The organism is Rhodobacteraceae bacterium S2214, from assembly GCA_025141675.1.
Taxonomy (GTDB): Bacteria; Pseudomonadota; Alphaproteobacteria; order Rhodobacterales; family Rhodobacteraceae; genus Yoonia.
Window position 1 is genome coordinate 2726086 of record CP081161.1, and the last position, 57671, is coordinate 2783756.

Annotated in this window: 56 protein-coding genes and 1 tRNA gene (1 of these 57 running past the window's edge); 22 read left to right on the plus strand and 35 right to left on the minus strand. The window is 56.0% G+C overall.

Features of this window, described 5'->3' with window-relative positions; all coding sequences use genetic code 11:
- Positions 1–207 precede the first annotated feature (207 nt).
- The 7 genes from K3729_13575 to K3729_13605 all read left to right on the plus strand — a co-directional run bounded on the left by K3729_13575 (position 208) and on the right by K3729_13605 (position 6663).
- Positions 208–1083 (plus strand): SPOR domain-containing protein, encoded by an 876-nt coding sequence (locus K3729_13575; GenBank protein ID UWQ98471.1) that lies wholly within the window; start codon positions 208–210, stop codon positions 1081–1083.
- 26 nt (positions 1084–1109) lie between these two features.
- On the plus strand, positions 1110–2306 hold the full coding sequence (locus K3729_13580; GenBank protein ID UWQ98472.1) for a D-alanyl-D-alanine carboxypeptidase: 1197 nt from the start codon (positions 1110–1112) through the stop codon (positions 2304–2306).
- Positions 2307–2309: 3 nt separating this feature from the next.
- Positions 2310–2930 (plus strand): dTMP kinase, encoded by a 621-nt coding sequence (tmk, locus tag K3729_13585; protein UWQ98473.1) that lies wholly within the window; start codon positions 2310–2312, stop codon positions 2928–2930.
- A complete protein-coding gene (locus tag K3729_13590; protein UWQ98474.1) occupies positions 2927–4051 on the plus strand; it encodes a DNA polymerase III subunit delta' in 1125 nt (374 codons plus the stop codon). Before tmk ends, K3729_13590 begins: the two co-directional genes overlap by 4 nt.
- A 9-nt stretch (positions 4052–4060) precedes the next feature.
- Positions 4061–4849, plus strand: a complete 789-nt coding sequence (locus K3729_13595; protein ID UWQ98475.1) for a TatD family hydrolase — start codon at positions 4061–4063, stop codon at positions 4847–4849.
- Positions 4846–5661 carry an MBL fold metallo-hydrolase gene (locus K3729_13600; GenBank protein UWQ98476.1) on the plus strand — a complete coding sequence of 272 codons (816 nt, stop codon included), beginning with the start codon at positions 4846–4848 and terminating at the stop codon, positions 5659–5661. The genes K3729_13595 and K3729_13600 overlap by 4 nt, the downstream gene beginning before the upstream one ends.
- Before the next feature lie 72 nt (positions 5662–5733).
- On the plus strand, positions 5734–6663 hold the full coding sequence (locus tag K3729_13605) for an AEC family transporter (protein ID UWQ98477.1): 930 nt from the start codon (positions 5734–5736) through the stop codon (positions 6661–6663).
- Between the two features lie 98 nt (positions 6664–6761).
- Here K3729_13605 and K3729_13610 read toward each other — a convergent pair whose 3' ends face one another.
- The 8 genes from K3729_13610 to K3729_13645 all read right to left on the minus strand — a co-directional run bounded on the left by K3729_13610 (position 6762) and on the right by K3729_13645 (position 15542).
- A complete protein-coding gene (locus K3729_13610) occupies positions 6762–7658 on the minus strand; it encodes an ABC transporter permease (GenBank protein UWQ98478.1) in 897 nt (298 codons plus the stop codon).
- A 6-nt stretch (positions 7659–7664) separates the two neighbouring features.
- On the minus strand, positions 7665–9272 hold the full coding sequence (locus tag K3729_13615; protein ID UWQ98479.1) for an ABC transporter permease: 1608 nt from the start codon (positions 9270–9272) through the stop codon (positions 7665–7667).
- Positions 9272–9562 carry a DUF1330 domain-containing protein gene (locus K3729_13620; protein ID UWQ98480.1) on the minus strand — a complete coding sequence of 97 codons (291 nt, stop codon included), beginning with the start codon at positions 9560–9562 and terminating at the stop codon, positions 9272–9274. Before K3729_13620 ends, K3729_13615 begins: the two co-directional genes overlap by 1 nt.
- 62 nt (positions 9563–9624) lie before the next feature.
- Positions 9625–10731: an extracellular solute-binding protein gene (locus tag K3729_13625; GenBank protein ID UWQ98481.1), complete on the minus strand. Its 1107-nt coding sequence runs from the start codon at positions 10729–10731 to the stop codon at positions 9625–9627.
- Between the two features lie 72 nt (positions 10732–10803).
- On the minus strand, positions 10804–11904 hold the full coding sequence (locus tag K3729_13630; GenBank protein UWQ98482.1) for an ABC transporter ATP-binding protein: 1101 nt from the start codon (positions 11902–11904) through the stop codon (positions 10804–10806).
- A gap of 180 nt (positions 11905–12084) precedes the next feature.
- Positions 12085–13947, minus strand: coding sequence for a Hint domain-containing protein (locus K3729_13635; protein ID UWQ98483.1), 1863 nt, complete (start codon positions 13945–13947; stop codon positions 12085–12087).
- A gap of 135 nt (positions 13948–14082) precedes the next feature.
- The gene (locus K3729_13640; GenBank protein ID UWQ98484.1) at positions 14083–14457 is read right to left on the minus strand and encodes an Hpt domain-containing protein; all 375 of its coding nucleotides are present in this window, start codon (positions 14455–14457) and stop codon (positions 14083–14085) included.
- Between the two features lie 29 nt (positions 14458–14486).
- Positions 14487–15542 (minus strand): response regulator, encoded by a 1056-nt coding sequence (locus K3729_13645; protein ID UWQ98485.1) that lies wholly within the window; start codon positions 15540–15542, stop codon positions 14487–14489.
- Between the two features lie 287 nt (positions 15543–15829).
- On the opposite strand from K3729_13645, the gene K3729_13650 reads away from it, so the two are divergent.
- Positions 15830–17011, plus strand: coding sequence for a lytic murein transglycosylase (locus tag K3729_13650; protein UWR01059.1), 1182 nt, complete (start codon positions 15830–15832; stop codon positions 17009–17011).
- Positions 17012–17035: 24 nt separating this feature from the next.
- Here K3729_13650 and K3729_13655 read toward each other — a convergent pair.
- Positions 17036–17122, minus strand: a tRNA-Leu gene (locus K3729_13655).
- Between the two features lie 66 nt (positions 17123–17188).
- Complete coding sequence (locus K3729_13660) at positions 17189–17674, minus strand: DUF2306 domain-containing protein (GenBank protein ID UWQ98486.1); 486 nt, start codon at positions 17672–17674, stop codon at positions 17189–17191.
- Between the two features lie 122 nt (positions 17675–17796).
- On the opposite strand from K3729_13660, the gene K3729_13665 reads away from it, so the two are divergent.
- Together K3729_13665 and lipB are read left to right on the plus strand one after the other, a co-directional pair.
- Complete coding sequence (locus tag K3729_13665; protein UWQ98487.1) at positions 17797–18567, plus strand: LytTR family transcriptional regulator; 771 nt, start codon at positions 17797–17799, stop codon at positions 18565–18567.
- On the plus strand, positions 18560–19210 hold the full coding sequence (lipB, locus tag K3729_13670) for a lipoyl(octanoyl) transferase LipB (GenBank protein ID UWQ98488.1): 651 nt from the start codon (positions 18560–18562) through the stop codon (positions 19208–19210). The genes K3729_13665 and lipB overlap by 8 nt, the downstream gene beginning before the upstream one ends.
- A 20-nt stretch (positions 19211–19230) precedes the next feature.
- Here the strand turns inward: lipB and K3729_13675 are convergent, their stop codons facing one another.
- Both K3729_13675 and ctaD read right to left on the minus strand, forming a co-directional pair.
- Complete coding sequence (locus K3729_13675) at positions 19231–19824, minus strand: hypothetical protein (GenBank protein UWQ98489.1); 594 nt, start codon at positions 19822–19824, stop codon at positions 19231–19233.
- Positions 19825–19966: 142 nt separating this feature from the next.
- Positions 19967–21640, minus strand: a complete 1674-nt coding sequence (gene ctaD, locus K3729_13680) for a cytochrome c oxidase subunit I (GenBank protein UWQ98490.1) — start codon at positions 21638–21640, stop codon at positions 19967–19969.
- A gap of 279 nt (positions 21641–21919) precedes the next feature.
- Between ctaD and K3729_13685 the strand changes: the two genes are divergently transcribed.
- On the plus strand, positions 21920–23728 hold the full coding sequence (locus K3729_13685) for a KAP family NTPase (GenBank protein UWQ98491.1): 1809 nt from the start codon (positions 21920–21922) through the stop codon (positions 23726–23728).
- Here the strand turns inward: K3729_13685 and K3729_13690 are convergent.
- The 3 genes from K3729_13690 to K3729_13700 form a co-directional block, all read right to left on the minus strand.
- A complete protein-coding gene (locus K3729_13690) occupies positions 23725–24945 on the minus strand; it encodes an amino acid permease (GenBank protein ID UWQ98492.1) in 1221 nt (406 codons plus the stop codon). The genes K3729_13685 and K3729_13690 overlap by 4 nt on opposite strands.
- 113 nt (positions 24946–25058) lie before the next feature.
- Positions 25059–26090 carry an NADP-dependent oxidoreductase gene (locus tag K3729_13695; protein ID UWQ98493.1) on the minus strand — a complete coding sequence of 344 codons (1032 nt, stop codon included), beginning with the start codon at positions 26088–26090 and terminating at the stop codon, positions 25059–25061.
- A 94-nt stretch (positions 26091–26184) separates the two neighbouring features.
- Complete coding sequence (locus tag K3729_13700; GenBank protein UWQ98494.1) at positions 26185–26778, minus strand: NAD(P)H-dependent oxidoreductase; 594 nt, start codon at positions 26776–26778, stop codon at positions 26185–26187.
- A gap of 100 nt (positions 26779–26878) precedes the next feature.
- On the opposite strand from K3729_13700, the gene K3729_13705 reads away from it, so the two are divergent.
- Both K3729_13705 and K3729_13710 read left to right on the plus strand, forming a co-directional pair.
- Positions 26879–27460, plus strand: a complete 582-nt coding sequence (locus K3729_13705; GenBank protein UWQ98495.1) for a TetR/AcrR family transcriptional regulator — start codon at positions 26879–26881, stop codon at positions 27458–27460.
- A 70-nt stretch (positions 27461–27530) separates the two neighbouring features.
- Positions 27531–28025: a DUF2244 domain-containing protein gene (locus K3729_13710; GenBank protein ID UWQ98496.1), complete on the plus strand. Its 495-nt coding sequence runs from the start codon at positions 27531–27533 to the stop codon at positions 28023–28025.
- On the opposite strand, the gene purU is transcribed toward K3729_13710, so the two are convergent.
- Entirely contained in the window at positions 28022–28906 is an 885-nt protein-coding gene (gene purU, locus K3729_13715; GenBank protein ID UWQ98497.1) for a formyltetrahydrofolate deformylase, read from the minus strand. The two genes, K3729_13710 and purU, sit on opposite strands and share 4 nt — an antisense overlap.
- Before the next feature lie 29 nt (positions 28907–28935).
- Between purU and K3729_13720 the strand changes: the two genes are divergently transcribed.
- Positions 28936–29118, plus strand: a complete 183-nt coding sequence (locus K3729_13720; GenBank protein UWQ98498.1) for a hypothetical protein — start codon at positions 28936–28938, stop codon at positions 29116–29118.
- Here the strand turns inward: K3729_13720 and K3729_13725 are convergent.
- Entirely contained in the window at positions 29115–29660 is a 546-nt protein-coding gene (locus K3729_13725; protein UWQ98499.1) for a winged helix-turn-helix transcriptional regulator, read from the minus strand. The two genes, K3729_13720 and K3729_13725, sit on opposite strands and share 4 nt — an antisense overlap.
- A 39-nt stretch (positions 29661–29699) precedes the next feature.
- On the opposite strand from K3729_13725, the gene K3729_13730 reads away from it, so the two are divergent.
- Positions 29700–30074, plus strand: a complete 375-nt coding sequence (locus tag K3729_13730; GenBank protein UWQ98500.1) for a VOC family protein — start codon at positions 29700–29702, stop codon at positions 30072–30074.
- 88 nt (positions 30075–30162) lie between these two features.
- On the opposite strand, the gene K3729_13735 is transcribed toward K3729_13730, so the two are convergent.
- A complete protein-coding gene (locus K3729_13735; GenBank protein UWQ98501.1) occupies positions 30163–30624 on the minus strand; it encodes a GatB/YqeY domain-containing protein in 462 nt (153 codons plus the stop codon).
- Positions 30625–30820: 196 nt separating this feature from the next.
- Between K3729_13735 and carA the strand changes: the two genes are divergently transcribed.
- Together carA and K3729_13745 are read left to right on the plus strand one after the other, a co-directional pair.
- Complete coding sequence (carA, locus tag K3729_13740; GenBank protein UWQ98502.1) at positions 30821–31981, plus strand: glutamine-hydrolyzing carbamoyl-phosphate synthase small subunit; 1161 nt, start codon at positions 30821–30823, stop codon at positions 31979–31981.
- 81 nt (positions 31982–32062) lie between these two features.
- A complete protein-coding gene (locus tag K3729_13745) occupies positions 32063–33844 on the plus strand; it encodes a glycosyltransferase (GenBank protein ID UWQ98503.1) in 1782 nt (593 codons plus the stop codon).
- On the opposite strand, the gene K3729_13750 is transcribed toward K3729_13745, so the two are convergent.
- The gene (locus K3729_13750) at positions 33807–34451 is read right to left on the minus strand and encodes a GntR family transcriptional regulator (GenBank protein ID UWQ98504.1); all 645 of its coding nucleotides are present in this window, start codon (positions 34449–34451) and stop codon (positions 33807–33809) included. The genes K3729_13745 and K3729_13750 overlap by 38 nt on opposite strands.
- Before the next feature lie 136 nt (positions 34452–34587).
- Here K3729_13750 and K3729_13755 point away from each other — a divergent pair, with 136 nt between their 5' ends.
- The gene (locus K3729_13755; protein ID UWQ98505.1) at positions 34588–35781 is read left to right on the plus strand and encodes a UbiH/UbiF family hydroxylase; all 1194 of its coding nucleotides are present in this window, start codon (positions 34588–34590) and stop codon (positions 35779–35781) included.
- A 9-nt stretch (positions 35782–35790) separates the two neighbouring features.
- Here the strand turns inward: K3729_13755 and K3729_13760 are convergent, their stop codons facing one another.
- The 3 genes from K3729_13760 to K3729_13770 all read right to left on the minus strand — a co-directional run bounded on the left by K3729_13760 (position 35791) and on the right by K3729_13770 (position 37957).
- The gene (locus K3729_13760; protein UWQ98506.1) at positions 35791–36921 is read right to left on the minus strand and encodes an aminotransferase class V-fold PLP-dependent enzyme; all 1131 of its coding nucleotides are present in this window, start codon (positions 36919–36921) and stop codon (positions 35791–35793) included.
- A gap of 131 nt (positions 36922–37052) precedes the next feature.
- Positions 37053–37505 (minus strand): Lrp/AsnC family transcriptional regulator, encoded by a 453-nt coding sequence (locus K3729_13765; GenBank protein UWQ98507.1) that lies wholly within the window; start codon positions 37503–37505, stop codon positions 37053–37055.
- Positions 37502–37957, minus strand: a complete 456-nt coding sequence (locus K3729_13770; GenBank protein UWR01060.1) for an Lrp/AsnC family transcriptional regulator — start codon at positions 37955–37957, stop codon at positions 37502–37504. The genes K3729_13765 and K3729_13770 overlap by 4 nt, the downstream gene beginning before the upstream one ends.
- A 131-nt stretch (positions 37958–38088) precedes the next feature.
- Between K3729_13770 and ilvC the strand changes: the two genes are divergently transcribed.
- Positions 38089–39111 (plus strand): ketol-acid reductoisomerase, encoded by a 1023-nt coding sequence (gene ilvC, locus K3729_13775; protein UWQ98508.1) that lies wholly within the window; start codon positions 38089–38091, stop codon positions 39109–39111.
- A 72-nt stretch (positions 39112–39183) separates the two neighbouring features.
- On the opposite strand, the gene K3729_13780 is transcribed toward ilvC, so the two are convergent.
- Both K3729_13780 and K3729_13785 read right to left on the minus strand, forming a co-directional pair.
- Complete coding sequence (locus K3729_13780; GenBank protein ID UWQ98509.1) at positions 39184–39519, minus strand: 4a-hydroxytetrahydrobiopterin dehydratase; 336 nt, start codon at positions 39517–39519, stop codon at positions 39184–39186.
- On the minus strand, positions 39512–40306 hold the full coding sequence (locus tag K3729_13785) for a phenylalanine 4-monooxygenase (protein ID UWQ98510.1): 795 nt from the start codon (positions 40304–40306) through the stop codon (positions 39512–39514). The genes K3729_13780 and K3729_13785 overlap by 8 nt, the downstream gene beginning before the upstream one ends.
- 118 nt (positions 40307–40424) lie before the next feature.
- On the opposite strand from K3729_13785, the gene K3729_13790 reads away from it, so the two are divergent.
- On the plus strand, positions 40425–40883 hold the full coding sequence (locus K3729_13790; GenBank protein UWQ98511.1) for an Lrp/AsnC family transcriptional regulator: 459 nt from the start codon (positions 40425–40427) through the stop codon (positions 40881–40883).
- 39 nt (positions 40884–40922) lie between these two features.
- On the opposite strand, the gene K3729_13795 is transcribed toward K3729_13790, so the two are convergent.
- The gene (locus K3729_13795) at positions 40923–41969 is read right to left on the minus strand and encodes a hypothetical protein (GenBank protein UWQ98512.1); all 1047 of its coding nucleotides are present in this window, start codon (positions 41967–41969) and stop codon (positions 40923–40925) included.
- A gap of 179 nt (positions 41970–42148) precedes the next feature.
- Here K3729_13795 and K3729_13800 point away from each other — a divergent pair, with 179 nt between their 5' ends.
- Positions 42149–43045, plus strand: a complete 897-nt coding sequence (locus K3729_13800; protein UWQ98513.1) for a DMT family transporter — start codon at positions 42149–42151, stop codon at positions 43043–43045.
- A 58-nt stretch (positions 43046–43103) separates the two neighbouring features.
- Here the strand turns inward: K3729_13800 and glmM are convergent, their stop codons facing one another.
- From glmM to K3729_13840, 8 genes are all read right to left on the minus strand, one after another.
- On the minus strand, positions 43104–44450 hold the full coding sequence (gene glmM / locus K3729_13805) for a phosphoglucosamine mutase (protein UWQ98514.1): 1347 nt from the start codon (positions 44448–44450) through the stop codon (positions 43104–43106).
- Positions 44443–45327, minus strand: coding sequence for a dihydropteroate synthase (folP, locus tag K3729_13810; GenBank protein ID UWR01061.1), 885 nt, complete (start codon positions 45325–45327; stop codon positions 44443–44445). The genes glmM and folP overlap by 8 nt, the downstream gene beginning before the upstream one ends.
- Positions 45328–45452: 125 nt before the next feature.
- Entirely contained in the window at positions 45453–46367 is a 915-nt protein-coding gene (locus tag K3729_13815) for a dihydroneopterin aldolase (protein ID UWQ98515.1), read from the minus strand.
- 98 nt (positions 46368–46465) lie between these two features.
- Positions 46466–47140, minus strand: coding sequence for a cell wall hydrolase (locus K3729_13820; GenBank protein UWR01062.1), 675 nt, complete (start codon positions 47138–47140; stop codon positions 46466–46468).
- Between the two features lie 176 nt (positions 47141–47316).
- The gene (locus tag K3729_13825) at positions 47317–49896 is read right to left on the minus strand and encodes a pyruvate, phosphate dikinase (GenBank protein UWQ98516.1); all 2580 of its coding nucleotides are present in this window, start codon (positions 49894–49896) and stop codon (positions 47317–47319) included.
- A 49-nt stretch (positions 49897–49945) separates the two neighbouring features.
- On the minus strand, positions 49946–52198 hold the full coding sequence (gene glyS, locus K3729_13830) for a glycine--tRNA ligase subunit beta (protein UWQ98517.1): 2253 nt from the start codon (positions 52196–52198) through the stop codon (positions 49946–49948).
- Positions 52198–52728, minus strand: a complete 531-nt coding sequence (locus K3729_13835) for a histidine kinase (GenBank protein UWQ98518.1) — start codon at positions 52726–52728, stop codon at positions 52198–52200. Before K3729_13835 ends, glyS begins: the two co-directional genes overlap by 1 nt.
- A complete protein-coding gene (locus K3729_13840; GenBank protein ID UWQ98519.1) occupies positions 52725–53645 on the minus strand; it encodes a glycine--tRNA ligase subunit alpha in 921 nt (306 codons plus the stop codon). The genes K3729_13835 and K3729_13840 overlap by 4 nt, the downstream gene beginning before the upstream one ends.
- Before the next feature lie 188 nt (positions 53646–53833).
- Between K3729_13840 and K3729_13845 the strand changes: the two genes are divergently transcribed.
- On the plus strand, positions 53834–55612 hold the full coding sequence (locus K3729_13845; protein UWQ98520.1) for a trypsin-like peptidase domain-containing protein: 1779 nt from the start codon (positions 53834–53836) through the stop codon (positions 55610–55612).
- 1 nt (position 55613) lies between these two features.
- On the opposite strand, the gene K3729_13850 is transcribed toward K3729_13845, so the two are convergent.
- Positions 55614–57200, minus strand: coding sequence for a 5-guanidino-2-oxopentanoate decarboxylase (locus K3729_13850; GenBank protein ID UWQ98521.1), 1587 nt, complete (start codon positions 57198–57200; stop codon positions 55614–55616).
- Between the two features lies 1 nt (position 57201).
- A protein-coding gene (locus tag K3729_13855; protein ID UWQ98522.1) for a TrkH family potassium uptake protein crosses the window boundary here: on the minus strand, positions 57202–57671 show its 3' end. It continues 979 nt past the right edge of the window; the window shows 470 of its 1449 coding nt (coding positions 980–1449); the start codon falls outside the window, past its right edge; it ends in the stop codon at positions 57202–57204.

Here is a 57671-nt window from a genome sequence, read left to right on the forward strand (position 1 = left end):
ATTGATTTGGAAGGTAAAGACCCATGTTGATGAAAAATGATCGCGTGGAAATCCGCCCATGATTTTGTCTCAAGACTTCCCAAATGTGCCCTCCCCCGCTAATGTGCGCATTATATAGGGTTCAGCGTCGCATTTCATCGCTGGCCAAACAACAATGATGGGTGTCGGGTCAACCGAAACCACCGGGCAAATTTGGGGCGATTAGCAATGGCAAATGCATTGATTTCAACACCTTGGCTAAAAGGCGGCCTTGCGGCGTCGCTCATGTTAACGGTAGCAGCGTGTGAGCAACTGGAAAACATCGGCGTCGGAGCAGAAGCGACACCAGACGCCGAAGCCCCTGCATTGCCCCTTCTTGGCGGTGCAACGGAAGAGCGCGACGTCGAAGCACCTGAAATTTTCCAGAAGACGGAAACCGGACTTTGGGACGGACGCCCCTCTCTTGGCGGTGTTTGGGTGGCGCATCCGGATGTGACGGACCCTGAACGTGTGATCATTCGTAATGAGACCAACGGGAAATTCGTGATCGGCGCCTTGTTCCGTCGTGAACGCGATAACCCTGGTCCGGCACTGCAAGTATCATCCGATGCTGCCGAGGAACTTGGTATGCTCGCCGGATCGCCCGCGACATTGAATGTTGTCGCACTGCGTCGTGAAGCTGCGCCAGTTGCACCGCCAGCCACCACTGATTTTGACGCACCCGTTGAAATTGCAGCGACACCGCTGGAATCAGACCCAATCGCCGGTGCCGCCGCCGCTATTGCCGCAGCAGAAGCCGTGACACCTGCCCCCGTGGCCACGCCCGCACCTGCCCCAGTGCCGACACCCGCTGCGGCGCCTGCATCATCACTGGCGAAACCGTTTATCCAAATCGGTATTTTCAGTGTCGAAGAAAACGCGAACAACACCGCGACGTCGCTGCGCCAAGATGGCATGTCCGCCACCGTGCTGGCCCAAAACAGCCAAGGCAAACCGTTCTGGCGTGTGATCGTGGGCCCTGCCCCGACCGCTGCGGATCGGGCTGCGATCTTGGATAAGGTCAAGGCGCTCGGCTTTACTGACGCCTACTTCGTAAGCAACTAAACCCACTTCAATCGGAGCTGTCACCGATGCCTATTCCTTTTGTCCGTACTGGCCTTGCCCTGATCGTCAGCATGGTCTGGAGCGTCGCGGCGCTTGCTCAAACCTTTGACACACGCGCTACGGCTGCCTATGTGATCGACCAAACAACAGGCACTGTTCTGTTGGACAAGAATGCAGACGAACCATTGCCGCCCGCGTCCATGTCCAAACTGATGACGATCTACATGGCGTTCGAGGCCGTGGCCGACGGCATCTTGCGCATTGATGAACGCCTGCCCGTTTCTACACATGCCGCATCCTATGGCGGGTCATCCATGTTTTTGGACACGACCGACCGTGTGACGGTCGAAGACCTGCTGCGCGGCGTGATCGTTTTGTCTGGCAATGACGCAAGCGCTGTGTTGGCCGAGGCCCTGTCGCTTGACGGTACAGAAGCAGGATTCGCCCGTCAGATGACCGAACGCGGGCGTCGCATGGGCATGACGAATTCGTCTTTTGCCAATTCCAACGGTTGGCCTGCTGCCGGGCATCGCATGTCGATGCGTGATTTGGGCATCCTCGCGAACCGTCTGATCACCGACTACCCCACCTATTACCCGCTGTTCTCCGAACGCGAATTTGCCTTCGATAACCGCGTCCCATCCAACACCCGCAACCGCAACCCGATCCTGAGCCTTGGGATCGGTGCAGATGGCCTGAAAACGGGCCACACGCAGGAAGCCGGTTACGGACTGGTTGGGTCTGCGAAACAAGGTGATCGCCGAATTATTTTTGTGATTACGGGTCTCGACAGTTCGCAGGCGCGTGCCGAAGAAGCCGAGAAAATCGTGAATTGGGCTTTCCGTCAGTTTGCCCAAAAGGACGTCGCCCAAGGTGGCACACGGATCGCCGAAGCAGAGGTCTGGATGGGCGAACAGCCCTCCGTTGGTTTGACCGTTGCAGATGACGTTTCACTGTTGGTGCCCGTTGTGAACCAAGACGGTCTGGACGCCGAAGTCATCTACACAGGCCCGTTCGAGGCCCCGATCACAGCCGGTCAGGAACTGGGTGAATTGGTGATTTCGCTGGACGGCTTGCCCGAACACCGTGTCCCATTGGTCGCAGAACATGACGTGCCGCTGGGTGGTTTCAACACGCGGCTGCGCGTGGCAGGCGAAGTGCTTTGGGGTAAGTTCGGCCCAACGGCAGAAGCCCCCGAAGCCGCGACAGAGGCAGAGTCCTAATTGATGACCATGGGCCGTTTCATTACGTTCGAGGGCATCGACGGCTCCGGCAAATCCACTCAATCGCGGACGTTGAAAGCATCACTTGAAGCGGCGGGACAAGACGTGATCCTGACCCGCGAACCGGGCGGATCACCCGGTGCCGAGGAAATACGCAACCTTGTCCTGACGGGCGAACCGGACCGTTGGTCTGCCGAAACAGAAATCCTGCTGTTTACCGCATCCCGCCGCGACCATCTGGAAAAGACAATCGAACCTGCGCTGGCTGCTGGCCAAACCGTTATTTCGGATCGTTTCGCAGACAGCACTCGCGTGTATCAAGGTGCCACCCGTGGTGATCTGCGCGGCATGGTGGACCAATTGCACAGCCTGATAATTGGCCGCGAACCTGATTTGACCTTCATCATAGATATGGATCCAGAAGTCGCGTTAACCCGCGGTCTTGCCCGCAATTCGGGCGAAGACCGGTTCGAAGATTTCGGTCTGCCGTTCCAAGAAACCCTACGCCACGGCTTCTTGTCGCTCGCCAAGTCTTTCCCAGAGCGTTGCATTCTGATCGACGGCAATCGTGAACCAGACGCGATCGCAGCCGACATTGCCGCCCAATACGCTGCCCGCACATGAGCGACGATATCCCCGAACCCGACCGGATCGAAGGTGCACCGCACCCGCGCGAAACGCCTGTCTTATTTGGACAATCGGCGGCAGAAGCGTCGTTTCTAGAGGCCTTCAATGCCGGCCGCCTGCATTCCGGTTGGTTGATCACTGGTCCGCGCGGCGTGGGAAAAGCGACGCTGGCATGGAAAATCGCCACATTTTTGTTGTCACAAGAACCGGATCAAGGTGACGGGCTGTTTGGCGCGCCGCCCCCGCCGGAAACCTTGCATGTTGACGACGACCATCCCGACGCGCGGCTTGTTCAATCGGGCGCGCATCCGCGTTTGTTCATTGTCCGCCGTCCCTACGACGAGAAAACGAAGAAGCTGAAAGCCGACATCACCGTTGATGCCGTGCGCGGCGTGAAGGGCTTCTTTCACATGTCCGCCACTGACGGCGGGCGGCGCGTTGTCATTGTCGATGCAGCAGACGAATTGAACCGCAACGCGGCCAACGCGATCCTTAAAGAACTGGAAGAACCGCCAACCGACACCACGATCCTGCTGATCGCCCATCAACCATCACGCCTTTTGCCAACGATCCGGTCCCGCTGCCGCGAATTGCGCTGTGGGCCGTTGGGCGCAGACGACCTAAGCCAAGCGCTAACCCAAGCGGGCCATACCGCAGACGCCACCGAAGCTCTGACCGTTTTGGCGGGCGGATCAGCCGGCGATGCCATCGCGATGCTGAACCACGACGGGTTGCCGCGTTATGCCGAAATCATCAAAGTGATGGACAACCTGCCCAACGCAGACCGCCCCGCCGCGCTTTCGCTCGCTAATTCCTGCGCAGGTGTTGCGAACGTGATCCGTTACGGCCTGACGCTTGATCTGATCGACCATTTCCTCGCGCGGTGTGCACGTGCCGGCTTGCTTGGCCCACCCGCCACACAAGGTGCACCCGGCGAGGCCCGATTACTGGCACGCCTGTCGCCTGATGATCGCGCGGCCCGCGCTTGGGCGCAGTTACAACAAGACCTGACCGCGCGGATCAGACACGGGCGGGCGGTGAACCTTGACCCTGCTGCTTTGGTCCTAGATATCGTATTTAAGATCGAAGAAACCGCACGGGCCGTTGCTGCCCGCTAAAGGCAGATTATGACCCTTCCTATCCTTGTCGACAGCCACTGCCACCTTGATTTTCCGGACTTTGATGCCGAACGCCCTGACGTGATTCAACGGGCGTTGAACGCTGGCGTGACACGTATGGTGACGATTTGCACACGCCTGCGCAATGAACCAAGCGTGCGGGCCATTGCCGAAGCGCATGATCCCGTGTTCTACGCCTGCGGCACCCATCCAATGTCAGCGGCAGAAGAACCATTGGCCAGCGTCGATGAACTGATCAAGATCGCACAGCACCCGAAAATGGTCGGCATCGGCGAGACGGGTCTGGATTACCATTACACATCCGAAAGTGCTGATATCCAAAAAGAAAGCCTGCGTATTCATATCGCAGCAGCGCGTGAAACGGGCCTGCCACTGATCATCCACGCACGCGGCGCCGATGATGACATGGCCCGCATTTTGGCGGAAGAACATGCAAACGGGGCGTATTCCTGCGTGATGCATTGCTTCTCAAGCTCGCCTGAACTGGGCCGCGCCGCACTCGATCTGGGGTTCTATCTGTCGATGTCTGGCATCGCGACATTCCCCAAAAGCCAAGAGGTGCGCGACATCTTTGCCGCAGCGCCCTTGGACCGGATCTTGGTGGAAACCGATAGCCCCTACCTTGCACCACCACCCCATCGCGGCAAACGCAATGAACCTGCGTACACCGCACACACAGCAGCCAAAGGGGCCGAGGTTTTTGGCATCTCGCTCGACGATTTCGCGAAAGCCACAACCGCCAATTTTGACCGCTTGTTCACGAAAGCCGCAGGATGAGCGACACGATCTCCTTTCGTATTCTCGGCTGCGGGTCATCCGGTGGGGTCCCGCGCCTGTCGGATACGCCCGGCGGCAACTGGGGCGCCTGTGATCCAACGAATCCCAAGAACCGACGCAGCCGTTGCGCCCTGCTTGTGACGCGCGAAGGACCGAACGGCATCACGCGCGTGCTTGTCGACACCACACCAGACATGCGACAGCAGTTGCTGGACGCTGGTATCGGATCGCTCGACGCTGTGGTCTACACACATGCCCACGCCGACCATTTGCACGGGATCGACGACTTGCGGATGGTCGTCTTCAACATGCGTCAACGCCTACAGGTCTATGCGGATCAAGATACAACAGATGCGCTGATGGATCGTTTTGGCTATGCCTTCATCCAGCCCAAAGGGTCGTCTTACCCACCGATCTGCGAATTGAACCTCATCGACCAGCCCTTTGAAATCACAGGTGCGGGCGGTCCCATTTCGTTCACTCCGATCCCTGTCGAACACGGCGCGATGGTCACCTATGGCTTCCGGATTAATGACTGTGCCTACGTGCCTGACGTGGCTGACATCCCGGACGCAAGCTGGCCGTTTTTGGAAAACCTCGATCTATGGATCATCGACGCATTACGCCGCGACCCGCACCCGACCCATGCGCATTTGGAAAAGACGCTTGGCTGGATTGACCAGATCAAACCCAAGCAAGCTGTGTTGACCAATATGCACAACGATCTCGACTACGCGACGCTTGCAGCAGAAACCGCAGACCATATTCAACCCGCCTATGACGGGCTGACCCTGACGCTACCAATCACATAACCGGATCGCCCCCGACTTCTTTTGGTCAAAAATACCTCTGCCGGAGGCGCCACCATATCGAAAGTCCCTGCCATGGGCGTTCTATTAAATGTCATCCTTCCCGTCTTCCTCGTGATCGGCTTTGGCTATGTCGCGGTTTGGCGCAAGTATTTCAGCGACGAAGGCGTCGATGGATTGATGAAGTTTACCCAGAACTTTGCGATTCCTTGCCTGCTATACCGTGCGATTTCGACCCTCGACCTCAGCCAGAACTTCGACTTTGCGCTCTTGGGCAGCTTCTATACAGGCGCCATTGCAGGATTCGCAATTGGCATGATCGGGGCGAAAGTCATCTTCAAACGGGATTGGGAAGACGCGGTTGCCATTGGTTTTGTCGGCCTGTTCTCCAACTCCCTGCTGCTTGGCTTGCCAATCACTGAACGGGCCTACGGCGCAGGTGCCCTGGAAGCCAACTACACGATCATCGCGGTCCATTCGCCAATCTGCTATTTCGTCGGCATCACAGCGATGGAAATCGCCCGCAATCGCGGCGGATCGTTTACGTCCTTGCCAGGCAAAGTGCTTAAGGCGATGTTCCGCAACGCGCTGATCTTGGGGATCAGCCTCGGGTTCATCGTGAATCTTGGCGGCATTCCTGTGCCCGGTGTCATCACGGACGCGATTGATTTGATGGTCCGCGCGGCCCTGCCTGCAGCGCTCTTTGGTTTGGGCGGCGTGTTGTATCGTTACAGACCCGAAGGCGACATCAAGACGATCCTGTTTATCGTCTGCGTGTCGCTTGTCGTGCACCCGACGACTGTCTGGCTCTTGGGGAAATGGAACGGGCTTAGCACGGACGCGTTCCGTTCGGCGATCCTGACCTCCGCGATGGCACCGGGGATCAACACCTACGTCTTTGCCAACATGTACGGCAAAGCCAAACGCGTTGCGGCATCCGCGGTGCTGTTCGGCACAGCGTTGTCTATCCTGTCGGTTTGGCTGTGGCTCGCTATCTTGCCCTAGAACCTTTTCTTTTGGTCCTAAATATCTCGGGGGGTCTGGGGGGCTGGCCCCCCAGTGTCGCGACGCCAAAGGCGACGCAATACCTGCATGAGAACGATCTAGCTCGGTGACATGCCCCGCAAACGCTCTGACCGGCGGCGCAGCAACTCAACCACGAACAACAGAACAATCGAAATCGCGATCAGGATCGTCGCGACCGCCAAAATCGTCGGGCTGATCTGTTCGCGCAGGCCTGTAAACATCTGCCAAGGCAGCGTTTTCTGACCGGCAGAGCCAACGAATAGCACCACGACAACTTCATCAAAGGACGTGATGAATGCGAACAACCCACCGGACACAACACCAGGCAAGATCAGCGGCATTTGCACGCGGAAAAAGGTCGTCACCGGCCCTGCCCCCATGTTGGCCGCCGCACGCGTCAGGGATTTATCAAACCCCACCAACGTCGCCGTCACAGTGATGATCACGAACGGAATACCTAAAGCTGCGTGTGCCAGCACAACACCAATATAAGTGCCGGTCAGTGTGAAAGGCAGTTCGAGCTTGCCGTAGAACGGGATCGGGATGTACGGGTTGGAATAAAAGAAATACATGCCCGTCGCCGAAATGATGAGCGGTACAATCATCGGTGAGATCAGGATCGCCATGATCGCGCGCCGGAACGGCACGTGGCTTTGTGACAGACCAATCGCAGCCAAGGTCCCCAACGACACCGAAAGGATCGTCGCCACAGGTGCAATCCGCAGCGAGTTCTTCAACGCCAACTGCCAATCGGAACTGGTGAAAAAGTCTTCATAGTGTTTCGTCGAATAACCTTCCGGATCAAAAGCCAGCATTTCCGGCGTGAACGTAAAGAAATCCTGCGCGTTGAACGACAGCGGAATGATCACGACAATCGGCGCGATCAGGAAGAAAAAGATCAACCCGCAGATAATCCGGAAACCGTAATACCACACCGTTTGGCCGGGGGTCGCATATGTTGGCAAACCTGACATGTTTTCTTACCCTAGCTTTACGTTGTCGATGCCGACGATCCGGTCGTAGGCCCAGTAGAAGATCAGCACGATGGCCAGCAAAATCGCACCCAATGCGGCCGCCAAGCCCCAGTTAAGGGAGCTGGAAATGTGATACGCGATCCGGTTCGAAATGAAGACACCCTTGGTCCCACCGACGATTTCAGGCGTGATGTAGTAGCCAATCGACAGGATGAACACGAGGATCGACCCCGCCCCGATGCCCGGAATGGACTGCGGGAAATAGACGCGCCAGAAGGCGGTCCAGTTCGTTGCCCCCAGCGATTTCGCTGCACGCAGATAGCTTGGCGGGATTGTTTGCATGACCGAATATAACGGCAGGATCATAAACGGCAGCAGGATGTGCGTCATCGCAATGATCGTACCCGTTTGGTTATTGATCAGTTGTAAGCGGCTGTCATCGGCCACAAAGCCGATCCAGACCAAAACATCGTTGATCACCCCCTGCTGTTGCAGCAGTACTTTCCATGCAGACGTCCGCACCAGCAACGATGTCCAGAACGGCAGTAGCACGAGGATCATCAGAAGGTTCGCCTTGCGTGCAGGCAAGTTCGCAAGCAGCCAAGCGATTGGATAGCCCAACAGGATACAGCTGACCGTGATCGTGAAGGACATGATCATCGTGCGGATAAACAGTGTAATGTAGATTCGTTCGTTCTCTGGACGCAGTTCTGCCCCTTCGGCCCCCTTCAGGCGATCCACAGAGTTCAGAAAATACCCGTCTGTATAGGCAGGGCTATAGGTCTGAATGGTACGCCAAACGTCGGTACTGCCCCAGTCTTCGTCGATATCGACGAACAGCGCTTTGGGATCATCCAAGGTCAAACCCGCTACGGTGGTTTGCACATCGGCAAACAAAGCTGCCTGCGCGTCTGACAATCCGTCAGTCGGGGCAGTCGTCACTTCTTGTGCGAGAACGTGAAAGAAGATCGGTAATTGCTTTTCGGTCAACGGGTTATCGCCCGCTTCCATCGCGATTTCGGTGAACGACCGATACAGGCTGGTGGTATCCGGCAAAACAGCCTGCATTTCCGGACGTGCCTCGAATGCTGGTCCTGTGCCTGTCTCGTCCCACGCATCCACTGCGTTGGTCCAATCATCGGTGCCCAGCAATCCGCCAAACACAGACCGTTCTTTCCAAATCGGTGCGGCGTCTTCCAGCGCGTCTTGGACGGTTTCGCCAATTTCATCAACACTGCGGCCGGTTTTACGGAACAGCGACGACACGCCGGTCAATTCGTAGTTCAGGCGGCTGCCTAGTCGCGTGTGGCTTTTCTCTTCGACAGCAATCGCCAGATCGCGGGCCAAAGCCTCGAACACTGCAGCGTCCGGTTCAGCTTCACCTGCGGCATCCCAATCAGCCAGCTCAACCACAGTCCGTGGGAGCGTTTCGCCAACAATTTGGTTCTCGACCGACCGGAACAACATATCCGCAATCGGCATCACAAAGGACACGAGGATGAACAACAAAAGCGGCGCGATCAGCATCAGCGCCCGCATCTTTTGGCGGCGCAATGCGCGATTTAGCGATGCTTTTAGCGGGCGACCATCTGCGGCCAGCACTTGTTCAGCCATTATTCGGCCCCTTCGACGAGTACGATCATGCTGTCCGCGTTTGCTGTACGTATCTTCATGATCTCTTGGTATTCTTCGGAATAATATGCAGCTTTCGCTGTCTCATAATCAGGGTATTCAAAGCACACGTGACGTGTGAACGCTGGGCCTTCAGGGGTTTCAGATTGACCACCGCGCACAAGCGGTTTGCCACCAAACGACGCAAGAACCGGCGAATTGCGTGTTACGTATTCTTTATACGCTTCCGCATCCTTCACGGTCACATGACCAATAATGTAGCCTTTTGGCATATCGTCCCCACACCCGATTTAGAAAGGGGGTGCGACCAGCAGGCCGCACCCCCAAAGGTCACTTACTGTGACAACCACGCCTGGAATTTCGCATCCAGATCGTCACGGTAGTCAGCCCACCATTCGTAGTTGTACAGGAACGTGTTTGTCGCGTTCGCAGGATCGGTTGGCATGTGTGGCGCCATGTCGATACCCAAAGTCGCGTGCTGACCTACGAGAGGCGCAGAAGATGCACGTGCTGGACCGTAAGAGATGTACTTCGCTTGGTCGGCCAGACGCTGTGTGTCTGTCGCGAACTTCACGTAGTCCAATGCGCGTGCTTCACGCTCTGGTGTTAGGCCAGTTGGGATGATCCAACCGTCAAGGTCGAACACCTGCGCGTCCCACAGCATCGCAACCGGCTGGTCCTGCTCTTCGATCAGGCTGAACAGACGACCGTTGTATGTGGAACCCATGATGACTTCGCCGTCAGCCAAAAGCTGTGGCGTGTCAGCACCAGCGGACCACCAAACAACGCTGTCCTTGATGGTGTCGAGCTTGGCAAACGCCTGGGCCTGACCTTCTTCTGTTTCCAGAACGTCATAAACGTCTTCGTTTGCAACGCCATCACAGATCAAAGCCCATTCGAGGTTGTTGATCGGACGCTTTTCAAGCGAACGCATACCTGGGTATGTGTCTGTGTCGAACAATGCGCAGATTTCTGTTGGCGCAGTGTCACCAACGAGGTCTGTGCGGTAGCCAACAGTCGTTGAATAAACGATCTGTGGGATAAAGCAGTCGGATACCAGCAGATCGCCGAAATCGTCAGATGCTTTGGACCCGTCGTCGCCATCGGCCAGCTGTGTGTCTGCGTCGATTTCAAGTGCAAGACCTTCGTCGCAAAGACGGATCGCGTCAGACGCAACAACGTCAACAACGTCCCATGTCACGTTGCCCGCTTCGTTCATAGCACGCAGTTTCGCAACCGCTTCGGCAGAGGATTCATCGTTGATGATCGTCACGCCTGTGTTCTCAGCATATGGGTCGTGATACGCTGCCTGTTGTGACGCAGAGTACGCGCCGCCCCAGCTAACGATTGTCATTTCATCGGCCATGTGACCGTCAGCGCCAGCTGCCAATGGTGCAATCACCAGTGCAGATGAGGCCATAAGTTTGGTAGTCAGTTTCATTGTATTCTCCCGTTAGAAGTGCCCGGATTGGTATTGAAGATCAGCAGTCCAGGCCGCCACTGATCCTTGTCTTTATGCGTCGAGCGCGCGGCAATCTTCGGCCATCCAGCCGATTTCAATAGTCTCACCCGGTTTCAGGCGTACCTGATCAGGCGCGTTGCGGGTTTTCACCACAAATTCGTCGCTTCCAGCAACACGCAGACGCGTGCGGAAAATGTCACCCATATAGATGAATTCCAGCACTTCAGCCTTCAGCGTGTGTGCATCGTCGTGCAGACGTTCACGGTTGAATTCGACCCGTTCTGGACGGATCGAAACCTTCGTGCGGTCGCCCACGTTGCTGACGTTCACGGGCACTGCATCGATGATGTCGCCGCTATCAAGCTGCACAATGCATGTGTTGCCTTTGATTTCCTTCACCACACCTTCAAGCGTGTTATTTTCGCCAATGAACTGCGCGACAAAGCTGTTCTCGGGCTTTTCATACAATTCATCCGGTGGTGCCAGCTGTTGAATACGCCCATCATCAAACACAGCAACACGGTCTGACATTGTCAGCGCCTCTGTCTGGTCGTGGGTCACGTAAACGGTTGTAATACCCAGCGAATGAGCAAGGTTCGTAATTTCGAACTGCAGTGTTTCGCGCAGCTGCTTATCAAGCGCCCCAAGCGGTTCATCCATCAACACGAGTTCCGGTTCAAACACCAACGCACGCGCCAATGCGATCCGCTGCTGTTGGCCACCAGACAATTGTGCCGGACGTCGCCCTGCGAAATCGCCCATCTGAACCATATCCAAAGCGCGCTTCACTTTCGCCTCGCGATCGGATTTGCCCATCTTGCGGACTTCCAGCGGGAAAGACAGGTTTTCGGCAACCGTCATGTGCGGGAACAACGCGTAGTTTTGGAACACCATCCCGATGCCACGCTTGTGTGGCGGGATATTATTGATCGACACGCCATCCAGCAAAATATCGCCGTGGGTGGCTGTTTCGAACCCTGCTAACATCATGAGGCAAGTCGTTTTGCCGGACCCTGACGGCCCAAGCATCGTCAAAAACTCGCCCTTGGGCATTGAAAGATTCAGATCTTTTACAACAAGGTTTTCCCCGTCGTAGCTTTTCTGGACCCGCTCAAAAGCGACAAACGCGCCATCACCAGTCGTAGCAGTCAAAAGTCTCTCCCCAGAGTGTGGCGGAATCTTTGTCCGTCCGGGGATCACCTTAGATCAGTACTAGTATTCTGCAACCTTTGATCTGAACAACGAACGCGTAAAGACGAAACGATCATGAACTGACTGATTTTACGGCATTCTACAGCGTTGTTGCAGCATCTGCAGTCGAAACGACTTTTGCTACATCCTGACCATCTGCGCTTCGTGCTTACGTAAACACCGTCTGGCGGTCTGTCCGTACTGCGATAAATCGGCCCGTAGTTCGGGGAAAATGTCGAATAGTTCCGCCCGCGCGGCATCATCAACGGACGCGACACCTTCTTCGCCGGGATGGAAACTTTCGGTGGCAGCACCATTCGCGTAGACCACTTCATGCGTGTCGAACAACATATGGATATAGGTCACGACCCCGCCTTCCTGACGGGTGACATCGTGGCCATCGACCAGATGTTTCGCCGCCAAAAGTACCTCGGATTCCCCGAACAAAAGCTCTGCGCGGTAGCCCGTGAACAACATCCTGTGCTGTGGCGATACCAAAAGCGGCTGTTCAAGCCCAGTCACGACGCCAGGCCGGATCAGGATCGGGGCCAGTTTGCCGTGGGCACGCACCGCACGCCGTCCGATCCAGCGGATCGGCTGCAAACCGTGGTCACGGGTCATGACGCGATCCCCGACCTGTAGCGTTTCGATAGGACGTTCCCCATGCGGGGTCGCAATCATCGCGCCGGGTGTAAAACAAGGAATACCAGCGGCATGCAGCTGCGCGTTTGTCGACATTTGTGCGGGCGTCACGCCCTGCAAAACGACCGTTTCGCCTTCCGGAAACGTGAGCTTCGCGTTCCCTGCTCCATCGTCAGACACCGACACATCGCCGACCCGAATTGGGCTGCCATCCGGATTTTGCAGCCCGCTGACGTCAAACTGGTCGTTGTAGAACCCGTTGCCATCTGTGTCCGACACGTCAAAGTCAGTGACAACGTCGTCGTTCCCGCCCTGTTCAAACCGCAGGGTGTCTTCGCCGGTGCCCGTCGTGATCGTATCGTTGCCGGTCCCGCTATCGAACCAATCGTTCCCGTCACCGCCAAACAACGTGTCATTGCCGGACCCACCGTCAACGAAGTCGTCTCCTGCGCCCCCATAGACTACGTCATGGCCGAGCCCCCCCAAAACGCTGTCGTCCCCGTCGCCGCCGAAAAGAATGTCGTCGCCGTTATTACCGTCAATCGAATCCGCGCCAGTGCCACCATATAGTGCGTCATCGCCATAACCGCCGAAGATATCATCATTACCGGCACCTGACGTCACCGTTAGATCGCTAACCATATCTGACGCATCGATGGTGTCGTTCCCACCGCTGGTCTCGATTTCCTCGATCCCATCGATAATACCGGAGCTACCGCCAGCGTTCTGGGTGTACGCCGCCTGTTGCGTGTCCATGTCGTAGCTAATGCTGACGTCGCTATCGCTAAAAAAGCTTATCGTGTCTTGGCCAGTGCCGCCAAAAACAGTGTCGTTCCCCGCCACGTCAAGCAGTTCGAAAGTGTCGTCTCCGTCTTGACCATATAGCGTGTCGTCGCCGTCTTCGCCCCGTATCTGATCATTTCCAGCGCCCGCATAAATTAGGTCGTCGCCAAGCCCCCCCGACAAAAAGTCATCGCCATCTTTTCCGTGAAGCGTGTCGTTCCCGCTTTCCCCATAAACAACGTCGTCACCATTGCCTGCGTAAACAGTGTCGTGCCCGCCACCCGCGGCCACCCCGTTTCCACCAGCTTCAGAGGTGTGGATCTGGTCATCGCCTGCTCCGCCATAAAGAATATCGCTGGTTAGATCGTCACCGCCGTACAGGGTGTCATTCCCGTCACCGCCATAAAGGGTGTCATGATCATCGCCGGCCGCCAGCGTGTCATTTCCGGCGCCACCATACAGCGTATCGCTACCTGCGTCGGTCCAGATTTGATCGTTGCCTGCTTCGCCTGAAATCGTGTCAGATCTGGTCGTGCCAGATATCGTATCGTTGCCGCTTGTTCCGTACGTCGTTGCCATAACCGAACCCACCATTCATTCCAAAGTTGGGATCGGTATAGGATTAGGCTGACTAACAGGATGTGAAGAATTCAGACCTGATTAACAAAGGTTTTCATAAACTAAACACTGTTTTTCTGTAAAATTTTCAACCATTTAATCCAACTGATCTGTCATGTGATAGCTGGACGCGACGCGCTTTGCGGCAGCCACGCTCTGATGCAAAATATCTATTAGTCGCGCCACATCAGTCCGCGTCGCATCGGGCTTATCTCGTAAGGTTTGCGCATTCGCCCCGACGCCTCGCAAACCCAATGTCGCGGCAGCCCCTTTTAACGCGTGAAGCTCTGCATCAAGGTTACGCAATGTCGGCCCGCCCTGCAGGCCACCCGCATTTTGCAACAGCGCCTGTCCATCGTCGCTCAATTGGCCAAGCAGCTGCACATACAGGTCTTCGCCCAATTCGGCCATGACAGACAGCAATTGGTCCATGTCGATAAGATCCAGATCATCATCAGGAAATTTGGTCACGATTTTCACTACCTTATCGCGACGTGTCATTATGCCGACAAAGCTGACAAAGACTTGTCGACATCAACTTGATAAATCTGCCGGATTTCATCTTTTCCGGCCGAAAATGCGTCCACGCATACAGGATCAAAGTGTTTCCCGGATTGGTTAATGATTTCCACACAGGCCTCTTCAAACGGCCAAGCGGGTTTATACGTCCTTTCAGAACAGAGCGCATCGAACACATCAGCGACCGCAGTAATTCGACCGGACAACGGGATTGCATCGCCCGCCAGACCTGCGCCATAGCCCGTCCCGTCCCATTTCTCGTGATGATAAAGCGCGATTTCATGCGCCATCCGGATCAGTTCACTTTCACCACCCTGAAGGATTTCGGACCCGATTGACGTATGCGTTTCGATCACTTGGCGTTCTTCACAGGTCAACGCACCCGGCTTGTTCAGAACAGCATCACTGATGCCAATCTTACCAGTGTCGTGAAGTGGTGTCGCAAGATACAAAGTGCGGCAGTATTGTTTGCTGAGCCCCATATGCTTGGCAATGACTTTTGCCACTGACGCGACGCGCGAAACATGTTCACCTGTCGATCCATCGCGCGTTTCAATCGCGCGCGACAGTCGCCAAATCAGTTCTTCTTCGCGTTCAACAAGTTTTTGCGTGGCTTTTCGAACTTCGAAATCAAGGTGCATTGCACGATCCAACAAGGCCATTTGCGCCTCGCGCAAAGACAACAAATTGCGGGCCCGAACGCGCAATTCTTCAGGATCAAATGGCTTGTTCAGGAAATCCGTGGCCCCAGACCGTACCGCCGACAACCGCAATTCGCGATCGTCATCCGCCGTCAGCATGATAATCGGGACGAATTGATAGTCGGGCATTGCGCGCAGTGCTTTCACACAGGCGATCCCGTTCATTTCGCCCATCCGGTAATCGACCAAAACGAGATCAAAAATCACCTGCGCACAACGTTCAAGCGCGACCTCTGGATCCGTGAAGCATTCAACATCGTGCGCGGCCATACGCGACAACACAGCACGAATGACGTTCAGACTGATGCTTTCGTCATCAATGATACAAATACGCATGACACACCTCAAAATACACAAAACGGAATCGGTTTGCCCGATCCCGGCACGTTCTAAATCGGTTCGCTTCGATCACTAAGCCCCTTAGAAATTTCCATTTTATGAAAATAGACCATTTTTGATGGCTCTTTGAGCGATAGATCGCCACCTCGGACACGCTATTGGTCTCGCCCCAACTGTTCGGTGCTAAGTGTAGGGAAACCTTCGCCTTACCAAGGAATTCCCGCGTGACCGCAGCTAACCGATTGCTTGTTCTTCTATTCGTAATCCTGTTTCCGATTTCCGCGATGGCGCAAAATCGAAATGCAGTTGCGGCCGATTTTCAGGCTTGGTTGGGGTCAACTGTTTGGCCCAAAGCCCAACGTGCCGGCGTCAGTCGGTCAACCTTTGAAGCGGCGCTTTCTGGCGTCACGCCCAAATGGGACCTGCCCGATTTGGTCATTCCTGGCGAACGGGCCGACACCACACAACGGCAGGCCGAATTCCGTCCGCCTGCGGGTTATTTTGCGACTGGCAGCCTGAACACGAATGCCAATACAGGTCGCCAGTTGATGCAACGCCACGCGCAGACGCTTGCACGGATTGAACGCCAGACAGGCGTCCCCGCGCAAATCATCGTCGCGATTTGGGGTCGCGAAAGCAGCTTTGGTAACGCGCGCATTCCGCATAATGCTTTTCAAATTCTCAGCACAAAGGGGTTTCTCAGTACGCGGGCGTCTTACTTTACTGACGAACTGATCGCCGCGCTGCAAATGGTCGAACGCGGTTATGCGAGCCCCGCAGCCATGAAAAGTAGTTGGGCAGGCGCACTTGGCCAGCCGCAGTTCATGCCGACAAATTACCTCAAATACGCAGCAGACGGAAACGGCGACGGGCGCGCCGACATATGGGGGTCCGCCGACGACACGCTCGCCTCCATCGGCGCCTACTTACGCGATCACGGATGGACGGCAGGCCGCGACTGGGGATTCGAAGTGAACGTCCCCAATACCGTCTCTTGCGCGATGGAAGGTCCACATCAGGCACGCCGCATGTCAGATTGGGCAGCAATGGGTATTACCCGCGTGAATGGTCGCCCCTTTCCGACGGCCGAGGCGCGTGAAAACGGTTTTCTGCTGATGCCTGCGGGTCGGTACGGCCCCGCCTTTGTCGTCACATCAAATTTCACGGTGCTGAAGGCCTACAACGAAAGCGACGTCTATGCGCTGTTTGTCGGACACGTGGGTGATCGCATGCGATACGGTGTCGGCGGATTCAACAGCGGTTGGAGCGCGCTGGATAGCTTTTCCCGATCAGATGTCCGCGCAATGCAGCAAAAACTGGAAGCGCAAGGATACGACGTCGGCGGCGCAGACGGCTTGATCGGCAACAGAACACGCGGCGCAATCGGCACATGGCAAACACGCAATGGCATGGCCGCGACCTGTTACCCAAATCGTGCAATGCTGACGGCGATTGCTCAGCAATAATCCATGTTCATTTTGTCGGGGATATGGTGCGGTCGGAGGGACTCGAACCCTCACTCCTGTTACAGAACAGCGACCTCAACGCTGCGCGTCTACCAATTCCGCCACGACCGCAAATCATGTCAGGTAGTGGCGCGGATATAGACGAGGGTTTGCGCGATGCCAAGAGGCAAAACGCGACTAAATTTCACGTGTTCTCGTCTGCACCACATATACCCCCAAACCGCCGCCAATAAGCAGTGCCATCACGATAAATCCTAACGTCGCATTTTCGCCAAACAAAGCTAAATTCATCCGCCGTCCCGGCAGGAAGGTGAACAACCCAGCGACGCCCATGGCCCAGAAATAAAGGGTTTTCATACCGGTCTGATGGGCCTCAATTTTTCCCGCGCGGATAGCAGACACCGCCTGCCATAGGCCGAACAGCGTCAAAAAGGATAACGCGTGGATTGGACCGAATGGACCAATCACGGGCGATTCCGAGATCCAGAAAGATGTCACCGCTGTCGATGCCATCGCGCAAACCCACAGATAACCAAGGTACCGGTGCCATATGTCGCGCGATTTACGCAACAGGACGATTGGCCCCAGACAAACGGCGGTCACAGCACAAAGAACATGCAACTGGATCGCCAAAGTTGCGGAAAGAAGAGGATCGATAGACATAAGGTGACCTTACCAATACGGAATGCGAACAAGACGGACTTGCGTCACGCAAGCCTGTAGGTGCATTGTCGCACGAGGGTGAAGCCACCCAAGACCGGATACGCAAATGGAAACGATGGATCGTGGATCGCCAGCTTTTCTCATCCGCGCTACGTGAAGTGCGGGCTGATCTTTCGAAACGGAACACTGTGATCGCGCTATTGGGTGTCGGGATCGTGCTTGGGCTATCCGGCCCCTTTGAAACCATCGCTTTGATGAAACTCGTGCCCCGCCTGCTCTATTGGATTGTTGTTGCGTCAACGACTTTTGCGTTGGGCAGTGTGATCTCGGCAGTTTGTGCGCGCGTGTTTGTCGGGAAACCATTTTGGCTTCGTATGATATGCAGCGCCCTGCTGATCGGAACCTGCGTTACCGTTTTCTTGACTGCCCTGAACATGCTCGTTTTCAACGTCAATGCCGCTGACGTCACTGACGTGATGCCCCAATGGGGCCTTATCGTTCTGATCTCGGCAGTTGTAGATATCGGCGTGAATTTAGCGGCGCCCAATTCGCCAGACCCGTTGCCGCCCATTCTTGACCGCATTTCTTTCGCAAAACGTGGCGATCTGATCGCATTGAGCGCGGAAGACCACTATGTGAAGGTCACAACAGTCAACGGGACGGACATGATCCTCATGCGCCTATCAGATGCCATCAAAGAGGTCGGTAGCACCGCAGGTCTGCAAATTCACCGATCACATTGGGTCGCACTGAACCAGATCCAAAACGCCACCCGTGCCAGCGATCGGGGGACAGTGACATTGTCGAATGACGAAACCCGCCCGATTAGCCGGAGCTACATCGCTGTCGCCAAGACTGCAGGGTTGTTTCCCAAAGGACGCGCAGATGGTTGAATGGATAACGTCAAAGGGCCTGACCCCCTACCCTGACGCTTTGCGGATCATGGAAGATCGCGCAAACGCAATTGCTGCGGGGGAAGCCAATGAAGCGATCTGGTTGGTCGAGCATCCCCCGCTATACACCGCGGGTACTTCAGCCAAATCTGCCGACCTGATTGATCCTGACCGCTTTCCCGTATTCGAGGCACGACGGGGTGGCGAATACACCTATCACGGCCCCGGCCAAAGGGTCGCATATGTCATGCTCGACGTCGGCAAACGTGGCCATGACGTGCGCCGTTTCGTGAAGCAGCTTGAAGGTTGGGTGATCGCCGCGCTGAGTGAATTCAACGTCGATGGCGAAATCCGAGACGGTCGCGTTGGCGTTTGGGTGCCTCGTCCTGATAAGCCGCTGATGCCGGATGGTTCAGTGGCAGAAGACAAAATCGCAGCGCTCGGGATTAGATTGCGTAAGTGGGTCAGCTTTCACGGGCTATCGATCAACGTCGAACCTGATCTGGACCATTTCGGTGGCATCGTTCCCTGCGGCATTTCAGACCACGGGGTTACGTCGTTGGTCGATCTCGGGTTGCCTGTGACGATGGATGACGTGGACGTGGCACTGCGTAGAACGTTCGACGCGGCGTTTAACGATTAACGTATCTATCAAGCGACGCGTCAGTCAGCTGGTAGCCCTTCATCAATACAGTTTTTGTAGAAACGCGACGCCAAAATTTCTTCAGCAGAAACATAGGGTACATCTGACTGTACCAAGCATTGCATATGTCGGATGCTTGGAAGACCCGATTCAGCAAGGCTCCTCTCAATTTCGTCGGCCAAAGAAATTTCAGAAGCGTTTATGCTCTCATGGTTTTCTTTGAAGTATTCGATTAGCAGAAAGGCTTGATAACTCTCGCGCTTTGCCTGTTCGATTCCCGACGTCGCGGCCAATGTCGTTAAAAAAACAGAGCCCCGCGTCAACGGACCTCTTCTCTCAAACTCACTGTCAGAAATTGGGCTTAGGATGGCGCGGAGATCAACATAATATTCATCACCATCATCAACGAAACCGTCTAGTCTCGTAACACTGCTACGGGAAATGTCGTTAAATCGCAGAAAGAACTCCGATACCCAGTTGCATGGTTGCGCCTCGCCCAACTCTGCCGGTGTGAAATCCAACATTTCCTGCGCATCCATACACTCCGCGCGTGCGATACTTGGTGCGGCCAAACTCAATACAAAGACCAACTGGGCCAATTTTCTAGATATCATTAAGTCACTTTCTCGCTTTTGATGCGCATTCCTACACCGTCAGCCAATACAGCAAAAGGTCAGGTCTTCCGTACTCGCAAACGAGAAACGCAAAAGGCCCCACCGAATTGGCGGGGCCTTTTCTATGTCACATCAGCGGCGCTTAGTGTGCGTGCTGTTTGTCCCAGTCAGACTGCTTTGGCAGCTGCTCGAATGTGTGCTCTGGTGGAGGGCACGGCAGTGTCCATTCCAGTGTATCTGCGTATTCGTTCCATGGGTTGTTCTCGGTCACGCGGCGACCAGCGAATAATGTGTAGAACAACACGCCGATGAAGAACACGAAGGATGCGAAGGACAGGAATGCGCCCCAGCTGGATACGTAGTTCCACAGTGCGAAGGCATCTGGGTAATCGATGTAGCGACGTGGCATCCCGTTACGACCCAAGAAGTGCTGTGGGAAGAACGTGATGTTGGCACCGATAAACATCATCCAGAAGTGCAGCTTACCAGCCCATTCAGGATACATGCGGCCCGACATTTTTGGCAGGTAGAAGTAGATACCCGCAAAGATCGAGAATACAGCACCCAGCGACATCACGTAGTGGAAGTGTGCCACAACGTAGTATGTGTCGTGATATGCACGGTCTACACCAGCCTGTGACAACACGATGCCAGTTACACCACCAACGGTGAACAGGAACAAGAAGCCCAGCGCCCACAGCATTGGTGTTTTGAACTCAACAGAGCCGCCCCACATTGTTGCGATCCATGAGAAGATTTTCACCCCTGTCGGAACCGCGATGACCATTGTGGCCAACATGAAGTAGGACTGCTGTGTCAGCGACATACCGACTGTGTACATGTGGTGCGCCCACACAACAAAGCCCAGCGCGCCAATTGCGACCATCGCATAAACCATCGGCAGGTAACCGAAGATTGGCTTCTTAGAGAACGTCGCAATCACGTGTGACACGATGCCGAAGCCTGGAACGATGATGATGTACACTTCTGGGTGTCCGAAGAACCACAGGATGTGCTGATACAAGATCGGGTCGCCGCCGCCTTCAGGTTGGAAGAAGGTTGTGTCGAAGTTCCGGTCTGTCAGCAGCATTGTGATCGCGCCAGCCAGTACTGGAAGTGCGAGAAGGATCAACCATGCTGTGACGAAGATGGACCAAGCAAACAACGGCACTTTGTGCAGTGTCATGCCCGGTGCCCGCATATTCAGGAAAGTTGTGATCATGTTGATCGCGCCCAAGATCGAAGATGCACCGGATAGGTGAACACCAAAGATCGCGAGATCCATCGACATGCCAGCCTCGGATGTGGACAGCGGCGGGTACAGAACCCAGCCAACGCCGGATCCAAGTTGACCGTTACCACCTGGTGCCAAAAGCGACGCCACACCAAGGGACGCACCAGCAACAAACATCCAGAAAGACAGGTTGTTCATCCGTGGGAACGCCATATCCGGCGCACCGATCTGGAGCGGCATGAAGTAGTTACCAAAGCCACCAAAAAGGGCTGGAATAACCACGAAGAACATCATCAAGACACCGTGGTAGGTGATCATCACGTTCCAAAGGTGGCCGTTTGGCGTACAAGTCGCCGCAGAATCTGCAATGAAACGCGCCCCTTCGAGGCACATGTATTGCACGCCCGGGTTCATGAGCTCGAGGCGCATGTAAACGGTGAAGGCAACGGACACAAAGCCCAAAGCACCTGCAACAAACAGGTACAAGATACCGATATCTTTATGGTTTGTAGACATGAACCACCGGGTAAAGAAACTCCGGTTGTCTTCGTGTTCATGGCCGTGGATGGCGGCGTCTGCCATGTGGCTCTCCTCGATTTTCTATCACTGACCGATCCCGCGAGTCGCACCACGGGCCCGGATTTGAGGTTGTTCTAGAGTGTTGAGCGTTAAGGGGCAATAAAGGAAGCCCCCAAAAGACTGGGATAAATTGGCGCAGGTGCCCAGCCCAAATCGCGGGTGTGACTTGCGTGCACAACGCGTGCACAACCCGTGCACCGCGATTTCAAATTGGGTTTGCAGCCAGAACATGCCAATTTGCTGGCAACACTGTTCCCTTTCGAGTCTCCGAAGACCCATTTTATGTCGATTAATACCCCAGTTTCCGAAGCGATTAACGCCTATCTTGCCCGAAAAGCCCCCGGTTTTGCGCTGTTGCTGGACGCACCATGGGGCGCTGGTAAAACCCATTTCATCAAGTCCGTGACCAAGTGCGACACGAACGACAAGATTCACTACGTCACACTGAATGGTGTCGATACCCCTACCGCATTTCGTCGTGCGTTGTTGGCGTCGATGCCGGAAGCGTCATTGGCCAGTGCGGCGGGCGCTTTTGGAAAAGCTGTTTCAGGCCTTGCGGGCGTCGGTGATCTGGGCAGCTTTGCCCAAAACGCCATCGAGGACCGCGCGATTGCTAATCTACCCGATGCAATCATTTTCGACGACTTAGAACGGTGCACGATGGAAGCGCCAGTCCTGCTGGGGCTACTGAACGAGTTTGTCGAGCATCAGGATAAGAACATCATCCTGATCGCTAATATCACAACCGATGAATACGCACACAAAGATGTTTTCTTATCGCGACAGGAAAAGGTCGTCGGGCGGACGGTGCGGTTAAAGCCTGAAGCGGGCGCAGTTCTTGGCGTCTTTGTAGACGCCCTGCCCGACGGAGCTGGCAAAGACTGGATGACAGAAAACAAGGACGTCGTGTTGCAGGTTTTCCACGACGCCGGATCACAAAATTTGCGGATTTTGCGGCAAGTCGTGCATGACTGCGCAGCGGTTTTGGACCAAATTGACGATGACCTGATGGCGGCAAAACATGCGGTGAAGCGGTTTGTTGTGACCTATTTGGCCTTGGCGATTGCCTTGATCGGGAATGAGATTTCGGCAGAGGACGTGAAAAACCGGGATGACTTTAGCACGTTTCGATCTGGTAAAGGCGATGAACCGACCAAGATGCGCCAGCTAGATCGGAAACATCGCCATGCCGAACTCTTTGCCGGGAATTCAGCGAATATCTTGCCGGTGGGGTTGGGCGAAATGCTTTTAGTTCATGGCTATGCCACAGCAGTAGACCTGAACATCCAGCTTCGCCTCACGGGACAGTTCAAAGCAGAGGACGCGAATCCGCTTTGGCAACGCGCAGTACTTTGGCGCGATTGTGGACATCAGGAGTTAACCGTTCTCATCCAAGAAATGCATGCTTGCCTTTCGAAGTCAGTAGCCGCAATTCCTGGGCAATACCTACACGTCGCGGATAATTATCTAAGGCTTTCCGACTTGGGTGCCACCCCTCTCCAATCGGGAGCTGCGTTAAAAGCCATCACAGATCGGATTGCTGAAATAGCAAGTAGACCGGGCTTCGGGGTTCCTCACAGTCGCGGCGACTACGGATGGTCAAGCAAAGGAGGTTTTAGCTACGGCGGATATCTCAGTTCCCCAACCCCAGCGTTTGCGACTGTCATGGAAACCATGAAAGCAGCACAAGATAAGGCCTTTGAGGCGAGCTTACCAACGCATGCTGCACATTTACAGAATGTCTTTGAGGAAGATCACGAGAGGTTCCGTCTGCATTTCGTGTACAACGGTCAGGGCGCAAATTTTTATGACACCCCGATTTTGCATTTGATGGATGTCAACACCATTGCCACCGCGCTATTTGCATTGATACGCGATGGACGTTCTGAAGCCTTGGGTGAGACGGTTGAGGTTCTGGTCAAGCGTTACGGCCCAGACACTGATTGGCCCGAAGAACTGCAGTGGGTTGCGGACGTCAAAGAAAGACTGCTGGCACTTGCCGAGGCGGAAGACAGGGTGGCTGTCGCCTTGGTCGGGCATTTTATCGCCCGTTATTGGAAATTTCCAAATGTCCCAGACGCGACGACTTAGACCGTCGTTGCCACGAACAACCCCACGCTTGTCAGAACCCCGAGGATCGGCACGATCATTGGCACCACGAATGCTTCGTCTCCCGCCTGCCCCCGCCATTTGAGCGCGATGAGTGCGAGGTTGACGCAGACGAAGACGCCCAAGACGATCTGTGATGTCCATGCTGCGAGTTCGTCGATCGGTAGAAACAGGCTCAGTCCCAGAATGATCAGCGTCACGCAGGCCGTTGCGACCCCGGGGGTTTGGGTTCGTCGCGAGACTTGTTTGAACACGGCAGGCAAGCGTCCCCGATCCGCCATCCCGTAGAGCACCCGCGAAGACATGATCATCTGGATCAGAACACCGTTCATGGTCGCCACAACAGCAACGGCTGCGAAGGAAGCTTTCACAACGTCAGGTCCACCCGCAAACACGAGCGACAATGGCGCCTCGGCACCTGCGAGGCTGTCGATGGGCACCGCAATCAGAACCGCGATGCATGTCGCGACATATAAGATTGTCGCGATCACAAGCGTGATGACGATGGCCAGCGGCATATTGCGGCGCGGGTTTTCGACCTCTTCTGCGACGTTGACCATGTCCTCAAATCCGATGAACGCAAAGAACGCTAGCAGCGATGCCGCAACGATCCCCGCCCAATGGTCGCCCTTCAATGGCGGGATCAAAGCATCGACAGTTACGCCGCCCTGATCCGCGACGGCTAAGCCCCACAAGATGACGAAGAGCAAACCGAGGATTTCGATGATTGTTACAATGGCCGCTGCCGTCACGGATTCCGAAATACCCCACCATGCCAACACCCCCATCGCGATCACGATGCCGATTGTTGTGGGAAACGCAGCAGTTCCGGTCAGTGCCCCCAAATAACCTGCCGCCCCCACCGCGATTGCGGACGCGGATACCATGCCGGACAACGCTACGAAGAGACCCACAATCATTGCAAAGCGCGGCGTGCCGAAGCCGGCTTCGATATAGGCCGCCTCCCCCGCACTGACGGGATAGCGAGTTGTGAGTTCTGCGTAGGAAAATGCCGTAAAGCCGACCACAAATGCGGCTAGCAGGAAGGCCACCCAAGCGTAGGCCCCCGCATCCGCGACGGTGGCCCCGATTAAAACGTAGATGCCCGCCCCGACGGTCACGCCAAGACCATAGAGCGTCAGAAGCGGCAATGTGATCGCGCGGCGCAGTATCGGGGGATTGGTGGCGTCAGATGTCATCGCAGGTTTTCCAGTATGTTCTAACTCTACATACCTTATGGCTGCGCCCAGACTTTGCGCCACATCAAAGTGGCGCAAAGTTTTCGTTTCAATCGTGTCTGCCGGTCTGGCCTTTAGTCGACTTTGACCACGACCTTGCCAAAGCTTTTGCCCAGTAGCACGTCGTTTAATGCCTCTGGCGCGTTTTCGAGCCCGTCGACGACTTGTTCTTTGTACTGCACTTTCCCTTGGTTCAGCCATTCGGTCATGTCGCGGCGGAAATCATTGTAGGTGCTCATCGGGAAGCTGTCGAAAATGATGAACCCTTCGACTTTTACCTTCATGCGCAGGATCGTCCCAAGGATAACAGGCCCCATGTCGGGCCCTTCAGGCAAGGACGGCAGGTTGTACCATGATACCGCGCCACACACCGGCATCCGCGCAAACGGGTTCAGCAATGGCAGCACGCCGTACAGCACTTTGCCGCCGACATTTTCAAAGTAGACGTCGATGCCGTCTGGGCAGGCTGCTTTCAGCTGTTCTGCAAAATCCTCCGCTTTGTGGTCGATACAGGCGTCGAAACCCAGATTATCAACCACATGCGCGCATTTTTCGGCTCCACCAGCGACGCCAACAACACGGCACCCTTTGATCTTGGCGATTTGCCCAACGGTCGCCCCAACTGGGCCGGAGGCTGCGGCCACCACAACCGTTTCGCCCGGTTTTGGATCGCCGATCAGCAGCAAGCCTGCGTAGGCCGTGTAGCCCGGCATCCCGAGAATACCCAACGCCCAAGACGGGTTTGCGGGGTCTTTCCCAAGATTGATGACCTGTTCGCCATTCGAGATCGCGTAGTCCTGCCAGCCTGATCCCGCGAGCACCAGATCACCCGCTGCGTAGCCATCAAGATTGGACGTGATGACTTCGGCGACGACTTGCGCTGTCATCACGCCGCCGATTGCCACAGGTTCTGCATAGGATTTCGCGTCATTCATGCGGCCGCGCATATAAGGATCGAGCGACAAGTATTTAGTGCGCAACAACATTTCGCCAGCCGCGGGCGTTGGAATGTCCGATGTTTCAAGCCGCAACGTATCCTGATCCGGTAGCCCCTGCGGACGTTTTGCCAGAACGATGCGACGGTTTTCAGTAGATGATTGTGCCATACTATATCCCCAAGTTTGCGTGCTAATTGACGTAGTTCCACAGAAATTCGGCAATGAACAGACATACGCAGCGGCCACCTGATCACATGCGTGGTTATGCGCCTTGACGGCCCAATGACGCGGCGGTTTCAATCCATTTGGTCGCGGTGGCGGCGTCTGCTGTGCTTGCCCCTGAGAAGTGGGTGACCTTCATCGGTTTGATACCGACAAAGTGGAAGATTTGCGATTTGATCTGACGGATGAGCGCGTTGCGATAAAGCAGCCAAAAGAAAAAGCCAGGCGTATCCGACGTCATGATTGTCCGACCTGTGCGCCCGCCCAGCATCGGTGCCGGCAACCCTGATTTAGCACGGTTGCGCGGATCAAAGGCCCAACCGGGTAGGAATGCGCGATCAAAGAGGCCTTTCAGCTTTGCAGGTAGCCCGCCCCACCACATCGGGGTCACCAGAACAATGTGTTCGGCCCAAGTGACGTCTTCTTGAAACGTCTTCAACACAGGTTCGAGCGGTTTGATCTGAGTATACCCCGCACCGCCGAAGTCTGCGTCAAATTCCATTTCGTGCAAATGCGTCAGTCGTACGTCGTGCCCTGCTGTCTTGGCGGCTGCGGAGTACGCTTCCGCCAAGGATTTGCTCAGCGACGTTTCGGCTGGGTGGCCATTTAAAATCAAAATGCGCTTGGTGGTCATCGTCAGTTCCTTCAGATAATTGACCACGGTCATATTTACACAACTGACCACGGTCAATTATTATTTTTGACCATAGTCAAAATTCCTGCGATAACGCGTTATGACCAAGCCCCCCCAAAAACGAACCCAGCAGACACGTGGCAAATTGATTGACGCGGCACAGGCAATTATTGCGACAAAGGGCTACGCGGCGATGCGTGTTGAAGACGTCGTTCAGGCGGCTGGCGTTGCAAAGGGGACGTTCTTTGCGCATTTCCGCGACAAGGACGCTTTGATGGATCTAATCATCGGACAAGAAATCAATCGGCTTCTTGACGCGCTATCGGAAAGCGCAGTCCCGCAGTCGGTTCCCGAGTTGGTGAACGACCTGCTGCCATTGATGCGTTACATGACCGTTGAACGGTATGTCTTCGACGTCATTCTGCGTCATTCCGGTGCGGCCGCAAAAGAGGAAATCGGTCATATTGCCCTGACATTCGAACGCCAGATCAGTGTCTTGGATCAATGGCTGGGCTCTGGCCATTACCGCAACGATGTCCCGCCTATTTTGCTGGCGGAAGGTTTGCAGGCGTTCATGGTGCAAACAATGGCTTTGCATTTCTGCGCGGTCAACAATGTGGACCCGATGCCAGACCGGTTGCGCGCATATCTGGACGCTTGGCTGATGCCGACACGTCAATAATTGCACCCCACGTGTGAACTGCGGCAACCCGTCGGTTTGACGCTTGCCGCGAACAAGCTAATTTCGCGCTATGCCCTACGAATGGACCCCGCCCCCACCGCAGACAAAATCTGACTGGAGCCTGTCGCTTTGGCCGTACAGGTCGTTGTTGCGTCGTGACTTTGTGATTTTTGTTGGTGCGACGATGGCCATGTTGGCTTTGCCATTGCTGGCTGTGCTTGGGTCGCCCGTTCTATGGGGATTGCTGCCGTTTTTTGCCATCGCCTTGTGGGGCATCTGGTTTGCGCTGAACGTCAGCTACAAGCGCGGCGAAGTTGTTGAAGAACTGAGCGTCACGGGCGAAACCGCCCGACTGATGCGCCAGAACCCCGATAGAACCCAGCAAACGTGGGAAGCGAACCGATATTGGGTCAGCGTTCACCTGCATCCAAAAGGCGGACCCGTGCCGAATTATATCACCTTGCGCGGTGGCCCGCGCGAGGTGGAAATTGGCAGTTTTCTGGACGCAGGCGAACGGCTTGCGCTTTATGATGATCTGAAGCGAGCGTTAAAAGCTGGCGCTTAACCCATCCGTTCAGACGCGAAAGACCCCGGAGACGCGGGGAACACGACCGTTTTGTTGCCATTGAGGAAGACGCGGCGATGGATGTGGGCGTGGATCGCACGTGCGAGCACTTGGCTTTCCACGTCGCGGCCCAAAGACACGTAATCATTTGGAGATTGCGCGTGCGTCACCCGCACGATGTCCTGTTCGATGATTGGACCTTCGTCCAGATCAGCAGTCACGTAATGTGACGTCGCACCGATCAATTTCACTCCGCGTTGAAACGCCTGTTTGTAAGGGTTCGCGCCCTTAAAGCTTGGCAGGAATGAGTGGTGGATGTTGATGATCTTGCCAGACATTTTCTGGCACATCTGATCAGACAGAATCTGCATGTAGCGCGCCAGAACGATCAAATCGGCGCCTGCGTCTTCGACCACAGACATGATCTTGGCCTCGGCTTCGGGTTTGTTTTCTTTGGTCACTTTGATGCAGTGGAACGGAATGTCGTTGTTCACGACAACCTTTTGGTAATCCATGTGATTTGAGATTACGGCCACAATATCAATTGGCAAGGCCCCAATGCGCCAGCGATAAAGCAGATCGTTCAGACAATGTCCAAAGCGGGACACCATGATCACGACTTTCATCTTTTCGGATTCGTCGTGAAATTCGTAGTTCATGCCAAAGGGGGCCGCTGTGTCCGCAAACCCTTTGGTCATTTCTGCCAGTTCAACCCCATCGCCTGTTTCGAAGCTGATGCGCATAAAGAAGTTGCCAGTCTCTTGGTCGTCAAACTGAGAGCTGTCGGTGATGTTGCAGCCCTGATCGGCCAGATAATTGGCGATGGCGGCCACGATGCCACGGGTCGATTGGCAAGTCACGGTAAGGGCGTAGTTACTCATGGGAGGGTTCCTGTCAGAGAGATGTCCGCTTGATCCCAAGCGGTGGTGCTGTCGATTTGTGCGAAAGCGTTCCCGCCCCGTCAATATCGCGGGCGCTACGCTATTGGCGTTTTGCGACAGCTGCGGGCGGTGTTTTGGCGAATTGGTTTCCGATCATGCGCAAAGCGTTGCGATACGGGATGTTGTGGCTGATCGCGGCACGGCTGATTTAGCCAGTGAAGTGAATGTCAGCCGCCGCTACCTGACTGATCAATCCACCCGTATTCACAGCACGATATAATGATCGTGGCGGGCGTGCCGCATCGTCGACGCGGCGTTCCACCCAGTCCCGTTGTTCCATTGATTTGAGCGATTGCGACAAGGCCCTATCGGTTATCGTGTGCAGATTGCGTTTGATGTCGTTGAAGTGGCGCGGCCTGTGCAATGATGTCAGCACGGGCAATGTCCACGATTTACGCAACAAGGCCTGATCTTCGGCAGCGGACAGGTTTTGGATTTTATGCGCAAGGGCAGCCGCAGATATGCCCCGCTGTGTCAGCCGGAATTCAGGCCTGAGCGGATGACCATAGCCGGGATTGCGTTCCAACAAGCCGATTTCGATCAGGTGATCCATACTTTGCGCGAATGCAGTCCGGCTCGCCCCAGTTGCCGCCAAAAGCGGCGCCTGTCGCCCCGCAATGCCCGCGTGCAGGTTCGATAAGATCGGGACAGCCCAGGCCCGCGAAGTCATGTTGACAAAATGCTTTATGTCCATAAAGTATAGTTAGTATACTTTAATGATAAAGGAAAGACGATGTCGCTTATTTCATTGGAAGAAACCATCACGATTTCATTTTCGGTTTCTGATCGGCACGCCACTGCCCAGTGGTTTTCGGACATGTTGGGGTTTGAAACGCTTTATCACGCGGACGAAGCAGGCTGGTCAGAACTGCAAACCAACACGGCAGGTGTGACGATCGGGATTGGCGAACACACGAAACCCGCCCCCGGCAATTGCGTTCCGGTTTTCGGGATCGCGGATCTGGACGCCGCAAGGCAGAAACTAGAGCAAGCGCAGGTGAAATTTGATGGGGAGACGGATGTCGTCGAGGGCATGGTTAAAACGGCTACGTTTTATGATCCCGATGGCAATGCGATGATGCTTGCCCAAGATTTGACGGGTGGATAACCACCAATTGGCGTGATCCCCCCAAAGGCAAAATGCCCAGCGGATCAGGTGATCGCTGGGCATTCAGTCTGATTATATAGTGGCAGCGTTAGCCAAGCCGGTCTTTGACCAATGGCCCTACTTTACCGAAATCCATCCGACCGGTGTATTTACCTTTGAGGATGCCCATCACCTTCCCCATGTCGCGAATGCTTTCTGCGCCCACTTCGGCGATGGCCGCGTCCACGGCTGCCGCAGATTCGTCTTCGGTCAGCTGTTTGGGTAGGAAATCTTCGATAACCTTGATTTCCGAAAGCTCTTTTTCAGCCAATTCGAGCCGCCCGCCTTCTTCGTAGGCACGCGCGCTTTCGTGGCGTTGTTTGACCATGCGGCCCAGAATCGAAAGCACTTCGGTGTCCCCACACCCCTTTGCTTCTTCTTCGGTCCCGCGCAATGCAATGTCACGGTCTTTGATGGCAGCGTTAATCAAACGCAATGTGGACAGACGCTCTGCGTCTTTGGCCTTCATTGCTTCTTTCAAGGCCGCCCCGACCTTTGTTCGCATGTCCATGATAACTCCCGTTCATGTCCCAACTGACAAGCGCGCAGGTTACGCTTTATTCACCATCAAGACAAGCGCCGTGCCGCGACGTGATCCCCTTGTTTGCAAGGCGCAGTTCTGGTCTTGACCCCATGGGCGTCAGACCGTAGGACCAGCACAATTTGCCGCCAATCAGGGGTGCTGCCCCCCGAAAAAGGATCTGATCATGTCCGACCACCTTACGCAAAAGCCAACAGCCTGCCTCGCCCTTGCCGATGGGACATTGTTTTACGGCCACGGATTTGGGGCAACCGGCCAAACCACCGCAGAGCTTTGCTTTAACACCGCGATGACCGGCTATCAGGAAATTATGACCGACCCGTCCTACGCGGGCCAAGTCGTGACATTCACCTTCCCCCACATCGGCAACACGGGCGTGACACCCGAAGATGACGAAACAGCCGATCCTGTCGCAGCAGGCATGATCGTAAAATGGGACCCGACGGATGCGTCCAACTGGCGGTCAACCGAAGAACTAACCACATGGCTGGAACGCCGTGGTCGGATTGGCATGGGCGGTGTTGATACCCGCCGCCTGACCCGCGCGATCCGCCAGCAAGGCGCGCCGCATGTTGCATTGGCGCATGATCCGGATGGTAATTTTGATATCGAAGCGCTTGTTGCCGCGGCCCGTGGTTTTTCCGGTCTCGAAGGTCTTGATCTGGCCAAAGACGTGACCTGTGCGCAATCGTACCACTGGAATGAAATGCGGTGGGCGTGGCCTGAGGGCTATACGCAGCAGAAGGACGCCAAGCATAAAGTCGTGGCCATCGATTTTGGTGCGAAACGCAACATCTTGCGGTGCCTTGCGTCTGCGGGTTGCGATGTAACCGTATTGCCTGCCTCCGCGACCGCCGAAGACGTTTTGGCGTTGAACCCTGACGGTGTGTTCCTGTCCAACGGTCCAGGCGATCCAGCTGCGACCGGATCATATGCTGTGCCGATGATCCAAGGCGTGTTGGAAAAAGACCTGCCTGTGTTCGGGATTTGCTTGGGCCACCAGATGCTGGCGCTGGCGTTGGGTGCGAAAACGATCAAAATGAACCACGGCCACCACGGCGCGAACCATCCGGTTAAAGACAACGAAACCGGTAAGGTCGAAATCACGTCAATGAACCACGGGTTTGCGGTTGATGCGCAAAGCCTGCCGGAAAGCGTTTCTGAAACGCATGTGTCGCTGTTCGACGGGTCCAACTGTGGCCTGCGTGTCAAGGATAAGCCTGTGTTTTCCGTGCAGTACCATCCAGAAGCCAGCCCCGGCCCGCAAGACAGCTATTACCTGTTCGAACGGTTTGCCGCGGCGATGGATGACCGCGCAACAGCTTAAAAATTCTCTAACGCCCGGTTAACCTTAACCGGGCGTTAATCGTTCAGACGCTATGCTTCTATCACCTAGACAGAGGCACAGATGTTCACCCAGCAGGCGCAATTTGACGACGGATCGCATGTCGGCTTGCACGACGCGACGGCCCTGACGATCGCGCAGTCCCAAGCCGTCCTGCACCGCTGCGCTATTATCAACCCGTGTGATCGTCCCGCTGATCCGGCCTTGGTCGATATCTGGGGCGCGCATCGCTGTTTACGCGACCATATCCTGCCGTGGCGACGCATCGGTGGCGCGGTTGTTATCCTGACCCATAAACCCGAGATTTTCCAGCAACAGGCCCTCGCTCTGACCCTGCGCTACGGCCCTGTTCGCATGGCGATTACAACGGAACAGCATTTGTTTCGCGCCATCAGCGAAAGCCATGTCGCAGCCCTGACCGAACGCGCCGAAAACCGTGTGCCTGATGCGATCAGTAGCCGGACGTGGAATGCGCGTTTGATGTTGATCATGTCCATTCTGGTGGTGCTTGGCACGCTGGTTTTGTTTGCGATGTCGCCTTTGACCGGATTTGTGGTGCTCAGTTTCTGGGCGGTGATCACGCTGGCTACGAACACGGTATTAAAGGCGGCGGCGGCCGCCATTGTCGGCGTGTTCAGCCGCCCGACCGATGCCGATCATCTGCCGATTGCAGCGGAAAACCTGCCGGTCTTCACCATCCTGATCCCGCTTTATAAGGAAAAGGAAATTGCGGCCCACCTGTTGGAGCGGGTTAAGCTAATCGATTATCCCCGCGACCGATTGGACGTTTGTCTGGTGATGGAGGCGGACGACGCGACGACCCGCGCGTCGCTGAGACTGACGAACTTGCCGTCATGGATCCGGCCTATCGCCGTGCCAAAGGGGACGTTGAAAACCAAGCCACGGGCGTTGAATTACGCGCTCGATTTCGCGCGCGGCACCTTGGTTGGCGTCTACGATGCCGAAGATGCCCCTGCCCCGGATCAGTTGCGCAAAGTGGCGCGGCATTTCGCGAACCGAGGCGAAAAAGTCGCGTGTTTGCAGGGAGTTCTGGATTACTACAATGCGCCAGCCAATTGGCTGACGCGCTGCTTTACGCTTGAATATGCGGGCTGGTTTCGGGTGGTTTTACCGGGGTTGGAACGCTTGGGGCTTGTCGTTCCTTTGGGCGGCACGACCCTGTTTTTCAGGCGACATGTGCTGGAAAAACTGGGCGCGTGGGACGCGCATAACGTGACAGAGGACGCTGATTTGGGCGTCCGTTTAGCACGACGAGGATACCGCACCGAACTGATCGCAACGACCACGCAAGAAGAAGCCAATGGCCGTTTCTGGCCGTGGGTGAAGCAGCGTTCGCGGTGGTTAAAGGGGTATGCGATCACCTACGGCGTCCATATGCGCGATCCGGCGAAACTGTACCGCGATTTGGGTGCGCGCCGGTTTTGGGGATTTCAGATTTTGTTCGCGGGAACGCTGTCGCAATTCGTGCTCGCGCCTGTGCTGTGGTCGTTCTGGGTGATGCCGTTCGGGTTCAATCACCCGATGGGGCATTACCTGCAGGGATGGGTTTTGATCAGCGTTGTCGCCATGTTCATCTTTTCGGAGTTGACCAATATGTTCGTGCTGGCCCTTGGGGTCACGAAGGCCGAAAAGATGTGGTTGATCAAATGGATACCGACGATGCACTTCTATTTCCCGATGGCGGCGCTAGCGGCCTACAAAGGGTTTTACGAACTGACGTTCAAACCGTTTTATTGGGATAAGACGACGCACGGTGTGCTGCTGCCCAACAAAGGTGCGGGAAAAGCTACTGGGTCGCCTGCGCGTCAAGCTTCAGACGGGTGATGTAGGCTTTTGAGATATGGTCGCGCAGGGCCGCGTCTGCTGCGTCACCATCGCCATTTTCGATCGCCGTGACGATGGCGTTGTGTTCGGCCAGCGTATCTTCGGGCCGTCCTTCGACGGCGATGGATGTCGTGGCCAAAAGCGCCATGGAGCGGTGGACCAGATCAAGCTGCTGCACCAGAAATCGGTTATGCGATGCGAGGTGAATTTGTTTGTGAAACCGACGGTTTGCGCGGCTGAGCGCATCGGGGTCGTTCAGGAACGCCTGATCATCGGACAACATGCCACGTAGCACGCCGACTTCTTCCGGGGTCGCGTGACGGGCCGCGAGCCGTGCGGCTAATCCTTCCAGTTCGCCGCGCACCACGTAAAGTTCTGCCATTTGCGTGTGATCCAAGGACGCAACCATCAAGGACCGCCCGTCGCGGGTTAACAGACCTTGGGTTTCAAGCCGTTGTAACGCTTCGCGAATGGGCGTGCGCGACACGCCAAACCGTTCGGCCAGTTCGCTTTCCACCAAACGGTCGCCGGGCACGTAGGAATGGCTATCAATCGCCTCTAGGATCAGCGCATAGGCGTCCTTTTGTCCGGCTTTGGTGTCGTACATCGCGAGGCTTTCCTTTTGTTGTTCAAGACCCTAGCGGCGATTACCCTTTAGCGCAACGTGCCCAAAACCACGCAATTTCCGGCCCTGCGGCCATATGGGCCTTTGCCCGCACGCGCGCACCGCCTATGTCTAGGGTATGAAACGGATAACATCAGATATTGTCATCTCGGGTGGCGGCGTCGCAGGGTTGACCGCCGCCGCGGCCTTTGGTGCGGCTGGGTTTAGCGTCGTAATCGTTGATCCGGCACTGCCAGTCACAAATGCCGCGTTTGAAGGTGCCGATTTACGCACTACGGCCTTCTTGCAACCTGCCCAATCCTTTTTGGACGACATCGGATTGTGGGGGCGTTTGGCCGAATACGCGACGCCGTTGCAAGTCATGCGGATCGCGGACGTCAGCGGTGAGGGCCGCGGCGCACGCGTGTCCGCGGATTTTGACGCTGCCGACATTTCGGACAAGCCGTTCGGGTGGAACCTGCCCAATTGGTTGCTGCGCCGCGAAATGCTGGCGCGGCTGAAGGAACTGCCGAATGTCGAATTCCACGCGGGCACCGGATTTGTATCGCTGTTGCCCCGCGAAACCGAAGCTTTGGTGATGCTGACGGGCGGATTACAGGTCCGCGCGAAACTGGTGATTGGCGCGGATGGCCGTCATTCAGCGGTGCGTGAAGCTGCGGATATCGACATCAAAACCCATCGCTACGGGCAAAAAGCGATCAGCTTTGCCGTGACTCATCCGTCACCGCACGACAATGTATCGACAGAAATCCACCGCTCTGGTGGTCCGTTCACGTTTGTCCCCCTGCCTGATCATGAAGGAGAGCCCTGTTCGGCTGTCGTTTGGATGGAAAAAGGTGCGGAAGTGAACCGCTTGATGGCGTTGTCGGACGAAGAGTTTGAATCAGAGGCATTGACCCGATCCGCCGCTCTTTACGGATCGCTGACCTTGGCGACGCGCCGCATGGTCTGGCCGATCATTTCGCAGGTCGCGAGCGCATTATCCGCACCACGCACAGCACTGGTCGCTGAGGCCGCGCATGTGGTTCCCCCGATTGGGGCGCAGGGATTGAACATGTCGTTGAACGATATTGCGACCTTGTTGGATTTGGCCCGCGAACATGACTTGGGCAGCCGCAAGATGCTCGACGCTTATCAAAAGGCGCGACACGGCGATATCAAGCTGCGGGTGAACGGAATTGATGCGCTGAACCGTGCGTCGATGTCGAATGCGCCATTCTTGCAGGACCTGCGGGTCGCGGGGATCAAAGCGTTGCATGACGCCGCGCCTGTCCGGCGCGGCCTTATGAAGCTTGGGCTTGGTGCGAGCTAGTTCCGCGCGTTAAAGCACGGTATCCAGAACCGGCGTGAGACGTGCCATTGTGGCGTCCACATCGTAAAGTTTGTCGAGACCAAACAGGCCCAGACGGAAAGTCCGGAAATCGTCAGGTTCGTCGCATTGCAACGGTACACCTGCAGCAATTTGCATGCCTTCTGCGCCGAATTTCGACCCGTTCTGGATTGCCGGATCGTCCGTGTAGCTGACCACCACACCCGGTGCGCCGAAGCCGTCAGCCGCAACTGATTTGATTCCCTTGCCCGCCAGATAGGCCCGTACCGCATCGCCCAGCGCCCATTGCGCGGTTTTCAATTTGTCGAAGCCATAGTCGCGGGTTTCAATCATCGTGTCGCGGAACGCTCGCAGCCCGTCCGTCGGCATGGTCGCGTGGTACGCGTGACCGCCGTTTTCGTAGGCTTGCATGATGCTGTGCCATTTCTTGAGGTCAGCGGCGAAGGAATTGGATGTGGTGTCGGCCATGCGGCTTACGGCGCGGTCAGACATCATCACGAGACCTGCACAAGGCGTGGCGGACCAGCCCTTTTGCGGTGCCGAAATCAGCACATCAACGCCCGTCGCTTTCATATCCACCCACGCGCAGCCGGACGCGATGCAGTCTAGCACCATCAATGCGCCCACTTCATGCGCGGCGGCGGCCATGGCCGTGATGTAGTCGTCCGGCAGGATGATCCCCGCAGAGGTTTCGACATGCGGCGCGAAAACCACGTCTGGTTTGGCGTCGCGAATGGCAGCTGTGACTTCATCAATGGGCGCAGGTGCAAAAGGCGCGCGGGTGTCGTTGCCGTTTTGGCGGGCTTTCAGGACGGTTGTTTTCGCGGTGAAGTCGCCCGCGTCGAAAATCTGGGTCCAGCGGTAGGAAAACCAGCCGTTGCGCACGATAAAGGCGTGGGCATTTGCGCCGAATTGACGGGCCACTGCTTCCATCCCGAAGGTGCCGCCGCCGGGGACAATCGCCACGGCATCTGCGTTATAGACGTCTTTGAGCATGCCAGAGATGTCGGTCATCACGCCTTGGAACGCTTTCGACATGGAATTGAGCGACCGGTCGGTGAAGACGACGGAGAACTCCATCAAGCCGTTCGGGTCAACTTGGGATGTGAATGTATCGGTCATGATGGTCCTCGTGCGTTAAGTTGCATCTGAGGTAAGCGGCGATGAGGGGAAAAGCAAAGTCAGAAAAAGTCAGAAATGGTCAAATTTAGAATGATCGGCCTGCGCGGTTCCTGCAAAGTTTCCGATCCACGTCACAATGGCCCCGCAAGGCGTTCTTCGCTGAGCAGCACGTTCGCTTCGACGTCCCCCACCCCCGGCATGGTCATGATACGCCGCCGCAGCACCCGTTCGAAATCCGCCAGATCGCGGGCCACCACCCGTAGGCGGTAATCATAAAGGCCCAGCACGTGTTCCACGCTTTGTACTTCGGCGATGGCAGAGACGGCGCGTTCGAAATCTTCAAGACTGACGCGGCCTTTAGTGGCGAGTTTGACCCCGAGAAAGACGGTGACGCCGAATCCCAATTTTTCTGCGTCCAACCGCAAACGGCGCCCCGCAATGACGCCTGCGTCTTGGAGGCGTTTGATCCGGCGCCATGTCGCTGGTTGCGACAGCCCCAGCTTTTCGCCCAGACGTCCTGTTGGTTGCGTCGCGTCTTTTTGCATCAGGCGTAGCACCGCGCGGTCTGTGTCATCTAGGATCATAGCGGCAACGCCTCTTCACGTTTGACGTTAGCAACCGTCATCAATGCTTCGATGTCGGCGATGTGGGGTAACGTCAGGACCTGATCACGGTAGATCCGTTGGTAATCCGGCAAATCGCGGGCGATGAGCAACAGACGCACGTCGACGCGCCCGAGAAACGTCTGGATTTCCAGCACTTCGGGGACCAGACGGGCGGCGGCCATGAAGTCGTCGAAGGCGCGAGACACGGTTTTATCCAAGGTGATCCGCAGCGCCACATGCACGGTGTAACCCAACGCCGCCCAGTCGATCACGACCTCTTGGCCCCGAATGATCCCGTCTTCGTGCAATTTATCCAGCCGCCGTGTCACACGGGCGGGCGTCATGCGGACAAGGTCAGCCAGTTCCGGCACTGTGAGGGCAGGATTGGCTTGGTATTGGCGCAGGATCGCGCGGCTTTCGTCATCAAGCATAAAAATCACACAAATTTCATGAATGACGCATAACAACTTTCATCTGGCCGCAACAGATCAAAAATCAAACCTCACAATCCACGCAAACGCCCGTTATACGTCAGCGCAGATACAAACATGGAGTGCTTGATATGCGCGTTTATTACGATCGCGATTGCGATGTGAACCTGATCAAAGACAAAAAAGTAGCCATCCTTGGTTACGGCTCACAAGGCCACGCCCACGCGCTGAACCTGCGCGATTCCGGTGCGAAAAACCTTGTTGTTGCTCTGCGCGAAGGGTCCCCTTCCCAAGCCAAAGCTGAAGGCGAAGGCCTTAAGGTTATGGGCATCGCGGAAGCCGCTGCTTGGTGTGATGTGATCATGTTCACAATGCCCGATGAGCTTCAGGCAGAAACATACAAAAAATACGTCCACGACAACATCAAGCCAGGTGCGGCAATTGCATTCGCACACGGCCTGAACGTGCACTTCGGCTTGATCGAGCCTAAAGAAGGCGTTGACGTGATCATGATGGCGCCAAAAGGCCCAGGTCACACCGTGCGTGGCGAATACACAAAAGGCGGCGGCGTGCCTTGCCTGATCGCGGTTGATACAGACGCGTCCGGCAAAGCCCAAGAAATCGGCCTGTCCTACTGTTCAGCTATCGGTGGCGGTCGTTCCGGCATCATCGAGACAAACTTCCGTCAGGAATGCGAAACTGACCTGTTTGGTGAGCAAGCAGTTCTGTGCGGCGGTATCGTTGAACTGATCCGCATGGGTTTCGAGACACTGGTCGAAGCTGGTTACGAGCCTGAAATGGCTTACTTCGAATGCCTGCACGAAACAAAGCTGATCGTAGACCTGATCTATGAAGGCGGCATCGCGAACATGGATTATTCTATCTCCAACACAGCTGAATACGGTCAGTACGTGACTGGACCACGCATCCTGCCATACGACGCAACGAAGAAAGCCATGAAAGAAGCGCTTGCTGACATTCAGTCCGGTAAATTCGTGCGTGACTTCATGCTGGAAAACGCTGTTGGTCAGCCAACAATTAAAGCATCCCGTCGTGCAAACGACGAGCACCAGATCGAGCAGGTTGGTTCCAAACTGCGCGCTATGATGCCTTGGATTTCTGCTGGCAAAATGGTCGACAAAGCGAAGAACTAAGTTCTGCTAGAATTGAAGAAAGGGCCGTTCCATTGGAGCGGCCCTTTTTTGTTGCGGTTGTTCTATCGGCTGCTAGGCAACCACCGCGTCGAGCTTTGCCGCACAGATGAAATCGTTCTCGGACAACCGCCCCAGTTCATGCGATGTGTAGGTGACCTGACAATATCCCCAGCCGAAGGATATGTCGGCGTGATGGCCTTCCTTATCGCTGACGAAGGCGGCAAGATTGGCAGTGTAGGTTGCTTTGGCGAACCCTTTGAATGTGAACCGACGCGACAGGCTTTGGCCATCCATGTCGATTTCCCACGCCGGATCGAGTTGCGATTTGAATTGCGTGATCTCTGCTTCGGTCAAAACAGGCACCCAACCGTCGCATGCCGCGCAAGTCTTTTGTTGCAGATCATCCATCGCCTTTTACCTCGTACGTTGGCGCAAAAAGACCCAGTGATTTTGCGTCGTGGATATCGCGGACAAGATCGCGCTTCGCCGCTTCAATCAGTTGATCGACACTATCCAGCACGAAATAGATTGGTTGATTGATGTCGATACGGTAAGGCGTTCGCAGGATTTCAAGGACGTCAAAGTCTTTGCGCACAACGCTTTGTTCTTCGACCGAATGACGCAGCTCCCCCGGTGATGACGCCAGACCGGACCCGAGCGCTTTGACCGTGTCGCCTTCGCGGATGAGCCCAAATTCGATTGTGAACCAATACAGCCTGATCAGCCATGCGTAGTCTGATTTGTCACACGCCAACCCTGTTTCCCCGATCTTTTGCGAGAAATCAGCAAGCCGTTTGTCGACAAGTAGCGGCATATGTCCGTAAATTTCGTGGAAGATGTCGGGTTCTTCAATGTAATCGAAATCTTCCCTGCTTCGGATGAAGGACGCTGCCGGAAAGGTTCTATTCGCCAGCATTTGAAAGAACCGCGAAAACCCGATGAGGGCGGGAACCGGTTCAACGGACCATCCCGTCATGCCCATCAGTTTTTCAGAGATTTCGGCGCATTGCGGCACACGGTCAATTGGGAGCTGAAGCGCTGCCTGACCATCGAGGAACGGTTTTGCGGCATAGTATTCAACATTTGGCTGCTGCTGGGCCACCAGATCGCGCCAAACCGCATCTTCGTCGGGCGTATAATGAATATGACCTGCGTCGTCAGGGTGCTTGGCGATGTATTTGGTATCTTTGGGCATTGAGCTCCTCCTGAGGTCAATGATTGTCCATTATCGGCGAGATTTCCTGCCTCTTCGCTCGCGCATTGATGAAAATGGGGTAATATATTTCTGCATATGCTAATTCTGAGGGTAATTTATGCTCGATAAATTTGAGAAACTGATCCTGAAATTCTTGCAAGTGGATGGCCGCGCCAGCACACAGGAATTATCGGACGCGGTCGGGTTGTCAGCGTCCCCCTGCTGGCGCCGCGTCAAACGGTTGGAAGAAGACGGCTACATCAAACGCTATGCCGCCATTCTGGACAGCAAAAAGCTGGGGCTTAGCGCATTTGGATATGTGCAGATTTCGTTAGTGGATCACACCGAAGGGTCGATCAAACTGTTCAACGATTTCATTCGGACCAACGAACAGGTGCTCGAATGTGCGTCGATTACGGGTGATTTCGACTTTCTGTTGAAAGTGGTCGCCGCTGATCCGGAAGCCTTGGAGCAATTCATCATGAAACACATCCTAAGGCTTGGCGTTGTGCGCACAACGACGACCAATTTTGTTCTACGTCAGATCAAAACATCTGGCGCTTTGCCGATTGACTGACAGCTTGCGCCGGATCAACCAGCGTTGGCGCAGATACGTTTAGAGGCTTTTGAGGTATTCGATCTCTTTCTTTTCGTCGCTCGCAGTCCAGCCTTCGTCCATGCATTTGATCAGCAAGGTGATGAAGGATTTATCGGCGCTCGCCAGCGCCTTCATTGTCGCCGCATGTTTCGTCCGCATGAGTTTGGAATAGATCACCGCCACATCATCGGCGTCCGAATTATGGTGCTTGTCCAGCCATTCAAAGATTTTCTTCAAACGGCGCGGGTTGTTCCCCATCTTGGTCAAATAGGTCGCAAGGCCCTTTTCATCCATGCTGGCCGTCATCCGGAAAGATCCCCAGCGGAAACGGTTCACAACGAATTCGGCGTCTTGGTTCATGTAGATATCGAAACCATGCGAAATCAGGCCCGGCGTGAACCCGACTTTGACGCTGGAAAACCCGATGTTGTAGTCGAGCCAAGACACTGGATCGAAGGTGAATGCGTTGTTTGTGCGATCCAAACCCGGCGGCCAATAGCGGCACGGCGACCCGAAACTGTTCACTTCCATGTTTTTAATCGCATCCTCGCCAAGCGCCAATGCCACGGCCGTTAGCGCGTTGGACGTGATCAAGTTACCTTGGGAATGACAGAAGATTTTCAGCTTGCTGCGTTCCTGCACCGACATTTCAGCGACGTAGCGATAAAGCGATGCGGTCGCTTTGTTGCTAGCCACAAGGCTTTCCATAAAGTCGATTTTAGTCAGTCCTGACTTTAGCTGCGCTGCCGCTGCGTAGGCTACATCAAACGCCGCGCTCCACGCGCTGAAACTACCTGCCTGCGCGCCAACAAGAACGCCTTTGTCCATCAGACATTGCCCAAGGTCGGACCAGAAACCGTCCTTCTTGTTATACACCCCGATGACCGGACAGCCCTGCAGCAACGACAGCGCCAGCGCGCTATCCATATGGTTTTCCCCTGAGTTCGCCATACCGTTAACGAAGACGACTTCGCGGCGATGATCGAACCATGCCATCCCAGAAGCCTCTTCGTTCACATAGCGATTAATTTCGCCATCTTCGGTCGGCTTAATGTTCTTTTTCATAGAGCTCAGGGCCATTTGGGTACTTTCAATTACTGATACTGGCGGCACGTTGGCAATTTTACGCGCATGAAACAACCTTCGATTTAGTTCCACACGAACTTCTTCGCGCGCTGGATTTGCCACTGGTCAAGTTGGGCCTGTTATGAAATCAAACGGCGATCCCATCAAAGGCACCCATTGTGACCACCCAACCGACCCCCGCCAATTGGTTTTCCGTCGCCGCCCTTGGCTTGATTTGGGGTGGGACGTTTATGGTCGTGGCCATCGCGTTGGAAGGCTACGGGCCGTTGACGGTTGCGGCGGCGCGGACGACACTTGGGTCGCTGGCATTGATCGGAATCATGGCGGCCATGCGCAGTCCGCTGCCGAAGTTTTCGGGCCAACTGATCAAATATTTACTGGTTATTGGTGTGATGAACACCGCCCTGCCCTTTGCGATGCTCAGTTGGGGACAGCAGTACGTCCCATCTGCGTTTGCAGGCATTTCGATGACGGCGATCCCGCTTTTTGTCCTACCGCTCGCGCATCTGTTTTCCGATGAAGTCATGACCCGACGCAACGCCGCAGGCGTGACGCTTGGGTTTATTGGTGCGGTCGTTTTGATCGGGCCGTCCGTCTTGCGGATTGGTACAGGCTGGGAACCATTGGGCCAGTTGGCCTGCGTGGCTGCCGCCCTGTCTTACGCGATCTCAAGCGTAATGACGCGGCGCTGCCCGCCGATCGATTCAATCACAATGGCAACCATTCTGATGATCATTGGGGCGACCACGCTCATCCCCGCGATGTTGATTGTCGAAGGCGTACCGCAGATCGCCGATACGCGCAGTACGCTTGCGATTGTGTTTCTTGGGTTCGTCCCCACAGCGCTCGCGGCGTTGCTGCGCGTCTTTACGATCCGCACCGCCGGCGCCGTTTTCATGACACTTGTGAACTACCAAGTCCCAGTTTGGTCGATGGTTTTTGGTGCCGTCATCCTAAGTGAAACGCTGCCACTGCGCTTTTTCGCGGCCCTTGCGTTGATCCTGACAGGGCTTGCCATCAGCCAATACGCCAGCCTCAAGCGGCTTTGGCGCTAATTCTTTTGGCTTCAAATTTCTCGGGGGTATGGGGGCTGGCCCCCAAGCTGTACGCGATTTAGGACGCCGCCGCTTCGACCTCTGCCACGATCCCGTCGACAACTTCGGTCAATAGATCAGGGTCTTCGCATTCTGCCATGACCCGCACCAAAGGTTCCGTGCCGGATTTGCGGATTAGCAATCGCCCTTTGCCCACCAATCTGGTTTCCGCGTCCGCGATTGCACCTGTCACGTTAGCCGCTTCGAGCGGGTTTTGCCCTGCTGCGTAGCGCACGTTTTTCAGCAATTGCGGCACAGTTTCAAAGGTTTCAGTCAGTTCGCTGGCCTTTTTGCCGCTATCAATCATCGCGGCAAGGAACTGGATACCTGCCAGCAAGCCATCACCCGTGGTCGCGTAATCCGTCATCACGATGTGACCGGACTGTTCGCCGCCAAGGTTGAACCCCTTTTCGCGCATCGCTTCAACTACGTAGCGGTCGCCAACAGCAGTCCGTTCCAAATGCAGCCCCTTGCCCGTCAGATACCGTTCGAGACCAAGGTTGGACATCACGGTCGCAACAAGCGTATCGCCTTGCAAACGCCCCTCTGCGGCCCAGCGCGACGCCATCAGCGCCATCAACTGATCGCCGTCTGCGACCTTGCCGGTCTCGTCCAAAATCATCACGCGATCCGCGTCACCGTCGAGGCAAATCCCCACATCCGCGCCGTGCGACACGATGGTTTCCGCCGCTAACGTCGGGTGCGTCGACCCGCAGCCATCGTTGATGTTGTATCCGTTTGGGCTGACGCCCACTGGGATCACTGTTGCCCCCATTTCCCACAGGACTTCGGGCGCCACGCGGTGTGCTGCGCCATTTGCGCAGTCGATCACAACTTTCAGACCATCAAGCCGCATGCCCGACGGGAACGTGCTTTTAACACGCTCCGCATAGCGGAACCGCCCATCGTCGATCCGTTTGGCCCGCCCGATGTTCACGGCTTGCGCCGGTTCAATGTCGCTCGCGATGAGCCGTTCAATTTCGGTTTGCGCTTCGTCGGACAGCTTGAACCCGTCCGGTCCAAAGAATTTGATGCCGTTGTCGTGGTGCGGGTTGTGGCTGGCAGAAATCATAATGCCAACGTCGGCGCGCATGGATGTGGTCAGCATGCCGACTGCAGGCGTTGGCACGGGGCCCAGCAACAGCACGTTCATGCCAGTTGACGTCAGCCCCGCCGTCAGCGCGTTTTCAAACATGTAGCCGGACAGACGTGTGTCTTTGCCGATCACAACGCGGTGGCCGTTTGATCCATCATTTCGGAAATAGCGTCCTGCCGCCGCCCCGATTTTCAACGCCATTTCCGCCGTCATCGGGTGAATGTTTGCGGTTCCACGAACGCCGTCAGTTCCGAAAAGTTTCTCAGCCATAATCACTTGCCCCACTTAATGCCATTTGCAGGTTCAGCGCCTGCTTTGTTTCTTTGACGTCATGGACCCTTAAAATCTGCACACCCTGTGCTGATCCATGCAGTGCCAACGCAATCGACCCACCGAGCCGCTGCATCGCGTCACTTTCGCCGGAAACCTCACCAATCAACCGTTTCCGCGACGCACCTAACAGTATCGGCAAACCAAGGTCGTGGTAAATGGCAAGATCCCGCAACAAGCTCAAGTTATGTTGCAAAGTCTTACCGAAACCAATGCCAGGATCAGTGATTATATTCGGACGGCGAATGCCCGCCGCTTCGGCCACGGCGATCCGATCTGCGAGATGGTCGAAGACGTCGAAAGTGACCGCGTCGTAATCGGGATCGTCCTGCATGTCTTCGGGCAGGCCTTGCGAATGCATCAGGCAGATCGGGCAGTCAGCCGCTGCCGCCACCCCTGCCATGTCAGGGTCAAAACGCATCGCGGAGACATCGTTGATGATGTTTGCGCCCGCTTCGAGTGCGGCTTGCGCCACTGCCGCTTTGCGCGTGTCGATGGAAATTGGCGTGGTGATCCCTGCCTCACGCATTGCGCGGATGACGGGCGCGGTCCGGTTGATTTCGTCTTGGATCGCAACCTCTGCTGCGCCTGGTCGCGTGCTTTCACCGCCAATGTCGAGGATATCTGCATCCTGCGCCATGACCTTCGCACGTGCGACTGCGGCCTCCACGCTTGCGAGTGTTCCGCCGTCCGAAAAGCTATCAGGCGTCACGTTTAAGATGCCCATGATACGCGGCACATCTAATGTCAGGCCACAGATCGCAGGACGATGTGTGCTGATCCGCGTCTGCGCGTCGGGCGTAAGATCATCGATCATGACCTCTTCATCCGCGCCGTCACGGTCCCGCAGGATCGCTGTTTCGGTAAAAACCCAAGCGCTGCCGCCCAAACGCCGCGCGTCGTCGTAGGGTGTCAGTTGTGGGACTGGCTGGATGTATTGTGTCAAAGCGAAGTCTCGATCGTTAGGCTGCGCATGGGCACCGTCGCATCTGGTGCGATGTCGCCGATCACAACCAGTTCTGCCGCGTCGATTTCAGTGGCGAACCAACTGACAAGCGCCAGAGCATCCCGCGCGGATGCCGATGGACCGTCCACTGCATCGAGAACGATTTTCGACGGTGCCCAGATGCAGATTTGGCCGTTCTTCATCGCCCAATCAAGTTCGGTCCGCGTTTCGACAACCTTGCAACGGTGATCTTTGGCCGCCAAGGTCCACGCGTTTTGCTCAATGGCAAGCAGATCAATCCGACGCTGTGTCATGGCGTGATCAGTTGTTGGGACAGGTAATGCACCCGCCCCCACGCAAAGGATAAGCGGGGCATCTTGGCCGGCAAAGTGATCAATCCAGCCTTTCAGGTTTCCTGACCCGATGGCGTCATTTGACAGGTACACGACGCAGGGGTGCGGCGCTTCTTGGTGGACTTGCGCGTCAGGTGTCGCCCCGTCGCGCGCGCGGACGATTTCGACACCGAGCGAAAACGGACCACGATCCAGTTTTTCGATCCGCACGAAAACGCGTTCAGCTTGGGGTTCCAGCAGGATACGTTCGGCCACACGGGCTGCCAATGTTTCCAGCAGATTGATCCGTTCGGCCTGCAGTTCGACACCGATGGCTTCGGTAACGCGGTCATAAGATAGGATACGGTCCACATCGTCATCGATTGGACCGGTCAGCGGCAAGACTTCAACAACGACGTTAAAGCGGACGCGCTGTAGCGTGCCGCGTTCCAATTGGAACGCCCCGATTTCCACCTCAACCGTGTAGTCCCGCAATGAAATACGGTCATAGGGCACATCGGCACTGGCCGCGGCCCGTTCTGATGGATGCGCGAACGCAAGATGGATGTCGTTGGTCATAGGCGTGCCTTTCCGCGCGTGTTGCTTGGCGGAATACGCGCAGATTGCCGCCCTCGCAAGGTTGTCAAAGGCGACAGGCTGGTCAGGCGTTGCGACGTTTAGTTCGACGCTGTGCGTGTTGGCTGACGATAGAACAGGTGAACGCCGTATTTCGCAGTGCGCGGGAAGACGCGCGCCCATGACGGGTTCACGGCTGTCGTGTGATAATGCGTGGCACCATCGGTCAGGTTCCGGTCTGCCCCGTCAATCAAAAGACGGGCAACTTTACCAACACGACGCCAAGCGGCAGGTTCAGAGATCACCTCTGGCCGTCCGTCACATGTGTAAGTGAATTGGCAGGCGTATTTACGGCCCGTGCCCTGATTGATCACGCCGCACAGTGAATTTGGATAGGCGTTGCTGTCGACGCGGTTCATGATGACCTCTGCCACAGCGAAAAGCCCTTTGGCCGTTTCGCCGCGGGCTTCGAAATACAAAGCCTCGGACAGGCATTGCCACTGTGGGCCGCCGGTCGCTGTTGGCAGGCTGGCGAGATACGCATTGTTGTAATCAACGGATTGCGGCGCGGTTGGGATATTTCGTTCGGATGCTGGCGGAAGCGTGGTCAAAGCGGTCAAACGCGCATCAGGGATCACAGCCAAAGCCTGGCGTTCCTGCCCCAAGAGTGCGCTTAAGCGGCTGGCCAAGACATCTTGTGCCGATGCGGCGCCGCCAGTGAATACCGCACATGCCAAGCCCAATGCCGGCGCAATGCGTCCAAAACCCAATTTCATCGCGACCTCATCGCGTTGCACGTGGTCAAGCCCCACGCAAGCGCTGCCCCTCTAAGGGATCGGGTTCAATGAGTCTACCCCTGCGGTCCGAAGCGGAATTTCAACTGTTGCATGTTTCCACATAGGCAACAATTAAATGGCAGATCATGCGGTTACAGCATGCAATGCATCTAAATCTACGAATTCAACTTATCGCTGAGCGTCAGCTGCGCGGCGGAAAGTCGCGCAACTGGGACGCGGAATGGCGAACAGGATACATAGTCAAAACCCTGCTTACGACAGAAATCAATCGCCGCACGTGTTCCGCCATGTTCGCCGCACAACGACAGGGTGATATTGCCACGCCCCTTGCGGCCGCGTTCTGCACCGATGGAAAGCAGTTCGCCAACACCGTCGATGTCCAGACTGTGGAACGGATCTTCTTCGTAAACGCCCTGCTGCACATAAGCGGACATAAACCGACCCGCGTCATCGCGGGACAGACCGTAAGTCATCTGTGTCAGGTCGTTGGTGCCAAATGACAGGAATTCGGCGTGCTGCGCGATATCTTCTGCCCGCAACGCCGCACGTGGAGTTTCGACCATCACGCCGAGTTTGTAAGCGAAATCGTTTTGCCGATTGGTCCGCACAGAGGCTGCAACTGCGTCGATCCGTGATTTGACCAGTTCGACTTCGCGCATGGCGCTGACCACGGGGATCATGATTTCGGGCGCGACCCCTGCCCCGTTTTCATTGGCATCCACTGTCGCTTCAAAAATGGCACGCGCCTGCATTTCGTAGATTTCGGGGATCGCGATTCCCAGACGGACGCCGCGCATCCCGAGCATCGGGTTGTATTCTGCCAGGGCCGCGACACGTTCTGTCACTTTCGCAAGCGGAAGCGCCAGTTGTTCGGATAAGTCGCGCAAACCCGCTTTGTCGGACGGTAGGAATTCATGCAATGGCGGATCAAACAACCGGATACACACGGGCAAGCCCGCCATGATTTCGAACAACGCCGCAAAATCAGCGCGTTGCATGGGCATTAGGCGGTCAAGCACCGCGCGACGATCATCCGCATTATCCGCAAAGATCATCTCGCGCATCACGCCCAAACGGTCGCCGGAAAAGAACATGTGTTCGGTCCGGCATAGCCCGATGCCTTCGGCTGCGAAATTGCGCGCTGTCTGCGCATCATCAGGCGTGTCGGCGTTCGCACGCACACCAATATCGCGCACGTCGTCGGCCCATTGCAGTAGCGTCTGGAATGCATCGTCTAGCGCGGCCTCGACCATTGCCGGCGCACCTGCCAATACATCACCTGTCGTGCCGTCGACGGTTACGATGTCACCTTCGCCAAATTTGCGGCCATCCGGCGCGATAATCTGTGCGCGTTTGCGATCAATCGTCAGTGCGGATGCGCCCACAACACATGGCAGCCCCAAGCCGCGGCCGATCACGGCTGCATGGCTAGTGATCCCACCGCGCATTGTCAGAACGGCCTGTGCCGCATGCATTCCGCGAATATCTTCTGGTGTGGTTTCACGGCGCACCAAGATACAGGCCTCACCGCGGGCCGCACTGGCCTGCGCATCGTTCGACGTAAAGACGATCCGGCCAGTCGCCGCGCCCGGGCTGGCAGCGATCCCTTTGACGATGAAATCACGCGCGGCACTGGGGTCGACCTGCCGATGCAGCAATTCTGACAACGCCGCCGGTTGGATCCGCATAACCGCTTCTTCGCGCGGGATGATTTTGTCGGTCGCAAGTGCGACAGCGATCCGCACCGCCGCCTGAGACGCTCGCGCAACCCGCACGGCGTCCAAAATCCATAATGTGCCAGATTCAATCGTAAATTCGACGATCATTTCTTCGCGGAGTTTCCGACGGCAGACATCACCAATGGCGATCAATTCCGCAAAAACACCAGGTGCGCGGTCTTCCAATGAGGGGCCGCGATCATCGCGGGTCAGGTAGATCGCGTTATCTGCTTCGATCAAGGCCTCACGCCGTTGGCTTTGCGCAATGTAGCGGCCGGTCACCTGTGGCAAACCCGTGCTACTGTTGACGTATTGGATCAGGCCCGCGCCACATTCGCCTTCACCCAGTCCCATCGCCATTGCCTGCACGACAAGACCAAGCCCTGCATCGATGGGGGCCCCTTTTGCTTCACGCAGCAAACGGGCCGATGTGCCATCCCAAGCGCGCGCCATGGACCGCAAAGCGTCACCGAGTTGGACTGCCGGATCATCCGGGAAAGTTTCGTCAGTTTCATATTCGTAGGCTTCGAGGGCACGTTTCAACGCCTCAGCATCCGAGCAATCCGGATATTCAAACGCCTCTGGATCAAGACGGTGAACGTGTACCGCATAGGACTGAACAAACCGTAAAAAGATGCGCGTTGCCGCAGCTTCACCAATTGTTTCGCAAAGGCGGGCGTGCTGCGCCGCATTCATACCGATGTTCAGGATCGCACCCGGCCCACCCCAATCGGGGTCTTGGCTAGATGGACGGATCGACAGCAGCGGCGCGTCACCAAAAGGCGCAAGGATGCTGGCCATATCCGGCATGTGCCCCTTCGCGATTTGGTTCACTGCATCGAAGCTGAGCGCGATCGTCTTGGGCACAGGCATATCGAGCCGCACAAGGCGTTGCAGGCATTTCGCCCGACCACCATGCACGTCAGCGGCCATCGCCGCCGTCGGCGTGATAAGCGTAATGGACTGGAAACGTGACATTTGCTGCACTGCGGCGATCCTTATATTCAACCGCAGCATAAGACCCTTAACGCTTGCACGTAAAGGTTTGTTCCCAGAAACGTGGCGTTTAACCCTCGATAAGGGTCAGATCGGCCACGCTGAGACAGATCGTTCTGATTCGGCTGAGCAGGTTCAGACGGTTGCGGCGGACGATAGTTGCGTCCGCGTTTACCTGAACATCTGTAAAGAATGCGTCAATCGGACCACGCAATTCTGCCATGGCGGTCATCGCGGTGCTGAAATCTTCGGCCTGCATCGCGGGTGCGATTTTGGCGTCAGCAGCGTCGAGTGCGGCAAACAACCCCTTTTCGCTATCGTGCTCAGCGTACTTTAGGTCCGCCCCGTAAGAGTATTCGACACCGTCTTTTTCTTCGGCCTGGGTCAGGATGTTGTTCGCGCGCTTGAAGCCTTGGATCAGGTTTTCGCCGTCGTCGGTTTTGAGGGTTTCCGCGAGCGCCTTTGCCCGTTTTACCAACAGCGTCAGATCATCATTGCCCGGCATCGCGATACAAGCGTCAATGATGTCGTGACGGATGCCTTGGTCCTTGAGGAAGACCTTGAGACGGTCGTGGAAGAACGAAAGAAGGTTCACGCTTGTGTCTGGCACCCGCTTTGCCACGCCGTCAATCCACGATCCTTCGCTAAAGTCGGGCTTGACCTCTGCGTCGTCGAAACGCTTTTGAACAGTCAGGAATGCTGACTTGAAGATACCATGTTCGGCGATTTCCCGCAGCGTTTCTTCCATCGTGTGCAAATCAGGTTCACTGACGTCGCTATTCACAGACCGGATTTCATGCCGCAAGAATTCAGCGTCAAACGCCTTATCCAAAGACATCCGCACATTATTGGTGAGGATCAACCGAATGACGCCCAAAGCAGAGCGCCGCAGCGCAAACGGATCCTTCGATCCGGTTGGTTTTTCGTCAATCGCCCAGAAGCCGGTCAATGTATCAAGTTTGTCCGCCAAAGCGACAGTCACAGAGACGGGCGCTGTTGGCACGTCGTCCGATGGGCCGAGCGGCGAGTAATGTTCTTGTGCAGCCGCAGCCACAGCGTCAGATGCACCCGCTGATTTAGCGTAATAACGCCCCATAAGTCCTTGAAGTTCAGGGAATTCATAGATCATTTCGGACCGCAAATCGGCCTTTGCGATCCGCGCGGCCTCTGCCACATCATCCGCGTTCGCGCCCACCACAGGCGCAATTTCACGCGCCAGTGCGACGATACGTTCGACCCGATCAAACTGCGATCCCAGTTTGTTGTGGAACGTCACGGCTTTCAGGCCTTCGGTCCATTCCGCCATGCCCGCTTTGGCCACGCGCAGATCGTTTTCCCAGAAGAATTTTGCGTCGGAAAGCCTTGCAAACAATACCTTTTGGTTACCTGCGAGAATGGTCGCGCCATCGTCTTTGGTCTCGATATTCGCGACGGTGACAAAGCGTTCGATGCGGTTGGTTTTTGGGTTCCGGACCGAGAAAAACTTCTGGTGGTCCTTCATCGAGGTTTGCAGCACCTCTGGCGGCATTTCGAGGAAGTCGTCAGCGATGGTGCCCATCAGCGTGACAGGCCATTCGACGAGGTTCGCAACCTCTGCCAGCAGACCGCGATCTTCGACAATCTCAAGGCCCTGCGCGAACGCTTGGTTTGTGGCGTCGTGCCAGATCAATTCGGCCCGTTCTTCTGCGCGCAGAACAACCTTCGCCCGCTTAAGCTTTGCCTCGTAATCCTCGAAAGACGCGACAGAAAACGCGTCTGACGCCATAAAGCGATGTCCGCGTGTTTGATTGCCCGCTTTGATGCCGTCGATGTCCAGCGGTACGATTTCCGCACCTGCTTCATCGCTGAGGATACAGATGATCGAATGCAATGGACGGACCCACTTCAACGCACCTTCACCCCAGCGCATTGATTTAGGCCACGGGAAATTCCGGATCGTTTTTTCCAGCACTTCGGCGATGATATCCGCAGCCATCCGGCCCGGTTTTTCAACAACTGCAAAGTAGACTTGGCCTTTTTTTACGTCGCGGATCTCGAGCTGATCTTTGGTTAATCCGGTGGACCGCAAGAAGCCTTCCAACGCTTTGTCAGGCGCCGTTGTTGCAGGGCCTTTGCGTTCTTCGCGGACCGCTTTGCTTTCCGATGTCAGCCCTTCCAAGGACAGCGCCAAACGACGTGGCGTGGCGAACGCAGCCGCACCCGCATAGGTTAAACCAGCCTCGACAAGCCCGTCAGTGACCAGTTTTTGCAGGTCTTTTGCGGCTTTGGCCTGCATACGCGCAGGGATTTCTTCGGAGAAGAGTTCAATCAGAAGATCGGCCATTATTGCAGTCTTTCCGGTGCTGGTGGGCAATGTTCGGGCGCGCGGTTGCCGTCGAAGACAACTTCGCCACATTCGTTAATTTGGTGCCACGCAAATGCGCGACCGTCGGGGTAAACCGCGATCACGCGGTCGATCCCGTATTGGATGTTTTCGATGCCCATGAAGGCCACGGCAACGCCAGACGACAGGTCGTCACCCAATTCACCAGCTTGGAAGCAGTCGAACCAGCCCGGTGCATTCAGCGGTTCCGCCGCGTCATAGATCTCGTACGTCTCGGTCAGGAACCCGAAGCTGAGCGAAGTATCAAAGCACGCGCGGAACCGCAGCGGGCTGCTGTCGCTATCAATTGCGTTGAAGTTTTCGAACAAAATCGGTTCCGGTTCGCCCGTGAACAACGACGTCATTTGCACATCTTCAACTTGAAGCGTGACTTCTTCGTAGTAGGCATAAACCTGAAGATAGTAGAGCGCGATGCCCGCAGCGATGGCTGACATGATGATCCCTCCTATAACGAGACGGGCAATATTCATGCCGCGTGACCGGCGGCAGCTGTGAGTACAAACGCATCCGCGCATGATTTCGTCAGCGCCCGCACCCGCCCGATATAGGCTTGGCGTTCCGTGACAGAAATCACCCCACGTGCGTCGAGCAAGTTGAACACATGGCTGGCCTTGATCGCTTGGTCATAAGCCGGATGCGCCATGATGATGCGTTTGCCGGTTTTCGGGTCAACGTGTTCTTCGGCCAAAATGCGGGCACATTCGGCTTCCGCGTCCTTGAAATGCTGTAAAAGCGTGTCCGTGTCGGCCACGTCGAAGTTCCAGCGCGCGTATTCTTCTTCGGTCTGCTTGAACACATCGCCGTAAGTCAACGCGATGGGCGCATCGGGGTCGTTATACGGCATATCCATCACGTGATCGACGTCGAGAATATACATCGCGAGACGTTCCAGCCCGTAGGTCAATTCGCCTGACACAGGTTTACAGTCGTAACCTGCAACCTGTTGGAAATACGTGAATTGGGACACTTCCATGCCGTCGCACCAGACTTCCCAGCCAAGCCCCCACGCGCCCAAAGTCGGGCTTTCCCAGTCGTCTTCGACAAAGCGGATGTCGTGCATGTCCGCGTCGATGCCGATCGCTTTCAAGGACCCAAGGTAGAGGTCCTGAAGATCAGGTGGGCTTGGTTTGATCAGCACTTGGTACTGATAGTAATGCTGTAGGCGATTCGGGTTTTCGCCGTAACGCCCGTCTGTTGGCCGCCGCGACGGCTGCACGTAGGCCGCAGCCCACGGTTTTGACCCGAGCGAGCGCAATGTTGTGGCAGGGTGGAACGTGCCTGCGCCGACTTCCATGTCGTATGGTTGCATCATGGCACAGCCTTTGGTCGCCCAGTATGACTGGAGACGCAGGATGATTTCTTGGAAACTACGTGGTTTGTCGGCCATTTCGCCCTCTTTTCGGTTTGGACGTTCAATAGGCTGCACTGCCGACAGGGTCAATTAGCAGCTATGGGGTATTTCCCCAGAAGAAACTCGCTTATGAGGTCTAGAATCTTGCTGCACCTGTTTGGTTCTCTGCTAAGTTCCGCGTCGCATTAAGGTTAACGTAAGTTTTTGAAGTCTATGGATCACACATGATCAGAGTTTTTCTCGCAGTAATCGTATTCGCATTCACGCCAATCGGCGCGGCCGCACAACAAAGCCCGGTTTGGGTGCAGGTTGAGGCACAGCCAACCCTGACCGGCGCGCAGAACCGCGCCCGTGCTTTTGACGCACGGCTCGACAACGTGGCGGGCTACTACATCGGATCAGGCTGGTACGGCATCGTCTTGGGCCCATACACACGCGCAGACGCAGACGTGTTGTTGGCCAACCTGCGGCGCAGCGGCCAAATCCCGAGCGATAGCTTTATTGCGGACGGTCGCAATTTTCGCCAACAGTTCTGGCCAGTTGGCGTCGGTGCCCCCACGACGGCACAACCGTTGCCGACGACAGAGCCGTCGCTAGAGGAATTGGCGCGCGCGATTGCGAACACACCTGATTTGCCGTCTGATGCTGAAGACCTGGTGGTCGTGCCGGTGATTGCCCCAGATGAAACGCCTAACGAAGCCCGTGCGTCTGAGGCCGCGTTGAGCCGCGCCGCGAAGGAGCAGCTGCAAACCGCTTTGAAATGGGCCGGCTTTTACGATGCTGCGATTGATGGTGCTTTTGGGCGCGGGACACGGCGGTCGATGGGCGAATGGCAGGTAGCCAATAATTACGAACCGACCGGCATTTTGACGACAAAGCAGCGCACCGAATTGATTGGCGCATACAATGCCATTCTGGATGGCATGGACCTACAGTTGATCCGTGATGACGCCACGGGCATCGAAATGGTGATTCCGACAGGCGTAGTGGCTTTCGACAAATATGAACCACCCTTTGCGCAGTTCGAACCAAAAGGCGATCTGGCCGCGCGCGTATTGTTGATTTCGCAGGAAGGCGATCAGGATCGCTTGTTCGGCCTTTATGAAATCTTGCAGACATTGGCGATTGTTCCGACAGAAGGCCCCCGCCGCCGCCGTGACCAATCGTTTGAAATCGAAGGCATTGGCGAAGGCATTCATTCCTACACCACAGCCACATTGCGCAATGGCCAGATCAAAGGCTTTTCATTGATTTGGCCGACGGGTGACGAAGCACGTCGCATTCGGGTTTTGGACGCGATGAAGGCCAGCTTTGCGACGGTTGACGGTGTCCTAGATCCCGCAATCGCAGCCCCAGACGACAGCCAAGCGATTGATCTTGTGTCCGGTTTGGCCGTGCGCAAACCAAAACTGTCGCGGTCCGGTTTCTTTGTAGATGGTCAAGGTGACGTTCTAACAACGGCGGAAGCAGTTGGCGAATGCAGCCGTATCACAATCGACGAAGTCCATGACGCACAGGTCGTTCACACGGACGAGTCATTGGGTTTGGCCGTGATCCGGCCCAACACACCGTTGGCCCCTGCAGACGTGGCGCAGTTCCAAACCGGTGTACCGCGTTTGCAGTCCGAAATTGCGGTCGCGGGCTACCCATACGGCGGAGTATTGACCACGCCGTCGCTGACGTTTGGCCGTCTTGCTGATATTCGCGGCCTGAACGGCGAAGATGAATTGAAGCGTCTATCATTGACCGCCCAACCGGGCGATGCGGGCGGGCCTGTGTTTGACAATGGTGGTGCGGTCTTGGGCATGTTGTTGCCTCGCGCCAGCCGGAACGGGCAGCAATTGCCGCCCGAAGTCAGCTTTTCAATCGACGCGACACGGATCGTGGCGTCGCTGCTGCTGGCTGATGTGCGGCTTGAGACGACGGATACCGTCGCCTTCCTGCCGCCAGAGGCGTTGAACCAGAAGGCCGTTGATGTGACCGTTCTGGTTTCTTGCTGGTAGGTTAGATCGCGATTTTCGCGTTCACATAGATCAGTGTAGGGCCTTGGGTTTCCAAGGCCTTACGCACAGCATCTTGCAGTTCGTCCAAAGACTCTGGCGCAGCTGACGCGGCCCCGAACGCTTCTGCGAATTTCAGAAAATCAGGGTTCTGCTGGATCACTGCGTTTGGTGCGATTTGGGCGGCCACCATCGAATCTTCGATTTCGCCCAGCTTTCCGTTGTCCCAAAGGATAATGGGCAAGTTGAGCTGCAATTCCACCGCAACCATCAGTTCTTGCAGGGTATATTGGAAGCCATAGTCGCCTGCGATGGCGACTGTGGGCTGTCCTTTGCGCGCAATCGCCCCGCCAATCGCCGCAGGTAATGCGTAGCCGAGCGTGCCAAAACCCGTGGGGTGGTGCCACAGGTTTGGCGCGGACATCGGCCAGATTTCCAACGCGGCATAGGCAAATTGGGTCATGTCAGAGTAAACGACGGTGTCCGCAGGCAGGGCCGCGTGCAACGCATCGGCGACGGGCAGAATACCGGGCCGTTCGCTGTTCACCTCTGCGCGCCACTTTTGACGTTGCTCCGCGACGGCGGTTTCAGTCCATTCTGTCTGTCCGGACCAATCGCCGCGCATGCGCCAAAGTTCTTTTGCGATTTGCCCTGCATCCGCATGAATCCGCGCAGTTGCCGGTCGGTCGTTCAATTCATCAGCGTCAATGTCGATGCGAATGAATGTGCCAGATTGCCCCAGATCGTCGCGCCACAGGTCGGTTTCGGACAATTCCGTCCCGACCGCGATCACGACATCCGCGCTTGCGATCACTTCCGCGGCCCCAGGCCGCGCAAGGCTGCTGCCGAAGTGCAGACCGCCCTCGGGGAACATGCCCATCGCGGCGTAGGTCACGAAACTGGCCGCCCCTGCAGAAGTTACCACGTCGCGCCAAACGTCGGCACCATCGCGCGCCCCACCGCCGAAAACGAACAGCGGGCGTTTAGCAGCCGCAATCGCGTCGAACACGATTTTTGTCACGTCGTCAGGGATATAGCCTGCGGTGACTTGCGTCGTTGGCGGGGGTGCTGCAGGTGCCAATGCTTCGAGCACCTCGATCGGCACTTGGATGTGTTTCGGGCGTTTGCGGCCTGTCGCGAATTCAGTCAACGCGCGGTCGATCAACTGGTAGGCCGAATCCGCGTCCATCGCGGTCAGCGACCAGTCACAAACGGTGCCCGCCGCGATTTCCTGATCCTTCATTTCGTGCAACCGTCCGCGCCCCATGCCGAGGTCAGCGCGATTGAGGCAGCTAGAGATCACCAACATCGGCACTGAATCCGAATAGGCCTGCCCCATCGGCGTCATGATATTGCAAAGCCCCGGCCCCGTGATCACGTAGGCGACCCCCGGTTTTCCGGTCGCACGTGCGTAGCCGTCGGCCATAAAACCCGCACCCTGTTCATGACGGGCTAGCACGTGTGTCAGCCCCGCTTCTTCGATACCACGGTACATCTCTTGGTTATGCACGCCCGGAATCCCGAAAATAACCTCGACGCCGCGTGATTTCAGCATGTGCGAGATTTGCGCACCGAGCGGGCGTTGAGTCATGTTAAGATCTCCAGAACTTGGGGGTAAGGATGGCCAGAACCACCATGATTTCGAGGCGGCCAACGAACATCGCGATGGCCAAAATCCACTTTGCCGCGTCGTTGATACCTGCGTAATTGCCTGCCGGTCCGATTTCCGTCCCCAGCCCCGGTCCAATGTTGGCCACAGCCGCAGCAGCGCCGGAAACGGAGGTAATAAAATCCAATCCCGTCATGCCCAAAAGGACGGCGATGAAGCCAAGCAACAGCAAGAACGCCACGAAAAACGCCATGACTGAATTGAGGACGTCCTCGGACACAGTTTTACCGTCATAGCGGGGCGTGAAGACGCCGTGGGGCGAGTGGATTTGCCGGATTTGGCTTTTGATCGACGCGAAAAGTAGTTGATAGCGGAAGACTTTGACGGAACATGATGTTGATCCCGCGCAGCCCCCGACAAGCCCGATAAAGAAGAACATCACGACGGGGAATG

What these genes read in the sequence shown, in the direction of transcription:
- K3729_13575 (UWQ98471.1), top strand. Translation starts at nt 208, where the DNA reads ATGGCAAATGCATTGATTTCAACACCTTGGCTAAAAGGCGGCCTTGCG.
- K3729_13580 (UWQ98472.1), top strand. Translation starts at nt 1,110, where the DNA reads ATGCCTATTCCTTTTGTCCGTACTGGCCTTGCCCTGATCGTCAGCATG.
- tmk (UWQ98473.1), top strand. Translation starts at nt 2,310, where the DNA reads ATGACCATGGGCCGTTTCATTACGTTCGAGGGCATCGACGGCTCCGGC.
- K3729_13590 (UWQ98474.1), top strand. Translation starts at nt 2,927, where the DNA reads ATGAGCGACGATATCCCCGAACCCGACCGGATCGAAGGTGCACCGCAC.
- K3729_13595 (UWQ98475.1), top strand. Translation starts at nt 4,061, where the DNA reads ATGACCCTTCCTATCCTTGTCGACAGCCACTGCCACCTTGATTTTCCG.
- K3729_13600 (UWQ98476.1), top strand. Translation starts at nt 4,846, where the DNA reads ATGAGCGACACGATCTCCTTTCGTATTCTCGGCTGCGGGTCATCCGGT.
- K3729_13605 (UWQ98477.1), top strand. Translation starts at nt 5,734, where the DNA reads ATGGGCGTTCTATTAAATGTCATCCTTCCCGTCTTCCTCGTGATCGGC.
- K3729_13610 (UWQ98478.1), bottom strand. Translation starts at nt 7,658, where the DNA reads ATGTCAGGTTTGCCAACATATGCGACCCCCGGCCAAACGGTGTGGTAT.
- K3729_13615 (UWQ98479.1), bottom strand. Translation starts at nt 9,272, where the DNA reads ATGGCTGAACAAGTGCTGGCCGCAGATGGTCGCCCGCTAAAAGCATCG.
- K3729_13620 (UWQ98480.1), bottom strand. Translation starts at nt 9,562, where the DNA reads ATGCCAAAAGGCTACATTATTGGTCATGTGACCGTGAAGGATGCGGAA.
- K3729_13625 (UWQ98481.1), bottom strand. Translation starts at nt 10,731, where the DNA reads ATGAAACTGACTACCAAACTTATGGCCTCATCTGCACTGGTGATTGCA.
- K3729_13635 (UWQ98483.1), bottom strand. Translation starts at nt 13,947, where the DNA reads ATGGCAACGACGTACGGAACAAGCGGCAACGATACGATATCTGGCACG.
- K3729_13645 (UWQ98485.1), bottom strand. Translation starts at nt 15,542, where the DNA reads ATGCGTATTTGTATCATTGATGACGAAAGCATCAGTCTGAACGTCATT.
- K3729_13650 (UWR01059.1), top strand. Translation starts at nt 15,830, where the DNA reads ATGGCGCAAAATCGAAATGCAGTTGCGGCCGATTTTCAGGCTTGGTTG.
- K3729_13660 (UWQ98486.1), bottom strand. Translation starts at nt 17,674, where the DNA reads ATGTCTATCGATCCTCTTCTTTCCGCAACTTTGGCGATCCAGTTGCAT.
- lipB (UWQ98488.1), top strand. Translation starts at nt 18,560, where the DNA reads ATGGTTGAATGGATAACGTCAAAGGGCCTGACCCCCTACCCTGACGCT.
- K3729_13675 (UWQ98489.1), bottom strand. Translation starts at nt 19,824, where the DNA reads ATGATATCTAGAAAATTGGCCCAGTTGGTCTTTGTATTGAGTTTGGCC.
- ctaD (UWQ98490.1), bottom strand. Translation starts at nt 21,640, where the DNA reads ATGGCAGACGCCGCCATCCACGGCCATGAACACGAAGACAACCGGAGT.
- K3729_13685 (UWQ98491.1), top strand. Translation starts at nt 21,920, where the DNA reads ATGTCGATTAATACCCCAGTTTCCGAAGCGATTAACGCCTATCTTGCC.
- K3729_13690 (UWQ98492.1), bottom strand. Translation starts at nt 24,945, where the DNA reads ATGACATCTGACGCCACCAATCCCCCGATACTGCGCCGCGCGATCACA.
- K3729_13695 (UWQ98493.1), bottom strand. Translation starts at nt 26,090, where the DNA reads ATGGCACAATCATCTACTGAAAACCGTCGCATCGTTCTGGCAAAACGT.
- K3729_13700 (UWQ98494.1), bottom strand. Translation starts at nt 26,778, where the DNA reads ATGACCACCAAGCGCATTTTGATTTTAAATGGCCACCCAGCCGAAACG.
- K3729_13705 (UWQ98495.1), top strand. Translation starts at nt 26,879, where the DNA reads ATGACCAAGCCCCCCCAAAAACGAACCCAGCAGACACGTGGCAAATTG.
- K3729_13710 (UWQ98496.1), top strand. Translation starts at nt 27,531, where the DNA reads ATGCCCTACGAATGGACCCCGCCCCCACCGCAGACAAAATCTGACTGG.
- purU (UWQ98497.1), bottom strand. Translation starts at nt 28,906, where the DNA reads ATGAGTAACTACGCCCTTACCGTGACTTGCCAATCGACCCGTGGCATC.
- K3729_13725 (UWQ98499.1), bottom strand. Translation starts at nt 29,660, where the DNA reads ATGGACATAAAGCATTTTGTCAACATGACTTCGCGGGCCTGGGCTGTC.
- K3729_13730 (UWQ98500.1), top strand. Translation starts at nt 29,700, where the DNA reads ATGTCGCTTATTTCATTGGAAGAAACCATCACGATTTCATTTTCGGTT.
- K3729_13735 (UWQ98501.1), bottom strand. Translation starts at nt 30,624, where the DNA reads ATGGACATGCGAACAAAGGTCGGGGCGGCCTTGAAAGAAGCAATGAAG.
- carA (UWQ98502.1), top strand. Translation starts at nt 30,821, where the DNA reads ATGTCCGACCACCTTACGCAAAAGCCAACAGCCTGCCTCGCCCTTGCC.
- K3729_13745 (UWQ98503.1), top strand. Translation starts at nt 32,063, where the DNA reads ATGTTCACCCAGCAGGCGCAATTTGACGACGGATCGCATGTCGGCTTG.
- K3729_13750 (UWQ98504.1), bottom strand. Translation starts at nt 34,451, where the DNA reads ATGTACGACACCAAAGCCGGACAAAAGGACGCCTATGCGCTGATCCTA.
- K3729_13755 (UWQ98505.1), top strand. Translation starts at nt 34,588, where the DNA reads ATGAAACGGATAACATCAGATATTGTCATCTCGGGTGGCGGCGTCGCA.
- K3729_13760 (UWQ98506.1), bottom strand. Translation starts at nt 36,921, where the DNA reads ATGACCGATACATTCACATCCCAAGTTGACCCGAACGGCTTGATGGAG.
- K3729_13765 (UWQ98507.1), bottom strand. Translation starts at nt 37,505, where the DNA reads ATGATCCTAGATGACACAGACCGCGCGGTGCTACGCCTGATGCAAAAA.
- K3729_13770 (UWR01060.1), bottom strand. Translation starts at nt 37,957, where the DNA reads ATGCTTGATGACGAAAGCCGCGCGATCCTGCGCCAATACCAAGCCAAT.
- ilvC (UWQ98508.1), top strand. Translation starts at nt 38,089, where the DNA reads ATGCGCGTTTATTACGATCGCGATTGCGATGTGAACCTGATCAAAGAC.
- K3729_13780 (UWQ98509.1), bottom strand. Translation starts at nt 39,519, where the DNA reads ATGGATGATCTGCAACAAAAGACTTGCGCGGCATGCGACGGTTGGGTG.
- K3729_13785 (UWQ98510.1), bottom strand. Translation starts at nt 40,306, where the DNA reads ATGCCCAAAGATACCAAATACATCGCCAAGCACCCTGACGACGCAGGT.
- K3729_13790 (UWQ98511.1), top strand. Translation starts at nt 40,425, where the DNA reads ATGCTCGATAAATTTGAGAAACTGATCCTGAAATTCTTGCAAGTGGAT.
- K3729_13795 (UWQ98512.1), bottom strand. Translation starts at nt 41,969, where the DNA reads ATGAAAAAGAACATTAAGCCGACCGAAGATGGCGAAATTAATCGCTAT.
- glmM (UWQ98514.1), bottom strand. Translation starts at nt 44,450, where the DNA reads ATGGCTGAGAAACTTTTCGGAACTGACGGCGTTCGTGGAACCGCAAAC.
- folP (UWR01061.1), bottom strand. Translation starts at nt 45,327, where the DNA reads ATGATCGATGATCTTACGCCCGACGCGCAGACGCGGATCAGCACACAT.
- K3729_13815 (UWQ98515.1), bottom strand. Translation starts at nt 46,367, where the DNA reads ATGACCAACGACATCCATCTTGCGTTCGCGCATCCATCAGAACGGGCC.
- K3729_13820 (UWR01062.1), bottom strand. Translation starts at nt 47,140, where the DNA reads ATGAAATTGGGTTTTGGACGCATTGCGCCGGCATTGGGCTTGGCATGT.
- K3729_13825 (UWQ98516.1), bottom strand. Translation starts at nt 49,896, where the DNA reads ATGCTGCGGTTGAATATAAGGATCGCCGCAGTGCAGCAAATGTCACGT.
- glyS (UWQ98517.1), bottom strand. Translation starts at nt 52,198, where the DNA reads ATGGCCGATCTTCTGATTGAACTCTTCTCCGAAGAAATCCCTGCGCGT.
- K3729_13835 (UWQ98518.1), bottom strand. Translation starts at nt 52,728, where the DNA reads ATGAATATTGCCCGTCTCGTTATAGGAGGGATCATCATGTCAGCCATC.
- K3729_13840 (UWQ98519.1), bottom strand. Translation starts at nt 53,645, where the DNA reads ATGGCCGACAAACCACGTAGTTTCCAAGAAATCATCCTGCGTCTCCAG.
- K3729_13845 (UWQ98520.1), top strand. Translation starts at nt 53,834, where the DNA reads ATGATCAGAGTTTTTCTCGCAGTAATCGTATTCGCATTCACGCCAATC.
- K3729_13850 (UWQ98521.1), bottom strand. Translation starts at nt 57,200, where the DNA reads ATGACTCAACGCCCGCTCGGTGCGCAAATCTCGCACATGCTGAAATCA.